52 protein-coding genes and 1 riboswitch (2 of these 53 only partly in view) are annotated in these 55,480 nt (G+C 72.9%); of the genes, 20 read left to right on the top strand and 32 right to left on the bottom strand.

Annotation, left to right across the window (positions count from 1 at the left end):
* Positions 1 to 198 carry the 3' portion of a barstar family protein gene (locus tag ACZ6NZ_RS22750; RefSeq protein ID WP_465860025.1) on the top strand. 168 nt of this gene lie to the left of the window's left edge, so 198 of the gene's 366 nt are visible here — the last part of the coding sequence; its start codon lies beyond the left edge, outside the window; its stop codon occupies positions 196 to 198.
* Between the two features lie 246 nt (positions 199 to 444).
* Here ACZ6NZ_RS22750 and ACZ6NZ_RS22745 read toward each other — a convergent pair whose 3' ends face one another.
* The 7 genes from ACZ6NZ_RS22745 to ACZ6NZ_RS22715 all read right to left on the bottom strand — a co-directional run bounded on the left by ACZ6NZ_RS22745 (position 445) and on the right by ACZ6NZ_RS22715 (position 9,429).
* Complete coding sequence (locus tag ACZ6NZ_RS22745; RefSeq protein ID WP_366606728.1) at positions 445 to 1,170, bottom strand: HD domain-containing protein; 726 nt, start codon at positions 1,168 to 1,170, stop codon at positions 445 to 447.
* 82 nt (positions 1,171 to 1,252) lie between these two features.
* Positions 1,253 to 2,608, bottom strand: coding sequence for a pectate lyase family protein (locus ACZ6NZ_RS22740; protein WP_465860024.1), 1,356 nt, complete (start codon positions 2,606 to 2,608; stop codon positions 1,253 to 1,255).
* A gap of 20 nt (positions 2,609 to 2,628) precedes the next feature.
* A complete protein-coding gene (locus tag ACZ6NZ_RS22735) occupies positions 2,629 to 3,867 on the bottom strand; it encodes a Gfo/Idh/MocA family protein (protein ID WP_465860023.1) in 1,239 nt (412 codons plus the stop codon).
* Positions 3,857 to 5,350: a mannitol dehydrogenase family protein gene (locus tag ACZ6NZ_RS22730; RefSeq protein ID WP_465860022.1), complete on the bottom strand. Its 1,494-nt coding sequence runs from the start codon at positions 5,348 to 5,350 to the stop codon at positions 3,857 to 3,859. The genes ACZ6NZ_RS22735 and ACZ6NZ_RS22730 overlap by 11 nt, the downstream gene beginning before the upstream one ends.
* Positions 5,341 to 6,645: an enolase C-terminal domain-like protein gene (locus tag ACZ6NZ_RS22725; RefSeq protein WP_465860021.1), complete on the bottom strand. Its 1,305-nt coding sequence runs from the start codon at positions 6,643 to 6,645 to the stop codon at positions 5,341 to 5,343. Before ACZ6NZ_RS22725 ends, ACZ6NZ_RS22730 begins: the two co-directional genes overlap by 10 nt.
* Positions 6,642 to 8,075 carry a glucuronate isomerase gene (gene uxaC / locus ACZ6NZ_RS22720; protein WP_465860020.1) on the bottom strand — a complete coding sequence of 478 codons (1,434 nt, stop codon included), beginning with the start codon at positions 8,073 to 8,075 and terminating at the stop codon, positions 6,642 to 6,644. The genes ACZ6NZ_RS22725 and uxaC overlap by 4 nt, the downstream gene beginning before the upstream one ends.
* 25 nt (positions 8,076 to 8,100) lie before the next feature.
* Positions 8,101 to 9,429: a Gfo/Idh/MocA family protein gene (locus ACZ6NZ_RS22715; RefSeq protein WP_465860019.1), complete on the bottom strand. Its 1,329-nt coding sequence runs from the start codon at positions 9,427 to 9,429 to the stop codon at positions 8,101 to 8,103.
* Positions 9,430 to 9,665: 236 nt separating this feature from the next.
* Here ACZ6NZ_RS22715 and ACZ6NZ_RS22710 point away from each other — a divergent pair, with 236 nt between their 5' ends.
* From ACZ6NZ_RS22710 to ACZ6NZ_RS22685, 6 genes are read left to right on the top strand one after another with little or no spacing between them, the layout of a single operon-like run.
* Positions 9,666 to 10,796 carry a LacI family DNA-binding transcriptional regulator gene (locus tag ACZ6NZ_RS22710; protein ID WP_366606741.1) on the top strand — a complete coding sequence of 377 codons (1,131 nt, stop codon included), beginning with the start codon at positions 9,666 to 9,668 and terminating at the stop codon, positions 10,794 to 10,796.
* A 19-nt stretch (positions 10,797 to 10,815) separates the two neighbouring features.
* Positions 10,816 to 12,165, top strand: a complete 1,350-nt coding sequence (locus ACZ6NZ_RS22705) for an ABC transporter substrate-binding protein (protein ID WP_465860018.1) — start codon at positions 10,816 to 10,818, stop codon at positions 12,163 to 12,165.
* Positions 12,166 to 12,200: 35 nt separating this feature from the next.
* Positions 12,201 to 13,184 (top strand): carbohydrate ABC transporter permease, encoded by a 984-nt coding sequence (locus ACZ6NZ_RS22700; protein WP_366606744.1) that lies wholly within the window; start codon positions 12,201 to 12,203, stop codon positions 13,182 to 13,184.
* Entirely contained in the window at positions 13,184 to 14,071 is an 888-nt protein-coding gene (locus ACZ6NZ_RS22695) for a carbohydrate ABC transporter permease (RefSeq protein ID WP_357230038.1), read from the top strand. The genes ACZ6NZ_RS22700 and ACZ6NZ_RS22695 overlap by 1 nt, the downstream gene beginning before the upstream one ends.
* Positions 14,055 to 14,756: a hypothetical protein gene (locus ACZ6NZ_RS22690; RefSeq protein ID WP_465860017.1), complete on the top strand. Its 702-nt coding sequence runs from the start codon at positions 14,055 to 14,057 to the stop codon at positions 14,754 to 14,756. The genes ACZ6NZ_RS22695 and ACZ6NZ_RS22690 overlap by 17 nt, the downstream gene beginning before the upstream one ends.
* On the top strand, positions 14,753 to 15,604 hold the full coding sequence (locus ACZ6NZ_RS22685) for a DUF6807 domain-containing protein (RefSeq protein WP_465860016.1): 852 nt from the start codon (positions 14,753 to 14,755) through the stop codon (positions 15,602 to 15,604). The genes ACZ6NZ_RS22690 and ACZ6NZ_RS22685 overlap by 4 nt, the downstream gene beginning before the upstream one ends.
* 42 nt (positions 15,605 to 15,646) lie before the next feature.
* Here ACZ6NZ_RS22685 and ACZ6NZ_RS22680 read toward each other — a convergent pair whose 3' ends face one another.
* Entirely contained in the window at positions 15,647 to 16,177 is a 531-nt protein-coding gene (locus ACZ6NZ_RS22680; RefSeq protein ID WP_465860127.1) for a TetR/AcrR family transcriptional regulator, read from the bottom strand.
* Here ACZ6NZ_RS22680 and ACZ6NZ_RS22675 point away from each other — a divergent pair.
* Positions 16,146 to 17,036, top strand: coding sequence for a hypothetical protein (locus tag ACZ6NZ_RS22675; RefSeq protein WP_465860134.1), 891 nt, complete (start codon positions 16,146 to 16,148; stop codon positions 17,034 to 17,036). The two genes, ACZ6NZ_RS22680 and ACZ6NZ_RS22675, sit on opposite strands and share 32 nt — an antisense overlap.
* On the opposite strand, the gene ACZ6NZ_RS22670 is transcribed toward ACZ6NZ_RS22675, so the two are convergent.
* From ACZ6NZ_RS22670 to ACZ6NZ_RS22595, 16 genes are all read right to left on the bottom strand, one after another.
* Positions 16,996 to 17,751, bottom strand: coding sequence for a hypothetical protein (locus ACZ6NZ_RS22670; protein WP_465860015.1), 756 nt, complete (start codon positions 17,749 to 17,751; stop codon positions 16,996 to 16,998). The genes ACZ6NZ_RS22675 and ACZ6NZ_RS22670 overlap by 41 nt on opposite strands.
* A 30-nt stretch (positions 17,752 to 17,781) precedes the next feature.
* Positions 17,782 to 18,243 carry a hypothetical protein gene (locus tag ACZ6NZ_RS22665; protein ID WP_366606752.1) on the bottom strand — a complete coding sequence of 154 codons (462 nt, stop codon included), beginning with the start codon at positions 18,241 to 18,243 and terminating at the stop codon, positions 17,782 to 17,784.
* Positions 18,240 to 19,169 (bottom strand): carbohydrate-binding protein, encoded by a 930-nt coding sequence (locus tag ACZ6NZ_RS22660; RefSeq protein WP_366606754.1) that lies wholly within the window; start codon positions 19,167 to 19,169, stop codon positions 18,240 to 18,242. Before ACZ6NZ_RS22660 ends, ACZ6NZ_RS22665 begins: the two co-directional genes overlap by 4 nt.
* Positions 19,166 to 19,681: a phage tail protein gene (locus ACZ6NZ_RS22655; protein ID WP_366606755.1), complete on the bottom strand. Its 516-nt coding sequence runs from the start codon at positions 19,679 to 19,681 to the stop codon at positions 19,166 to 19,168. The genes ACZ6NZ_RS22660 and ACZ6NZ_RS22655 overlap by 4 nt, the downstream gene beginning before the upstream one ends.
* Positions 19,662 to 22,334 carry a putative baseplate assembly protein gene (locus ACZ6NZ_RS22650; RefSeq protein ID WP_465860014.1) on the bottom strand — a complete coding sequence of 891 codons (2,673 nt, stop codon included), beginning with the start codon at positions 22,332 to 22,334 and terminating at the stop codon, positions 19,662 to 19,664. The genes ACZ6NZ_RS22655 and ACZ6NZ_RS22650 overlap by 20 nt, the downstream gene beginning before the upstream one ends.
* Positions 22,331 to 22,765 (bottom strand): GPW/gp25 family protein, encoded by a 435-nt coding sequence (locus tag ACZ6NZ_RS22645; RefSeq protein WP_465860013.1) that lies wholly within the window; start codon positions 22,763 to 22,765, stop codon positions 22,331 to 22,333. Before ACZ6NZ_RS22645 ends, ACZ6NZ_RS22650 begins: the two co-directional genes overlap by 4 nt.
* Positions 22,762 to 23,100, bottom strand: a complete 339-nt coding sequence (locus ACZ6NZ_RS22640) for a hypothetical protein (RefSeq protein WP_355007388.1) — start codon at positions 23,098 to 23,100, stop codon at positions 22,762 to 22,764. The genes ACZ6NZ_RS22645 and ACZ6NZ_RS22640 overlap by 4 nt, the downstream gene beginning before the upstream one ends.
* Entirely contained in the window at positions 23,100 to 24,692 is a 1,593-nt protein-coding gene (locus tag ACZ6NZ_RS22635) for a contractile injection system protein, VgrG/Pvc8 family (RefSeq protein ID WP_465860012.1), read from the bottom strand. Before ACZ6NZ_RS22635 ends, ACZ6NZ_RS22640 begins: the two co-directional genes overlap by 1 nt.
* A complete protein-coding gene (locus ACZ6NZ_RS22630; protein ID WP_465860011.1) occupies positions 24,689 to 25,549 on the bottom strand; it encodes a CIS tube protein in 861 nt (286 codons plus the stop codon). The genes ACZ6NZ_RS22635 and ACZ6NZ_RS22630 overlap by 4 nt, the downstream gene beginning before the upstream one ends.
* Complete coding sequence (locus ACZ6NZ_RS22625; RefSeq protein ID WP_465860010.1) at positions 25,549 to 27,027, bottom strand: hypothetical protein; 1,479 nt, start codon at positions 27,025 to 27,027, stop codon at positions 25,549 to 25,551. The genes ACZ6NZ_RS22630 and ACZ6NZ_RS22625 overlap by 1 nt, the downstream gene beginning before the upstream one ends.
* Positions 27,002 to 27,484 carry a phage tail protein gene (locus ACZ6NZ_RS22620; RefSeq protein ID WP_030327509.1) on the bottom strand — a complete coding sequence of 161 codons (483 nt, stop codon included), beginning with the start codon at positions 27,482 to 27,484 and terminating at the stop codon, positions 27,002 to 27,004. The genes ACZ6NZ_RS22625 and ACZ6NZ_RS22620 overlap by 26 nt, the downstream gene beginning before the upstream one ends.
* 1 nt (position 27,485) lies before the next feature.
* On the bottom strand, positions 27,486 to 28,736 hold the full coding sequence (locus tag ACZ6NZ_RS22615; RefSeq protein WP_465860009.1) for a phage tail sheath family protein: 1,251 nt from the start codon (positions 28,734 to 28,736) through the stop codon (positions 27,486 to 27,488).
* A 23-nt stretch (positions 28,737 to 28,759) separates the two neighbouring features.
* Positions 28,760 to 29,458 (bottom strand): carboxypeptidase-like regulatory domain-containing protein, encoded by a 699-nt coding sequence (locus tag ACZ6NZ_RS22610; protein ID WP_465860008.1) that lies wholly within the window; start codon positions 29,456 to 29,458, stop codon positions 28,760 to 28,762.
* Positions 29,455 to 30,063 (bottom strand): glycine zipper family protein, encoded by a 609-nt coding sequence (locus ACZ6NZ_RS22605; protein ID WP_366606771.1) that lies wholly within the window; start codon positions 30,061 to 30,063, stop codon positions 29,455 to 29,457. The genes ACZ6NZ_RS22610 and ACZ6NZ_RS22605 overlap by 4 nt, the downstream gene beginning before the upstream one ends.
* Before the next feature lie 12 nt (positions 30,064 to 30,075).
* The gene (locus ACZ6NZ_RS22600; protein WP_355007395.1) at positions 30,076 to 30,411 is read right to left on the bottom strand and encodes a hypothetical protein; all 336 of its coding nucleotides are present in this window, start codon (positions 30,409 to 30,411) and stop codon (positions 30,076 to 30,078) included.
* 143 nt (positions 30,412 to 30,554) lie between these two features.
* Positions 30,555 to 31,367, bottom strand: a complete 813-nt coding sequence (locus ACZ6NZ_RS22595; protein WP_465860007.1) for an LppM family (lipo)protein — start codon at positions 31,365 to 31,367, stop codon at positions 30,555 to 30,557.
* A gap of 140 nt (positions 31,368 to 31,507) precedes the next feature.
* Here ACZ6NZ_RS22595 and ACZ6NZ_RS22590 point away from each other — a divergent pair, with 140 nt between their 5' ends.
* A complete protein-coding gene (locus ACZ6NZ_RS22590; protein ID WP_366606774.1) occupies positions 31,508 to 31,972 on the top strand; it encodes an NUDIX hydrolase in 465 nt (154 codons plus the stop codon).
* On the opposite strand, the gene ACZ6NZ_RS22585 is transcribed toward ACZ6NZ_RS22590, so the two are convergent.
* Positions 31,942 to 33,105: an FAD-dependent oxidoreductase gene (locus tag ACZ6NZ_RS22585; protein WP_465860006.1), complete on the bottom strand. Its 1,164-nt coding sequence runs from the start codon at positions 33,103 to 33,105 to the stop codon at positions 31,942 to 31,944. The two genes, ACZ6NZ_RS22590 and ACZ6NZ_RS22585, sit on opposite strands and share 31 nt — an antisense overlap.
* 67 nt (positions 33,106 to 33,172) lie before the next feature.
* On the opposite strand from ACZ6NZ_RS22585, the gene ACZ6NZ_RS22580 reads away from it, so the two are divergent.
* Both ACZ6NZ_RS22580 and ACZ6NZ_RS22575 read left to right on the top strand, forming a co-directional pair.
* The gene (locus tag ACZ6NZ_RS22580) at positions 33,173 to 33,802 is read left to right on the top strand and encodes a TetR/AcrR family transcriptional regulator (RefSeq protein WP_465860005.1); all 630 of its coding nucleotides are present in this window, start codon (positions 33,173 to 33,175) and stop codon (positions 33,800 to 33,802) included.
* Positions 33,803 to 34,672: 870 nt separating this feature from the next.
* Positions 34,673 to 35,797: an FUSC family protein gene (locus tag ACZ6NZ_RS22575; RefSeq protein ID WP_465860004.1), complete on the top strand. Its 1,125-nt coding sequence runs from the start codon at positions 34,673 to 34,675 to the stop codon at positions 35,795 to 35,797.
* Between the two features lie 55 nt (positions 35,798 to 35,852).
* On the opposite strand, the gene ACZ6NZ_RS22570 is transcribed toward ACZ6NZ_RS22575, so the two are convergent.
* Together ACZ6NZ_RS22570 and ACZ6NZ_RS22565 are read right to left on the bottom strand one after the other, a co-directional pair.
* Entirely contained in the window at positions 35,853 to 36,560 is a 708-nt protein-coding gene (locus ACZ6NZ_RS22570) for an alpha/beta hydrolase (RefSeq protein WP_465860003.1), read from the bottom strand.
* Positions 36,561 to 36,651: 91 nt separating this feature from the next.
* On the bottom strand, positions 36,652 to 37,644 hold the full coding sequence (locus ACZ6NZ_RS22565; protein ID WP_465860002.1) for a LacI family DNA-binding transcriptional regulator: 993 nt from the start codon (positions 37,642 to 37,644) through the stop codon (positions 36,652 to 36,654).
* A 159-nt stretch (positions 37,645 to 37,803) separates the two neighbouring features.
* Between ACZ6NZ_RS22565 and ACZ6NZ_RS22560 the strand changes: the two genes are divergently transcribed.
* Positions 37,804 to 39,057 carry an MFS transporter gene (locus tag ACZ6NZ_RS22560; RefSeq protein WP_366606784.1) on the top strand — a complete coding sequence of 418 codons (1,254 nt, stop codon included), beginning with the start codon at positions 37,804 to 37,806 and terminating at the stop codon, positions 39,055 to 39,057.
* Between the two features lie 73 nt (positions 39,058 to 39,130).
* Positions 39,131 to 40,027 carry an aldo/keto reductase gene (locus ACZ6NZ_RS22555; protein WP_465860001.1) on the top strand — a complete coding sequence of 299 codons (897 nt, stop codon included), beginning with the start codon at positions 39,131 to 39,133 and terminating at the stop codon, positions 40,025 to 40,027.
* Between the two features lie 19 nt (positions 40,028 to 40,046).
* On the opposite strand, the gene ileS is transcribed toward ACZ6NZ_RS22555, so the two are convergent.
* The gene (gene ileS / locus ACZ6NZ_RS22550) at positions 40,047 to 43,193 is read right to left on the bottom strand and encodes an isoleucine--tRNA ligase (protein WP_465860000.1); all 3,147 of its coding nucleotides are present in this window, start codon (positions 43,191 to 43,193) and stop codon (positions 40,047 to 40,049) included.
* 325 nt (positions 43,194 to 43,518) lie between these two features.
* On the bottom strand, positions 43,519 to 44,007 hold the full coding sequence (locus tag ACZ6NZ_RS22545) for a hypothetical protein (protein WP_465859999.1): 489 nt from the start codon (positions 44,005 to 44,007) through the stop codon (positions 43,519 to 43,521).
* 150 nt (positions 44,008 to 44,157) lie between these two features.
* Between ACZ6NZ_RS22545 and ACZ6NZ_RS22540 the strand changes: the two genes are divergently transcribed.
* On the top strand, positions 44,158 to 44,853 hold the full coding sequence (locus tag ACZ6NZ_RS22540; protein WP_465859998.1) for a VOC family protein: 696 nt from the start codon (positions 44,158 to 44,160) through the stop codon (positions 44,851 to 44,853).
* Between the two features lie 96 nt (positions 44,854 to 44,949).
* Here ACZ6NZ_RS22540 and ACZ6NZ_RS22535 read toward each other — a convergent pair whose 3' ends face one another.
* Both ACZ6NZ_RS22535 and ACZ6NZ_RS22530 read right to left on the bottom strand, forming a co-directional pair.
* A complete protein-coding gene (locus tag ACZ6NZ_RS22535) occupies positions 44,950 to 45,669 on the bottom strand; it encodes a hypothetical protein (RefSeq protein WP_465859997.1) in 720 nt (239 codons plus the stop codon).
* Positions 45,662 to 46,243, bottom strand: coding sequence for an RNA polymerase sigma factor (locus ACZ6NZ_RS22530; protein ID WP_465859996.1), 582 nt, complete (start codon positions 46,241 to 46,243; stop codon positions 45,662 to 45,664). The genes ACZ6NZ_RS22535 and ACZ6NZ_RS22530 overlap by 8 nt, the downstream gene beginning before the upstream one ends.
* A 128-nt stretch (positions 46,244 to 46,371) precedes the next feature.
* On the opposite strand from ACZ6NZ_RS22530, the gene ACZ6NZ_RS22525 reads away from it, so the two are divergent.
* Positions 46,372 to 46,707, top strand: a complete 336-nt coding sequence (locus tag ACZ6NZ_RS22525) for a hypothetical protein (protein WP_366606798.1) — start codon at positions 46,372 to 46,374, stop codon at positions 46,705 to 46,707.
* A 12-nt stretch (positions 46,708 to 46,719) separates the two neighbouring features.
* Here ACZ6NZ_RS22525 and ACZ6NZ_RS22520 read toward each other — a convergent pair whose 3' ends face one another.
* The gene (locus ACZ6NZ_RS22520) at positions 46,720 to 47,436 is read right to left on the bottom strand and encodes an MBL fold metallo-hydrolase (protein ID WP_465859995.1); all 717 of its coding nucleotides are present in this window, start codon (positions 47,434 to 47,436) and stop codon (positions 46,720 to 46,722) included.
* 315 nt (positions 47,437 to 47,751) lie between these two features.
* Positions 47,752 to 47,928, top strand: a riboswitch (cobalamin riboswitch).
* A 32-nt stretch (positions 47,929 to 47,960) separates the two neighbouring features.
* Here ACZ6NZ_RS22520 and ACZ6NZ_RS22515 point away from each other — a divergent pair.
* The 5 genes from ACZ6NZ_RS22515 to ACZ6NZ_RS22495 form a co-directional block, all read left to right on the top strand.
* Positions 47,961 to 48,149: a hypothetical protein gene (locus ACZ6NZ_RS22515; protein ID WP_465859994.1), complete on the top strand. Its 189-nt coding sequence runs from the start codon at positions 47,961 to 47,963 to the stop codon at positions 48,147 to 48,149.
* Between the two features lie 69 nt (positions 48,150 to 48,218).
* Positions 48,219 to 51,887, top strand: a complete 3,669-nt coding sequence (gene cobN / locus ACZ6NZ_RS22510) for a cobaltochelatase subunit CobN (protein ID WP_465859993.1) — start codon at positions 48,219 to 48,221, stop codon at positions 51,885 to 51,887.
* Positions 51,884 to 54,172 carry a magnesium chelatase subunit D family protein gene (locus ACZ6NZ_RS22505; protein ID WP_465859992.1) on the top strand — a complete coding sequence of 763 codons (2,289 nt, stop codon included), beginning with the start codon at positions 51,884 to 51,886 and terminating at the stop codon, positions 54,170 to 54,172. The genes cobN and ACZ6NZ_RS22505 overlap by 4 nt, the downstream gene beginning before the upstream one ends.
* Positions 54,173 to 54,244: 72 nt before the next feature.
* The gene (gene cobO / locus ACZ6NZ_RS22500) at positions 54,245 to 54,856 is read left to right on the top strand and encodes a cob(I)yrinic acid a,c-diamide adenosyltransferase (protein WP_355007415.1); all 612 of its coding nucleotides are present in this window, start codon (positions 54,245 to 54,247) and stop codon (positions 54,854 to 54,856) included.
* Positions 54,850 to 55,480, top strand: partial view of a cobyrinate a,c-diamide synthase gene (locus ACZ6NZ_RS22495; RefSeq protein ID WP_465859991.1) — the start only. It continues 725 nt past the right edge of the window; the window shows 631 of its 1,356 coding nt (coding positions 1–631); it begins with the start codon at positions 54,850 to 54,852; the stop codon falls past the right edge of the window. Before cobO ends, ACZ6NZ_RS22495 begins: the two co-directional genes overlap by 7 nt.

Raw genomic sequence — 55,480 nt, 5'->3', positions numbered from 1 at the left:
ACCTGGGACGCCCTCTCCGACGCGCTCCGGGACCGGCTCGACGCCGGCCCGCTCACAGTGCTGATCACCGACGCCGGCCAGTTGCTCGCCGATGAGCCGACCGATCAGTACGGCCTGCTGTTCACAGTGCTCGGCGACCTCGCCACCAGCGCCCCGCACCCGTTGCGCGTCGTCCTCACCGAGGCCACGCCCTCCTGACCGGTGACCGGGCCACCAGCCGCTCTGCCCTCGCCGCCCCCGCCCTGGGGCTGGCTCTGCCCTCTCCTCCGGCCCAGCCCGATCCGCCGTCCAACGTCCCTCAGGCGTTCTTTGCTCTGCACCCGCCGAGGCGACGCCTACCGTCCGTACGTGTCGCCTCGGCGGGTGCAGAGCAAAGGCTGCGCGTGGGGCGAGGCGGCCCGGGGCGGGGGATGGGCAGGACGGGGTGGGGCGGGGTGGCGGCTGTCAGTTCGACGCGGGCTGGTCGAGGATGGCGCTGAACCGTTCCTCGGCAAGGTCCAGCTGGCCGAAGATGTGCCGCTTCACCGCGGGCGACAACGGGGTGTCCGGCCGGCCGATCAGGTCCCGGAACAGCGGCACCAGCGGCCGGTACTTGCGGGCCGACGAGATCACCTTCGGCCCGACCGTGTGGATCACGCCGACCCCGTTGTCGGTGAAGTCCGACACCTTGATCACCCGGGCCCAGGGCTCCCGGTCCAGACTGACCGCCAGGTGCTCCCGGTACTGCGCGTTGCGGTCCCGCTCGGGGTCGTACACCGGATTGGTGACGGCGGCGACCAGGGTGGCCACCCGAGGCCCGAACCGCGCGGCGAGCACGCCCAGCGCGGCCCCGGTCGGGTCGGTGCCCGGCTCACCGGCGGCCAGCTCGACCGGATGGTCCTCCACGGTGTCGTGCAACAGACCGGCGACGATCACGTCCACGTCCCGCACCTGGTAGTGGTGCATCAGCCTGATCGCCACCCGCAGCAGGTGGTTCAGGTACGGCTCGCGGACGCGTCGATCGTCGCGGTGCAGTTCGGCGGCGAGGTCGAGCGCGGCGGTCAACCGCGCCCGGGCGGCGTCGTCGAACTGCTGGACCTCCAACCGGAAACGCTCCAGCAGGCCCGGTTCGCCGTGGATCTCGGTGATCGCGTGCATCGGCATGCTGCCCAGGTGCGGCGGGAAGTCCATGCGTCACTTATAGCCGATCTTCACCAGATCGATGAGCCCGTACGTCGTCGACCCGACCGCGAGTCGCGGGCGCGCCGCACCGTCAGATCGGCAGCCGGTCGGCGCCGGCGAGCGGGCCCACCAGGAGGGGGACCAGCGGCGCCGGCAGCACGGGGTCGCGGCGCAGGGTGGGCGTCCAGCCCGCGTCCGAGGCCAGGTCGGGGTCATGGGTCGCGTTGTACGCCGCCAGCAGGTCGACCGGTCGGGCCGGGTCGCCGCCCTGGCGGACCCAGGAGCCTCGCTCGGTCACCGCGGTGCCGCCCCAGTCGTGGAGCAGGTCCGCCGGGTCGACCGCCGCGTCGATCGTGAAGAAGTTGTTCTGCGCGTAGATCGCCGACTGGACGCCGACCCCGAGCGCGTACTGGAAGTCGTCCCCACCGAGTCGGTAGTGGTTGTTGTAGACGTCGACCTGACCGAACCGCACCCGGGGTAGCCGTTGCAGGACGCCGTCGAAGAGGTTGTGGTGCAGGGTGACCCGGAGCCGGCCCACGTCCGGGCCGACCGTGTTGGACGAGCCGATCAACAGCAGCTTGTCCCGACCGGTGAAGCGGTTCCAGGAGGCGGTGACCAGGCTGGCGGTGTGCGTGACGTCCAGCGACCCGTCGTGTACCTGGTACGGCCGACCGAAGTACACCGGCTGGGCGCTGTCCGGGTTGTCGCCGTCGGTGAAGGTGTTGTGGTCGACCCAGACGTTCTCGCTGCGGCGTACCGAGATCTGGTCGTACTGGCTGTTCCAGTTGCCGGCCTCGCCGTCGGTCGGCGACCAGGCGGGGAAGCAGTCCCGGGCGTCGACGAGGGTCAGGTTGCGGACGATGACGTTCGACGCCCGGTCGATCATGAGGGTGAGGCCGGTCAGTCGAGCGCCACGCAGCCCGACGATCGTGGTGTTCGGCCCGACGTTGATCTGGGTCTGCCGGGTCTGGTTGGCCACCGAACGCACCCGGGCCTCCTCCAGCGGCCCGCTCGGTGGCACCCGCCCCCACACCGCCGGGTTGTACGCGGCCAGGTAGGCGTCCAACCGGTATTCCGGATCGGCCAGATCGGTGCAGCTCAACGGCGTGTCGTCGGGCCCCTCGAAGCCGTCGATCACGCCGTCGACGTAGATGAGCTTTCCGGTGGCGTCGGCGGCGTTGCCGGCGTTGTCGCCGCCCAGCGCGGTGACCAGTTCCGCCCGGCTGTGGACCACCCGGGTCCGTTCGGGGGTGGCCGCCGAGCCGCCGGTGGTGCCGGGGCCGTCGGCCGCCCAACCGTCGCGCTCGGGCAGCGTCTGCCGGCCGAGGTGGTCGGCCAACCGGGAGAGCCGGTCGGCGGACGGGACGTCCGCACGGGTAGCGGCGGCGGCCGGGGCGGCCCCGAGGAGAAGGGCGACCACCGTGGCGCCGCCGAGGACTCTGCGCATCGACTCACTCCGTTCGCTGTTCAGGGGACCTGTCGGTTGTTCGTCTGTCCCGCCAGCTCGGCGCGGTACGCGCCGGACGCCCACGGCACCCCCAGCTCGCCCGGCAGCGCGCCCCGCTCGGCCGCCCGACGCAACACGTCGACGACGCCCCGCAGGTGGCGGACCCGCTCCCCGCCCTCGCCGAGGGTGCTGACCAACTCGCCGTCGAGCAGCCGGGGCTCCGGCGCGGGCCGCAACGCGTCCAGCAGCGCGGTGAACGGCGCGGTACGGGCCAGCGGCGCGATCAGGGGCACGCCCGACGGATCGACCCGGTGGGCGAGCAGGTTCTCCAGCAGCCCCAGCCGCCCCGGCACCCGGCGGGTCACCACGTCCCCGGGCAGGCGCAGCCGGTCGGTCGGGTACTCCAGCACCGCCTGCCCCGTCGTACCGGTCACCGCCACCTCGCCCGCCACGAACTCCTCGGCGGCCAGGGTCACCGCCACCAGCACCGGCGGCCCGGCGCGGAACCGGACCCGCAGCACGGCGGTGTCCTCCACCTCGATCGGCCGGACCCGGTAGCGTTCCACCTCGATCGCGACCGGCCACGGCGCCGCCCCAGCGAGGGCCTCGGCGATCGCCAGGCACTGCATCACCGCGTGCGCGAGCGGGTTGACGAGCGCGCCGTCCAGCACCGGCCGGCCGTCCAGACTCCGTCGACCGGCCCAGGGGGAGCGGGCGTAGTAGGCGTCCGGCCGTTGCCAGGCGGCCACTGTGGAGATGCCGGTGACAGTGCCCAGGCGGCCGGCGGCCAGCGCGTCGGTCAGCGCGGTCAAGGCCGCCGAGCCGAGCGCCTGGAAGCCGACCTGGGCCACCCGACCGGCGGCGGTGAGGGCCCAGGTCAGCTCCTCGTGCTCGGCCAGCGACAGCACCGGCGGCTTCTCCAGCAGCAGATCCGCGCCGGTGGCCAGGGCGTCGCGGGCGATCGCCAGATGGGTGTGCGGCGGCGTGCAGATCACCACCACCTCCGGTCGGGTGGCGGCGAGCATCGTCCGGTGGTCGGTGAACACCGCGACCCCGGGCGGCACCGGGGCGGCCGGGTCGTCCTCCACCGGTCGGACGTCGACCAGGGCGACCAACCGCAGCCGACCGGCGGCGTGCAGGGGCGCGATCACCCGCCGGTGCCAGCGACCGTGCCCGTTCGCCCCGATCACCGCCACCCGGGGCGGCGGGGTGGCCCCGCTCACCGCCGACCGGCCCGGGCGGACCCGCTCACCGGGCACCGGCCAGCGTGGCCGCGACGCCGTGCCGCTCCAACGCGGTCAGCCAGGCGATCACGTCGGCGCGAACCTCGTCGTCCTCGGCCACCTCCACCGGGATGACGTCGCGCAGCGCGAAGACCGCGTCGACAGCGCCGGCCGGGCTCTGCGACCCGGCCTCCAGGGCGGCCCGGATCGGCCCCGCCAGTGGGTCCTGGAACGGCAACGGCCGGCCGTCGTCGGCGTACCCCAGCGCGAAGCGCAACCAGGACGCCACGACCAGCGCGCCCCAGCGCGCGGACCGCCCGGCCGCCCGCAGGTCGGCGATGGTGTGCAGGACACGCTGTGGCAGTTTCTGGGAGCCGTCGATCGCCACCTGGAGGGTGCGGTGGTGGATCGCCGGGTTGCCGAACCGGGCGAGGGCCTGCTCGCCGTAGTCGACCACCCGCATCCCGTCCGGCGGCGTGAAGCTGGCCGCCACGTCCTCGGCGATCAGCCGGCGCAGCACGTCACGCAGGTGCGGGATCTCCAACGCGTCGGCGATCGTCTCCCGACCGGCCAACGCCCCGAGGTAGGCGATGGCGGAGTGCACCCCGTTGAGGGCGCGCAGCTTCAACCGCTCCCACGGACCGGCGTCGTCGGTGAGCACCGCCCCGGCGAACTCCCAGCCGGGCCGACCACCGGGGAAGTCGTCCTCGATCACCCACTGCGCGTACGGCTCGGCGGCCACGGCGGCCAGGTCGGTCACGCCGAGCGCCCGCCGGGCCGCCTCGATCGTCTCCGGGGTGCTGGCCGGCACGATCCGGTCCACCATGGTGCCCGGGCAGGTGACGTTGCCGGCCACCCACTCGGTGAGCCCGGCGGGCACCCCGTCGGCGCGGGCGACCGCCTGGTCGAGCATCCCGCGCAGTCGACGGCCGTTGGCCGGCAGGTTGTCGCAGCTCACCAGGGCCACCGGCCCGGCGTCCGCGGCGGCCCGGGCGGCCAGCCCGCGCAGCAGCAGCCCCGGCACCGTGCTCGGCGCTCGGTCGCCGGCCAGGTCCGCGGCGAGCGCCGAGTCCGGGGACAGCCGGCCGGTCACCGGGTCGAGGTGGTACGCCTTCTCGGTGACGGTCAGGGTCACCACGCGCACCGCCGGGTCGGCGAGCAACGCCACCACGGCGTCCGGGTCGCTGGGCGCGTGCCGGACCCCGCTCAGGGCACCCACCACCCGGGTGGAGCTGCCGGCCGGAGACAGGGCGCTGACGCTGAACAGGTTGTCCTGCGCGGCGATCGCCTCGACCACCGCGGTGCTGCGCGGCGCGACGGCCACGATGCCCCAGTCACCCCCGGCCGCGCCGACCGCCGCCTCGGTGAACACGGCCTGGTGGGCCCGGTGGAACGCGCCCAACCCCAGGTGTACGACGCCGGTCGGCACGGTGCCCGGCCGGATCAGCGGGCGGGCCTCGGCGGGCAGCCGGCGCAGCATCCCCAGGCCGAGTCGGGAGGCCCCGACGGTCACTGCCATGCCGGGCCGTCCGGGAAGCGGAACTCCGCGATCGACGCGGGTTTCATGGTGGCGCTGTAACCGGGCCGTTCGGGCAGCAGGTAGCGGCCACCGCGGGTCCGCACCGGATCGACGAAGTGTTCGTGCAGATGGTCGACGTACTCGATCATCCGACCGTCCAGACCGGTGCCCACCCGCAGGTAGTCGAAGATCGCCAGGTGCTGGACGTACTCGCAGAGGCCCACGCCGCCGGCGTGCGGGCAGACCGGCACGCCGAACTTCGCCGCCAGCAGCAACTCGGCCAGGACCTCGTTGACGCCGCCGACCCGGGCGGCGTCGACCTGCATCACCCCGATCGCCTCGGCCTGGAGCAACTGCTTGAAGATCACCCGGTTGGCGGCCACCTCACCGGTGGCCACCCGGCAACGCCCGCCGGTCAACTCGGCCACCGCGCGGGCGATCCGGGCGTGCCCGAGGATGTCGTCGGCGTGGGTGGGCTCCTCGATCCAGTACGGGTCCACCTCGGCCAGCGCCGCCATCGCGGTGATCGCCTCGTCGACGTCCCAGACCTGGTTGGCGTCCATCATCAACAGCGCGCCCGGGCCGATCTCCTCCCGGATGATCCGGGCCCGCCGCAGATCGTCGGCGAGCGGGCCGCCGACCTTCATCTTCATCGCCCGCCAGCCGTCGGCGTACGCCTGCCGGGTCAGCGCCCGCACCTTGTCGTCGGGGTAGCCGAGCCAACCGACCGATGTGGTGTACGACGGGAAACCGTCACGTTCGAGGGTGGCCAACCGGTCGGCCAGCCCGTCGCGCCCCTTGTCGAGGATGGCGGCGGCCTCGTCCGGGGTGAGCGCGTCGGTGATGTGCTTGAAGTCGACGCTGGCCACCAGCTCGTCGGTGGGCAGGTCGGCGAGGAAACGCCACATCGGCTTGCCGGCCAGGGTGGCCCGCAGGTCCCACACCGCGTTGACCAGCGCACCGGTCGCCATGTGGATGACGCCCTTCTCCGGGCCCAGCCAGCGCAGCTGCACGTCGGCGCTGAGCGAGCGCCAGAACGCCACCGGCTCGGCCGTGATCTCCTCGATGGTGCGCCCCTGGACGTGGTGGGCCAGGGCACGCACCGCCGCGCAGGTGATCTCGTTGCCCCGGCCGTTGGTGAAGGTGAACCCGGCGCCGGTCGGGCCGGCGTCGGTGCCCAGCTCCACGTACGTCGCCGAGTAGTCGCCCCGGTTGATCGCGTCGGAGCCGTCGCCCCGGGCGGCGGTGGGGAACCGCACGTCGTGCACCTCGACGGAGGTGATGGTGACGGTCATCGCTGCTGTCCTCCGAAGTTGAAGACCCGCTTGGGCAGCCGGTACGCCAGGTCGACGATGGTCTCGGCGGCCTCGTCCATCGGCAGCCGGTGCTCGGCGACGAGCCGGGCGAGGAAGCCGGCGTCCACCCGACGGGCCACGTCGTGGCGTACCGGGATGGAGCAGAACGCCCGGGTGTCGTCGACGAACCCGCTGGTGTTGTAGAAGCCGGCGCTCTCGGTCACCGCCTCCCGGAACCGGCGCAGCACCTCCGGGGAGTCCAGGAACCACCAGGGCGCGCCGAGCAGCAGCGCGGCGTACCCGCCCGCGAGGGGCGCCAGCTCGCGGGTGAAGGTGTCCTCGTCGAGGGTGTAGAGCACCAGTCGCAGCCGGGGGTCGTTGCCGTAGCGTTCCAGCAGCGGGGCGAGCGCGTGCACGTACTCGGTGGCCTGCGGGATGTCGCCGCCGACGTCGCGACCGTGCCGGGCGTGCAACCACCGGTTGTGGTTGCGCACCGCGCCGGGGTGCAGCTGCATGACCAGCCCGTCGTCGAGCGACATCCGGGCGAACTCCACGAGCATGTGCGCCCGGAACGCCTCCGCGTCCGCGGCGTCGGCCTCGCCGCGCCGGCCCCGGTCGTAGAGCCGTTCGGCCTCGGCCGGGGTCAGGTCCAGGGTGCGCGCGGTGGGGTGGCCGTGGTCGGTGGAGGTGGCGCCGGCGGCGACGAACGCGGCGCGTCGGGCCCGCAGCGCGGCCAGGTAGCCGGCGTAGGTGCCGGTGTCCTCGCCGGCGGTGTCACCGAGACGGTCCACGTTGGTCGACCAGCCCTCGAACTCCATGTCCACCACGTCGTCCGGTCGGAACGTGGTGACCACCCGCCCGCCCGGCCCGCCCCACCCGTCGGCGGTGAGTTTGGCGTGCTGCGCGAGGTCGTCCAGCGGGGACTCGGTGGTCGCGAGGACCTCGATGTTGAACCGTTCGAACAGCGCCCGGGGCCGGAAGTCCGGCTCGGCGAGCCGGGCGGCGATCTCGTCGTAGAGGGCGTCGGCGGTGTCCGGGCGAAGCGGGGTGTGCACCCCGAAGACGGTGCGGAAGGTCTGCTCCAGCCAGAGTCGCGACGGGGTGCCCCGGAACAGGTGCCAGTGCGCGGCGAAGCGTCGCCAGATCACCCGGCCGTCGGTCTCCACCGGGCTGCCGTCGCGGGTGGGCACCCCCAGATCCGCCGGGGGTACGCCCTGACTGAGCAGCATCCGGGTCAGGTAGTGGTCGGGCACGATGAGCAGCTGCGCCGGGTCTGGGAAGGGTCGGTCCTCGGCCAGCAGGGCCGGGTCGACGTGCCCGTGCGGCGAGATGATGGGCTGCTGCGCCGCCAGGGCGTACAGCTCCCGGGCCAGCGCGCGCTGGCCCGGCTCGGGCGGCAGGAGCAGGTCGGTGTGGTCGAACGTGGGCACGAAGTGGGGCTCCTCGTCTCCTGTGTCAGCGGGGGGTGAGCAGGTCGGCGACGCGGACGGGTTGGCCGGTCTCGAAGGACCGGTTGGCGGCCAGACCGGTGAGCAGGGCCAACGCGCCGTCGTCGGCGGTCGCGGCGCGGCCCAACGGGTCGGGTTGACCGCCGAGGAGCACCCCGGTCATCCGGGCGTCCGCGCCGCCGTGCCCGTGCCGGCTGCGGCCCTGCACCGGGATCTGCCGGGGCGGGGCCCAGAACGGGCGCAGGGTAAGCGTCGCACCGCCGCCCTCGGCCGGCGCCTCGGCACCGTGCAGGGCGGCGCCCTTGACCGCGCCGGCGGTGCCCCGGTCGACGTAGTCGTTCTCGGCCACGTTCAGCTCCAGCCGGCCCCGGCTGCCGTTGACCATCACCCGGTAGCCCTCCCAGGGCGCGTACGCGGTGAGGTGGTAGGTCATGGTGGCGCCGGTGGAGTAGCGGGCCAGCACCGCCATGTCGTCCTCGATGCTCACCCCGGGCGCGAAGACGTTGCGGTCGCGCTGGTAGCCGTCCTCGGCCTCGGCGTCGAGGTACAGCTCCCGCAGCCGGGGATGCGCGTCCAGCCGCAGGGCGAACGGGTCGTCGGCGGCGGCGGGGGAGCCGTGCGCCCGGTCGTAGTCGCGGGCGTAGCCGTGCCGGCGACCGTCCTCGCCGTAGAAGAAGAGTCGGCCGGCCGCGTACACCTCGACGGGCGTGGCGGCCAGCCACCAGTTGACCAGGTCGAAGTGGTGGCTGGCCTTGTGCACCATCAGCCCGCCGGAGGTGGCCTTGTCGCGGTGCCAGCGGCGGAAGTAGTCCGCGCCGTGGCGGACGTCGAGCAGCCACTCGAAGTGCACCGAGCCGATCTCGCCGACCGCGCCCTCGGCCAGCAGCCGGCGAACCTGTTCGTGCAGCGGGTTGTAGCGGTAGTTGAAGGCGACCGTCACCCGCCCGCCGGTCTCGGTGACCGCGTCCAGGATCCGCCGGCAGCGGGCCGCGTCCACAGTCATCGGCTTCTCGGTGACCACCTCCCGGCCGGCGCGCAGGGCTGCCACCACGTACTCGTCGTGGGTGACGTCCACGCTGGTGACCAGGACGGCGTCCACGCGTTCGGCGTTCAGCATCGCCGCGAAGTCACCCGCCGGGTACGTGGGCACCGGGCGGTGCCCCAGCTCGCCGAGCCAGCGGTTGTGCGCGTCCATCCGGGCCTGGTTCACGTCGGCGAAGGCGACCAGCTCGGTGGTGTCGGCGTGATCGAGCACCAGCGCCCGGACGAACATCTCGGCTCGCGCGCCGGTGCCCACGACGGCGTACCGGACCCGTCCGGCGGCGTTCGGTGACATGCGGTCGCCTCCCGTGGTCCTGCAAAGGTTTGCAGTGAAGTAATCACGATCGATGCGTTCACGTCAACGAGGGCGGCATGATCGGCGTTATTTGTCAACATTTGGGGGGTTGAAGATGACCAAGGGGAGTGTGCGCGCAACGAAGCCGACATCATTGACCGTTGACACTGGCACAACCGTTTGCATTAATGGGCCACACCTGCGTGACCGCCACCACATCGGACGAAGGGGCCGCCGTGCCAGTCACCATCCGGGACGTCGCCCGGGCGTCCGGTGTGCACATCTCCACCGTCTCCCGCACCTTCTCCGCTCCACACCTGGTCAACCCGGAGACCCGGGTCCGGGTGCTGGCCTGCGCGGAGGACCTGGGCTACCGGCCCAACCGCGCCGCCCGGGCCCTGATCACCGGGCGGACGCACAACATCGGGCTGATCATCGCGGACATCGCCAACCCGTTCTTCCCGCCGCTGATCAAGGCGGCGGAGAGTCAGGCCCGGCACCGCGACTACCACGTCTTCGTGGCCGACACCAACGAGGACCCGACCGCCGAGGAGGAGTTGGTCCACGCCCTCGCGAAGCAGGTGGACGGCGTGCTGCTGTGCAGCCCTCGGATGAGCAACAGCCTGATCGAGCAGCTCAGCCGCGAGGTGCCACTGGTCGTGGTGAACCGCCAGGTGACCGGCCTGCCCTGCGTGCTGATGGACGTCGGGCAGGGCGCCCGGTCGGCGATCGAGCACCTGGTCGGCCTGGGGCACCGCGGCATCGCGTTGCTCGGTGGACCACGCAGCTCGTGGACCAACCGGGAGATGCGCCGGGCCGCCGGCGCGGCCGCCCGCGCCGGTGGCGCGGAGCTGACCATCCTCGGCCCCAACGCGCCCACCGAGGTCGGCGGCTCCGCCGTCGCCGAGCAGGTGCGACGCAGCGGCGTGTCGGCAGTGCTCGCCTACAACGACCTGATGGCGATCGGCCTGATCGAGGGGCTGGACGCGCTCGGGGTCCGGGTGCCGCAGGAGGTGAGCGTCGTCGGGGTCGACGACATCACCCTGAGCCGGCTGACCCGCCCCAAACTGACGACGGTGGCCACACCCACCGGGGCCGCCGGCCGGACGGCCGTCGACATGCTGCTGCAACAGGACATCGAATCACCGCGCGGCGCGCGGGGGTCCGGTGCCGGCACGGCGCTCGGCGTCCGTCGTACCACCGCACAGGTAATGCTCCAGACCGACCTGGTCATCCGCGACTCGACCGGCCCGGGCCCGTACGCCCGACCGGCACGTCCCCTGGCCGCACCACGTGGCCCGGGCCCGCATTGCCCTGCGGACCCGGGCATCCCGACTGCGGCCACCGGTGACGCCGTCGCCTCCTAATGCCGAGGAGTGAGCGCACATGCACCCCGCAACGCCCCCCACCACTGACGCGTCCGTCGGGCGCGCCCACCGTACCCCGCTGCCCCGGCGGCACCTGCTGCGTGGCCTGCTCGCCGTGACGGTCGCCGCACCGCTGATGTTCGGCGCCGCCGCCTGCGGAGACGACGGCGGCGGTGCCGCCGACCCGAACGCCCCGGTGAAGCTCTCGATCTTCTGGTGGGGCGGCGACGCCCGGGCCAAACTGACCGAGGACGCCCTGGCGCTCTACACCAAGAAGCACCCGAACGTGACCTTCGAGAAGACCTGGCAGGCCAACCAGGGCTACTTCGACAAGCTGGCCACCCTCACCGCCGGCGGCAACCCGCCGGACCTGTTCCAGATCGACGACAACTACCTCGCCGAGTACGCGGCCCGCAACACCACGCTCGACCTGACCTCTTACCAGGAGTCCGGGAAGCTGGACACCTCCAAGTTCCCCGAGAGCCTGTGGAAGTACGGCGTCGTCGACGGCAAGCTCGCCGGCCTGGCGGCCGGGGAGAACACCCAGGGTCTGGTCTACAACAAGACGCTGCTGACGAAGCACAACCTGCCCGAGCCGACCACCGGGATGAGCTGGGAGCAGCACATCGCCTGGGCCGAGCAGGTCACCGCGAAGACCAAGGTGCCCGGCACCCAGGACCCGAGCGCCGACTACAAGGCGTTCTGGGTCTGGCTGCGCCAGCAGGGCAAGGACCTCTACAAGGGCAAGGATCTGGGCTTCACCGCCGAGGACGTGACCGCGTGGTTCGACCTGTGGAAGGGCGCCCGGGACCGCAAGGCCACCCCGAGCGCCGACGTCATCCACGAGGGCAACTCCAGCGACGTCACCAAGCAGTTGGTGGTCACCGGCAAGTCGGCGACCTCCTGGGTCTGGGCCAACCAGATGCCGGACCTGAAGAAGAACACCAAGGACGAACTGGGCGTGATCGCCTACCCCGGTGACCCGAGCGCGCAGTGGGCCCGTGCCTCGATGTACTGGTCGGTGTTCAAGGGCAGCAAGAACAAGGACGTCGCGGTCGACGTGATCAACTTCCTGAACAACGACGTCGAAGCGGTCAAGCTGCTCGGTACCGACCGTGGTCTGCCGGCCAACCTGGACCTGCGCCGCGTGGTCAGCGACGACACCACCGACCCGGCCATGAAGCAGTCCATCGCCGTCGAGGCGGAGCTGACCCAGAAGTTCGGCGAGTCGCCGCAGGTCCCGATCAAGGGGCACAGCAAGGTGAAGTCCGAGCTGATCAAGGCCGCCGAGAACGCGCAGTACGGCCGGGCCACCCCCGCCGAGGCCGCCACCCAGTTCATCGAGGCGTGCAAGTCCGCCATCGCCTGACCGTCCGCTAGTCGAGGCGAGGAGAGGAGCTGTTCGTGGCGTTGACCACGGCGCCCGACCCGACCCGACGCGGCCCCGGATCCGTCCGGGCCCACACGCAGAGGCGTGGGCCCGGACGGATCCGGCACAGCGAAGGTCTGGCGGGGTACGTCTTCCTGTCGCCGTGGCTCATCGGCCTGATGGGTGTCACGGCGATCCCCATGCTGCTGTCGCTCTACCTGAGCTTCACCAACTACGACATCCTCACCCCCTTCTCCGAGGTGGAGTGGGTGGGGTTGGCCAACTACGAACGGATGTTCACCGCCGACCCGTCGTACTGGCACGCGGTGCGGGTCACGCTGACCTTCGCGTTGATCGCCGTACCGCTGAAGCTGGCCGCGGCGCTCGGCGTGGCGCTGCTGCTCAACCGCGCCTGGCGCGGTGTCGGGTTGTTCCGCGGGCTGTTCTACCTGCCGTCCCTGCTCGGCGGCAGCGTCGCGCTGGCCATCGTCTGGGTCAACATGTTCAACCGCGACGGCGCGTTCAACTCGCTGCTGAGTCTCTTCGGCATCACCGGCAAACCGTGGGTCAACGACCCCGACTGGGCCCTCGAAACACTGATGGTGCTGGCCATCTGGCAGTTCGGCGCACCGATGGTGATCTTTCTGGCCGGGCTCAAGCAGGTGCCCACCGAGCTGTACGAGGCCGCGTCCGTCGACGGGGCCGGCCGGTTCCGCCAGTTCCGCAACGTCACCCTGCCGATGCTCTCCCCGGTCATCTTCTTCAACCTGGTGCTGGAGACCATCAACGGCTTCCAGGGCTTCACCGCCGCGTTCGTGCTCAGCAACGGCACCGGCGGGCCGGTCGACTCCACCCTGATGTACACGCTGAACCTCTACATCACCGGCTTCACCGACCTCAACATGGGCTACGCCTCGGCGATGGCCTGGGTGTTCCTGCTCGCCATCGCGGTCATCACCGCGATCTTCTTCAGCACCGGACGGTTCTGGGTGCACTACTCCGACGGGGAGGACCGGTGATGGTGGCGGTGACCCCGACGACCGCAGCGCCGCCGAACGTGCGCCGACGCCCCGGCGGCCGGCCGGTGCTGCGACTGCTGATCCTGGTGGCGATCGTCGCCGTGGTGCTCTACCCGCTGATCTGGATGGTGGGCACCTCGCTGAAGTCCCAGGAGGAGATCGTCAACAACGTCGGGCTGCTGCCGGAACGGTTCACCCCGGGCAACTACACCGCCGGGTGGTCCAACTTCGACGTCAGCTTCGGCCGGTTCTTCCTCAACAGCGCCATGGTCAGCCTGCTCACCGTCATCGGCAACGGGCTCTCCTGCCTGCTGGCCGCGTACGCCTTCGCCCGGCTGCGGTTCCGGCTGCGCGGCATGTGGTTCGCCGTCATGATCGGCACGCTGCTGCTGCCGCAGCACGTGTTGATCGTGCCGCAGTACATCCTGTTCCGCACGCTCGGGCTGGTCGGCGGCGACTGGCCGTACCTGCCGCTGCTCATCCCGCAGTTCCTGGCCACCGAGGCGTTCTTCGTCTTCCTCATGGTGCAGTTCATGCGGGGCGTACCCCGGGAGCTGGACGAGGCGGCCCGCATCGACGGTGCCGGCCCGTTCGGCATCTTCCGGCACATCATCCTGCCGCTGAGCCGCCCGGCGCTGGTCACCACGGCGATCTTCTCGTTCATCTGGACCTGGAACGACTTCTTCCGCCAACTGGTCTTCCTGTCCCAACTGGAGGACTACACCGTCCCGGTCGCGCTGACCCTGTTCATCGACTCGACCAGCCAGAGCGCGGTCGGCCCGATGTTCGCCATGTCGGTGCTGTCGCTGCTGCCGGTCTTCCTGTTCTTCGTCGCGTTCCAGCGGATGCTCGTCGAAGGGATCAACACCAGTGGCATCAAGGGCTGAACCCGTCGACAGCGAGGGGCGGCGGGACTGGCGCGACGTGGTCCGCGACGCCGCCGACCTGGCCCTGCTGGGCATCCTGCTGACCCTCGCGGCGGCACCCCTGCTCAGCGCCGCCGCGGCGCTCGGCACGGCCAGTGCGGCGCTGCACGACTGGACGCGTACCGGCAGCTGGCCGTCGGCGGGCACGACCGTGCGTCGGTTCGGGCGCTCACTGCTGCCCGGTGTGCCGATCAGCCTGCTCGCGCTCGCCGGTGCCGCGCTGCTCGCCGCCGACCTGGCCGCGCTGGCCACCGGCCGGGTGCCGGGCGGCCCGGCTGCGCTGCTGGTGACGGCGCTGGTCGCGGCCGGCCTGACCGGGTACGCCGGGCTGGTCGTCGTCGAGGTGGGCGGCAACGGGGGCGGGCGGTGGCGGGCCTCGGCCCGCTCCGCCGCCCGCGCCTGCCTCGACGCGCCCACCCGCTGGGCGGCGCTCACCGGGGTCGTCGCGCTCGCCGGGCTGCTCACCGTCCTGGTCACCCCGGTCGCGGTGCCGATCCTCGCCGGCTACACCATGGCCGCCCTGCACGCCGTGACCGTCCGCCGGCCGGTCTCGGCGCACCCCACCGCCGGCCAGCGGGGGCCAGCCGACCCGACCGTCCGCCGACCGGCCCCGGCCGTCGTCGGCGGGCGCGGGGAGCTGCCGTGACCGGGGCGGAGGAGCCGGTGCGGCTGACGGTCGGGGCCGCCGAGGTGGCCGAGTACGTGCTCGACCCGGCGCTCGACGCGCGGCACGGGCCGCGACCCTACCTGCACCCGGTGCGCACCCTCGGCGGAACGGTGGTCACCGACGCGCTCCCCGCCGACCACGTGTGGCACCTCGGCGCGTCCCTCGCCGTCCAGGACGTCGACGGCAGCAACCTCTGGGGCGGGCGCACCTACGTCCGCGACATCGGCTACACCTGGCGCGACGACCATGGCGTCATCGCGCACACCGGGGAGGTCGAACGGTCCCCGGGCCGCTACGCGCACGATCTCCAGTGGCGTGACCGGGCCGGCGGGGTGCTGCTGACCGAGCGGAGGTGGCTCGCCGCGTCGGTGGTCACGCCGGACGCCTGGCGCCTCGACGTGGAGTCCGTCCTCGTCGCCCCGGACGACCGGGAAATCCGGCTGGGCAGCCCGGCCACCAACGGCCGCCCGGGCGGGGCCGGCTACGGCGGGTTCTTCTGGCGGGCCGCCGCCGACGACGAACCGGCGGTGTTCACCGCCGACGCGGCCGGGGAGGAGACGGTCAACGGCAGCGCGGCGCCGTGGCTCGCGCTGACCGGCGTCCGGTCGGGCGGCGGGGCGTACACCCTGGTCTTCGCGGGTCTTGGCCGCGGCGACAGATGGTTTGCGCGGACCGGGATGTATCCGGGGGTCTGTGTGGCGTTCGCGTTCGACCGACCGGCGGTGGTGCCGGCCGGTGGGAGCCGGCACGGCCGGTACCGGGTGTGGGTGGTCGACGGGACCCTCGACCGCAGTGGTGTGGCGGCCCTGGTCGCGGCGGTGCCGTGACCGCCGTACCAGGACGGCCCGTCATGAGGCGCTCAGGACACGTCAGGTCAGGAGTTCGCGGGCCAGGGCCTCGGCCCACCAGCGCTCGACGTGATCGGGTTGCCAACCCCGTTCGCCGGTCAGTGTGGTGTAGACGTCGATGTTGCAGATCGCCGCATAGATGTCGACGGCCGACCGTACGTCCAGTCCTTGCCGGAGAACGCCACCCGACCACGACGAGAACACGTGGATCCTGGTCTCGTTCCCCCGCTGACGGCCGTCGCGGTAGACGCTCGCCAGCGCGGGCTCGGTGCGGCCCGCCTCGCGGACGAGCGCGATGATGTCACCGGCGCGCTCGAAGAGCCGCCGGTCGTAGCCGGCCATCGCCGCGAGCTGCCGCACCGGATCGTTCTCGGCCTCTTCCAGCTCGGCGAGCGACTGCGATGGATTCGCGGCGATGTCTGCCGCGTCGGCCAGGGCCTGGATCAGGCCGATCTTGTTCCCGTAGACCGCGTAGACGGTCGGTACCGAGACCCCCGCCTCCCGTGCCACGTCACGTACCGTGGTCGCCGCCCAGCCGCGGGAGAAGAACAGTCGACGAGCGGCGCTGGCGATCTCACCCCTTGTCTCTGCCGCTTGCGCCGCCCGGTGCAGTGATTCGTACCTCCGCCTGCCTGTCTCGGCGGTCAATGGCTTGCCTCCTTCGGTTTTCGGCCCTTATATTGAATATATGTCGCGTAAACTCGGGGTCGGAAGCACCTGGGCATTCTCGCGGATCGCCGGACTCGCCGGGCTCGGCTTCGCCATCGTGATCGCCTCCACCAACGCCTTCCTGGTGCCAGCCGGCCTGCCCCACACCGGCGCTGAGACCAACGACGTGGTCCAGTTTTTCACCACCCGACAGGACACCGTCGGCCTCGCGTCGGCACTCGCCCCGATCGCCTGGGTGCTGGCCACCCTGTTCGGTGCCGGCGCGGTCTCCGTGCTGTGGCGTTCCGACCTCGAGCACGGCACAGCCTGGTCCCTGGTCGGGTTCGCCGGGGTGATCATGCAGAACATCACCTTTACCGGCGTGATGGCCACCCGGCTCGCGCTCGCGTCAACGACCGCGCAGGACGGCGGCTCGATCGCCGGGCTCTGGGCACTACACAACGCGCTGTTCGTCTTCAACGGCACCTTCCTGGCACTGGCCATGATCGGCCTGTCCATCAGCGGCCGACACGCCGGCCTGATCCGCCGCTGGCACGGCGGGATCGGTCTGCTGGCCGCCGCGCTCCAGTTCGGCTCGGCCGTGCTGAGCCCGCTGGCCATCGACGACCCCGGTACGGTCGGTCTCCTCGGCCTTGTCGGCTGGCTGATCTGGGTCGTGTGGGTCGTCGCCTACGGCATCAGCCTGATCCGCCCGACATCCGTCAGCGGCTCGGAAGAGCGGCGGTTACCCGGATGGCCTTGACGATCGCGGGGATGGAGCCGATCAGCAGCACCAGGCCCCAGATGATCGCGATGATCGCGAAGACCAGCGCCGCCACCTCGTCGACGATGCTGACCAGGATCACCGGCACCAGGTTGTGCAGGAACTCCAGCACGACAGTGCACAGCAGGGTGGTCAGGATCAGCAGGACGAGGCCCTTGTTCTGCAGGAACCGAGGCTGGGCCAACACCAGCATCCCGGCCCACAGCAGCTTGAGCAGCAGCACCAGCCCGAGCAGCACCGCCGCCTCACCGACCGGGAAGAAACCCCACAGCGCCAGGTAGGCCAGGGTGCCGAACGGGACGGCCAGGAACAGCGACACCATGATCATCAGCTCGACGAACGCGATGACCAAAGCGATCAAGCCGACGATGATCAGAATGATCGAGAAGATCAGGCTGGCGACGCCCTGCACCCGACCCTGGAGGCGCTCGGGCAGCAACAGACCGAGGCAGAACAGCCCGGTGCTCCAGACCGCCACCGCGTCGATCAACGCCAGGTAGCCGGTGCCCCGGCCGGACGGTTCGCTGACCCCGGACACGTCGTCGATCTCCACGTCCAGCGCGCCGGCGCTGTCGGCGAGGGCCGCGCCGGCGTCCGCGCCGCCGAGCAGCAGCCCGGCGCCGAGCTCCACCCCGATCGCCAGGACGATGGCGAGCATGGCCATCAGCAGGAACGGCTTGCGCAGGTCACCCACGGCGGCACCTTCCTCTCGGTCCCTGTCGATTCAGGACGTGGCCACGACGACCGTGCAGCCGCCCAGGCCGGGGCAGACCAGGCCCACCTCGGTGGCCTGGTCGACGGCGATCTTCGCCACCGCGCCGGTGCCGTCCGCGGCCGGCTCGACCTCGTCGCGGATGGTGAGGTCGGCGTCGCCGGGCGCCGGGGCGACGACCGTGAACCGTGCCGCGCTGCGCAGCACGAGGGTGCGCAGCCCACCGGGATCCGCCACCCGCACCACGCAATCGCCGGAGAACTCCAGGCGGCCTGTCTCGTCGGCGCAGTCGGCGCTGACCGTCACCGGATCCACAGCGGAACGCTCGCCGCCCAGCGCGCCCAACCGGTCGACGAACCCGTGCCGGGCCCCCGGATCACCCCGGTCGTCGCGGCCCGCCCCGACCGCTACCACGAACAGCGCCACCAGCAGGACGGCGAACAGGCCCAGCAGCGCCTTCTGCCGGCCACTCATCGCGCCACGGCCTGCGCCACGACCTCGGTGAACCGGATCTCGTCGACGCCGGCGAAGTAGCGGTTCGTGCCCTGCGTCTTGCCGACCACCAGAAGCGTGACCTGGTGGGGGCCCTTGGTGAGCTGGACCGTGCCGACGTCCAGGAACTCCGTCTTTCGCACCGTCGGGCTGAAACCGAGGAACGTCCCGCCGACCTGGCCGCCGTCGATGACGAAGACGGTGTTGGCGTAGTCGAGGGAGGTGGTGCGTACCGCGGCGAAACGCCAGGTGCCGTCGGCCGGGATCTGCACCGTCACGGTGACCTTGTCGCCGATGGCCAACCCCTGGAAGAACAACTGCTTGTCGCCGGACCAGGTCACCCCGCAGCAGTTGGGTTGCGCCTCCACCTTCGCGGCGCTCTTCTTCGGAGACTCCACCAGCGCGCCCTCCACCAGGCTCTCCGCCTCGACGGTGACCACCCGCGGCGCGCCGGGGGTCGGCTCGCCGTCGCGGGTCAGCAACACCACCCCCACGGCGACGACCACCAGCACCAACGCCGCGGCGGCGGCGATCCACAACCACGGGGTACGCCGTGGCGGCGCGACCGCCCGCACCTCGTAGGTGACCCGGCCGCTGGAGCGGGAACTCTCCTCCGGCGCGGTGTTGGCCGAGTACGCGAACCCGGTCATGTCGTAGCGCCGGGGCGCGGTGCCGGCCGGTACGGCGAGCGTGACCAGGAACGACACCGAGCCCTGCCCGGGTACCACGCGTTGGGGTTCGGCGACGGTGAACCAGGCCCGCTGGGAGCCGTCACCGGGTGCCACGTCGAACACCACGGTGTCCGGCGCGTTACCCGGGTTGGAGACGGTGAAGGTCAGCTCGCCGCTGTTGCGCGGGTCGAGGGTGAACTGCTCGGCGGCGGCGACGACCGCCCACTCGGTGGTCATGACGACTCCTCTTCCAGGACGATCTCGACAGTGGCCGAGGCGGGTTTCTCCGCCTCGACGATGCGGGTGATCACGGCGAGCTGACCGGCGGCGGCGACCGGCACCCGCACCACGACGTGGAAGTCCCGCTCGGGAGGCTCGTCGATGGCGAAGCCCGACAACCCGGTGGCCAACTCCAGGGCCCGGCGCATCCCGTACGGGGTGCCGCGCCAGCGGGCCAGCAGGGCGGCGTTGGCCACCAGGTCGCGCAGCCGACCCACCGGCAGCGGCAGCGGGGTGTCCGGTCGGGGCGAGGCCACCACGTGATCCATCGCCACCCAGCGGGTCAACCGCACGACCAGCCCGTCCGGTGCCCGGTACGGGTCGAAGAGCGCGTCCACCTCGGCGAGGATCGCCTCGTCCGGGGCGTGCAGCCCCTCCATCACGTCCAGCAGCGCCCAGAGCACGCTGCCGGGCACGCAGGCCCGCTGGTAGGCGGCGGGCAACAGCCGTTCAATCGCCGAACGTCGCATCCTGGCGCACCACCTCGATGTCGTGCTCGCCGGAGCAGAGCAGCCAGGTGTCGGGGACGGTCACCACGTCGGCGGTGGCCTGGTTGGCGCTGGGCGTCCAGGTGACGGCGTCGGCGCTGCGGTGCACGCCGCGCTCGCCGCTGGCCAGGATCAGCCGCTCCGCCGCGCCGGTGCCGCCGGCCGTCGCGCCCCCGGCCGTGGGGCCGCTCACCGCGATGGCGTCGACCGGCACGAACCGGGTCCGGTCCCGCAACGGCAACCCGCAGTTGACCGACACCGCCTGCCACTGCGGCTGGGTGGCCAGGGTGTCCAGCCGCAGCACCCCGCCGCTCTGGGTGGCCGCCACCGCCTGCTGACCGGCGAACGCAAGGTCCCGGCAGGTGCCGCCGATCCACCCGCTCTGCATCGACTGCCACTTCACGTCCGACTCGAACAGCCGGGTGCGGTGGCAGCCCTGGCCGGGCTTCTTCGGGTCCGGCTCGCCCGCGCCGCTCCACAGCAGGGTGGCCGGGCCGTCGTACTGCACGGCGAGGACCCGGTTGTCCACGTTGGCCAGCCCGACGTGGGTGAAACTGCCGGGTCGGCCGCCGCCGGTCGACAGGTACACCCCGAAACTGGCCTGCGCCGCCACCGCCACCCCCGGCGCACCCCGCTCGGAGACGAACGTGCGCACCGCGTAGAAGCCCCGATCGGCGTCCGACGGGTCGACCAGGATCTGCAACGGCACCGCCCCGGGCAGCAGCGACACCTCGTACAGGCCGGTGTCGGTGGCCACCAGCAGCGCGCCAGCGCCGTCGCGGTCCAGCCAGGCCACGTCGGAGATCCGCGAGTCCAGGTCGGTGAGCAGCGACCACGTCTCGCCCAGGTCGGTGCTCAGGTGCACCCGGGAGCCGCCCGAGGCGCGCAGCGTCACCACGGCCACCGAGCCGGGACGCGCGACGATGCCCGGCCGTACCGGCGCGGGCGCGGGCGCCACCCGCAGCACCGTCTCGTCGTCGAAGCGACCGGCCGGTTCCCAACCCGCGCCGCCGTTACTGGAGCGGAACAGCACCGGGCCGCGCCCGGCGTACCAGGTGCGCGGCTGGTACTGGTCCACGGCGAGGGCGCGGACGTCGGCGTCCGGGGCCTCGTCGACCACGAACCGCACCGACTCGACGTAGCGCACCCCCGGCTCGGCGTGCTCCAGCAGCCGGTACACGTTGGACGCCCGCAACGGCTCGCCGAACGGCCAGCCGGTCGGGTTGAGCGCGGTGGGCAGCGGACTCAACGTCTGGTGCAGCCGGTCGTGGATGCGGCGACGGACCGCGTCCACGTCCTCCTCGCGGCGGACCACCACCCGGGCCCGTACGGACACCGCCTTGAAGCGTGCCCAGGTGGCCCGGGAGCGGATGCCGACCATCCGGCGTTCCTCCAGGTCCGCCTCGACCCGGTGGCGGGCCTCGGGCACCTCGTGCTCGCGCAGCACCGCCACCGGCAGCCGCCCGCCCGGTCGAGCCGCCTCCGGCACGTACGGCACCAGCACCACCTCGACCTCGCCCGGCCGGGCGAAGCTGTAGACCGCCGCGCGGGTGAACGCCCGCGCCCGCGCCACCGCCCCGGAGCTGGTCGCGAGGACCTCGAAGTCGCGGGCGGTGACCGCCCGTTGCTGGGCGAAGAACTCGTACGGGCCGCGCAGCAGCACCGACTCCAGCGCCTCCATCTCCCGGCCGCCGGCCGCCGGCGTGGGGTTGTCCACGCGTACCCCGGGTAGTGGGTCGCGCAGGCTGGTCAGCGTGCCCGCCGCCACGTTGCCGGTCGGCCCGCCACCGGCGCGGTACCAGAGCCGGATCTGCCGCCCGGCCGGCGGTACCGCCGCGACGGTCACCGGCGGGGCGGCGCTCGTCGGCGCGACCGCGTCGGCGGTGGCCTCCCCGTGCGGGGTCGACCCGGCGGGGGGTCGCAGGTCGAGGGCCGGGGCAAAGATGACAGTGCCGGAGCACCGGTCGACCAGGTACGCCTTGGCCTGCGGACCGAGCCCGGCGAAGCTGTCCACCGGCTGCCAGATCTCGAACGTGCGGCCATCGTGCTCGCGGGCCGCCGCGCCCAGCTCGACGGTGCCGGCCGCCACCTCCACCCCGAGCAGCAGGTCCAGCGCCTCGGCGGTGCGGGTCAGCGGCGCGCGCGTCGCGCGCAGCACCTGCCCCGGCTGGCCGGTGCCGACCCCGAGCAGCTCCGCCTCGACCGGCTCGCAGTGGTGCATCCGTACCGTCACCGACGTCTCGTCGGCGGGCAGCAGGGTCGGCTCGGTGGTGACGAACACGACCGGCCGGGGGTCCGCGCCCCGGGCCGCGGCGACCCGCAGCCCGGACGGGATCCGGACCACACCGCGGTCGGTGCCGGTCCGGGTGAACCGGACGTCCGCCCAGGCCGCTGTCGGCGCGTGGCGGGTGACCCCGAGCAGGTTCAGAAACGAGACGTACGCCTTGTCCGGCAACTGGTTCAACCGGTAGATCATCACCTCGGTGAGGTGGGCGAACGTCTCCACCAGCGCCATGCCGGGGTCGTGCGCCGACAGGTCGGTCCACGCCGGGCAGGACTGCCGGATCCGTTCCCGGGCCTCGGTGACCAGGTCGAGGAAACCGCGATCGTCCAGGTGCGGCACGGGCAGCGTCATGACGCTCCTCCCTCAGCGGGCTCGTCGGCCGGGAGCAGATCCACGGAGAAGACCAGCTGCCCGGGTGTCAGGCTGGCCCGCACCCGGTAGTCCAACCGGATCACCAGGCGCCACGCGTCGTCCGGGTCCGGCCCGGCGTCCACGTCGATCACCTCGACCCGGGGCTCCCACCGGGCGATGGCCTGCCGGACGTAGTGGATGGCCAGACCGGCGGTGGTGTCGTCGTTGGGCGCGAAGACCAACCGGTGCAGCCGGGAGCCGTACCCGGGTCGCATCAGCCGCTCGCCCGGCGTGGTCGACAGGAGCAGGAACAGCGCCTGCCGTACGCTCTCGTCGCCATCGGTCATCGCCAGGCCGCCGGCCGCGGTGAGCGCCAACCCGCCGGTACGGCCGGCGTCGAAGCCGGCGCCGACGAAGCGGAACGCCCTCACCGGTCCGCCCCCAGGAACTGCTGGCGGGGGTCACGCACCGTGTGCTTGACCAGCCCCGGCGGCGTGCCGTTGGTGAACCCCTCCAGGTGCGACAGCACCACCCGGTGCCCGTCCACGCGAACCCAGTCGCTGTAACCGACGCGCACGGTGAGCGTCGTGGTGCACGGCTTGATGGTCGGGCCGTAGTTCGGGCAGGCGACTATCTTGCGTCCCTCCGGGTCGTCGTCGACGAGCACGGGCACACCGGTGACGGTCACCCACTCCCGCGAGGGTCGGTTCTCGACCCGGCCGTCGTGATCGCAGGTGATCACGGAGTCCCGGTGGATCCAGCGCATCAGCCGCCTCCTTCGTGGTGGGCGCGGGCAAGCGTTCGGGCCTGCTCCGCCGCGGTGCTCGGGTCCTCCGTCGAGGCGGCGTGCAGGAAGTCCACGCTGCGGGCGCGCACCACGATGGCCCGGCCGGGTGCGGAGATCACCAGGTCGGACGCCGCGTGCAGGGTGGCCAGGTCGGGGGTCAGCTCCAGGAAGCTGCCGCCCTCGGTGCCCAGCCGCAGGCTGCGCCGCACGTCGTCGACGACGATCGACTGCCCGCCGGAGGTGCGCATCGTCCACCGGCGGGCCTTTCCGTCGTCGATGCCCGCGTCGTACGGCTCGACCGCGCCGAACAGCGAGCCGAGCACGATGCCCGAGGCCGGCTCGCCGCCGGGCAGCACCACCAGCACCGTGTCGCCCGGATCGGGGAGCGCCACCAGGCCCTTGCCCGGCCCGGCCCCGGGGCAGAGCACGGCCAGCCAGCCGGCGTCCAGGTCCCCGTACGCCGGGAGGGTCAACCGGACCCGGCCCAGCCCGTCCGGGTCGGCGACGTCCGTGACGCTGCCGAGGGTCACCACCGCGCCGCCGGTCGGGGTCGCCGGCGTGGCCGGCGGCACGGTGGAGAACCGGGTCAGGTGCCCGTCGCCGTCCACCGTGTGCACCACCTCGGTCAGCACGTACGTCCCGGCAACCGGGTCGGGCACCCCGCCGAGGTCGACGCGGCGGCCCGGGCGTAACGCCGGATCACCCTCGGCCACCCCCTCGGCCGTTGCCAGCGCCGCCGCCCGGCTGTCCAGTCGGGCCTGGGCCAGCGCCGCCAACTCGTCGTCGCTGCGGCCGGGCTGGTCCACAGCGGTGCGAACGCCGTCGGCGCCCACGTCGGCCGGGTCCGGGCGGTCGTCGGCGGGTCGGCCGCAGCGCGCCTCGTCGATCTGCTGGCTGATCACCTCGGCCCGCTGTGGATGCCAGCCCAGTGCCGCACTGGCACCGCTGGCCTGGTCGGTGTTGGTGGACAGTCGCAGGGTGTGCACCCCCGCGCCGAGCGTCAACGTGACCGGCTCCCCGTAGCCGGCGAGGGTGACCAGCCGGACCCCGTCACCGTCGGCGGCCAGGTGCAGCCCGGCCCGGCCGGCCACCTCGCGCAGCAGCTCAAGGTCGCTGTGCCGGTGCTGGAGCAGCCGCTCCAACCGGGGGCCGTCGACCTCGGCGGTCACCGCCAGCCCCACCGCGCCGCACAACTCCCGGGCCAACTCGACGGCGGTCACCGAGGTGAAGACCCGCAACCCCTGCCGCTTGCGCAGCCGGTGCAGTGGGTCGTACGCCCGCAACCGCAGCACCGCCGCCCCGTCGGCGGCGAACTCCACCTCGACGCAGGTGACCTCGCCGCTGAACAGGACGTCCTCGTGGTCGGCGAGCCGTACGTCGAGCGCCGTGCCGGGGCGTACCGGCGGGTCGAACGCGCCGGTCCCGGCGGTGGTGGCGAGCACCAACTCGGCCTGGGTGGGCTGGTTGAGCCGGGCCGCCACCCGCACCGAGCGGACCCGCTCACGAGCCGCGCCGACCAGCTCGACGCCGTCCAGCAGGACGACCAACGCCCGGGGCGCGAGGCTGGTCACGGCGTACCCCCGGGACTGCCGGACGCGCTCGGAGCCGGGCCGGTCGGCGCGATCCACGACGCGTCGGCGATCGAGGCACCCAGGTACGACGCCCCCGCGCCCACCACGCCCGCCGCCCGCGCCAACCCGGTCGCCGCAGCGGTGCCGGCGGCCGGCGGCACGGCGAGGGTGGTGCCGGCCGGCACGGCCAGGGGATCGGTGATCCGGTTGTGTTCGGCCAGCAGCCGCCAGCGCAGCGGCGAGCCGAGCGCGTCGTTGGCCAGCAGATCGAAACGCACACCGGAGCGACCCGGCTCGGCCGCGCCGTCACCGGCGGCGATCACCGCGCTGCCCGGCAGGGCGGTCGGGGTGCTCGCGGCGGCCAACTCCTCGGCGAAGCCGGCCTCGGCCTGATCGGCCGTCTCGGCGGCCCGGACCAGCTTCAGCCGCAGCCAGGACCGCCGCGGCGACCCGGTGCCGGTGAACGCGTCGAACCGTTCCGCCACCGCGACGATCACACCCGGCACGTTCCAGGTCTTGCCCCAGACCAACCGGACCAACGGCGGTCGCAGCCAGCCATGCTCGGCAGTGGAATTCTCCGCCAGCATCCACAGCGGGCGGGTGAGCACCCGAACGTCGGCCGGGCGCAGTTGCGCCTCCACGAAGTCGACGTCGAAGAGCAGGTCGAGCACCAGCTCGGTACGGCCACCACCGGTGAAGACCAGCGGGTCGTCGGCCAGCCCGGCCCCGGTGAGCTGCCCGCCGCCGGCACCCCGCTGCCGTACGCCGGCGAGCCGGGTCACCTGCACGGTCTCCGGGTTGAGCAGGCAGTCCACCCGGACACCGGAGGAGTCGATGAGGAAGGCGACGCGTTCCATCAGTCACCCGCCTGTTCCCGGTCCAGTCGGGTCAGCTGGGCGGCGTCCACCGCCGCGCCGGCGACCGACCACAGCGCGGAGTCGTCGGGCAGCGCTGGCCACGGGTCGACGCCGCGGGCCGCAGCGCCGGGCGGCGGCCCGTCGATGCCCGTCGGTCGTCCGCCGCCGCCCGCCTCCGTTCCCGCGTCGTGCCGTGTGGCCGGGCGCTCGGGTGGCGCACCGGGCAGGGCCAGCCACGGTCCGCCGCCCGCCACCCGATCCAGGTCACCGCGCGCAGAGGCCGACGGGTGCCCGGCGCTCGTCGCCGTCCACCCGGTCCAGGATGCGTCGACCCCGCCCCGGATCGGCCTGGTCCCGGTGCTGCCCGGCACAGCTGCGTCGGCCCGAGACGTCCAGGCCGCGGCCTGCGCACCACCCCGCGGGTGCCCGCTCTGGTCCTCCCGGGGCCGGGGCTGACCGTCCGGGTGGCCCCCGAATCCGTCGCGGCCACCCGAGAGGGTGGTGGGTCGCGCGGGGAACGAGCCGGTGGGACGCCGGTGGTCGACCTCGCCGGACCGCCTGCCGTCCAGGGGCGGATGTGAGGTGGCCCCGGCCCGGTGCGGGCGGTCGCTCGGTGAACCGTGCGGCCCGAAGACCAGGGAACGGACCGGCTGCCGGGGCCCGTCCGCCCGGGGCAGTCCGCTCGCGTTGAGGGCTGTGGTGTCGACGGTCGCGGCGTCGAGGGCAGCGGCGTCCACGGCCCTGGTCTCGTGGGTCGTGGCGCCGTGGGCCGTGGTGTCGATCTGGGCCGTGGTGTGGATCTGGGCCGTGGTGTCGACCCGGGCCGCCCGCCGTACCGGAGGCACCGCCGCGCCCGGTTCCGCCGGCCAGGTCGAACCGGCTGGCGGGGTCGAGGCGTCCGGCCCGGTGGATCCGGTCGGTGGGGTGTTCAGGTCCGAGGTGGACGAGGGCCTCCGGCCGCCGGCAGCACCGGTCCGCGTACCGTCGGGCTGGTCACCGGCTCGCGACGGACGGCCCGCCCTGCCGGTGCGGTCCTCGGCACGCGACCTGGTCGGCCCCGTGTCCGCGCTCGCACCGGGACCGCCCACACCCCCCTCGTCGCCGGGACCGCCGAGCCTGCCGAGCCTGCCGAGCCTGTCGGACCCGCCCGACCTGGCGTTCGCGACCGGGTCCGCACCGTCGGCCTCGGTTCGACCGGTCGGGTCGCCCTGCCCGCCGTCCCGGACCCCGCCCCCGGCCTGGCCGGTCGGGGACGGGTCGAGGTCCAGGTCGTGCAGCAGCCCGGGCGCGTGGGCGGCGACCAGGTCCAGCCAGTGCCGAGGCGGCTCCCCGAAACGGCGTGGGGCCGCCTCGGGGGTCTGCGACGGTGGCGGAGGGTGACCGGCGGGCTCGACCCGCCCGGCGAGGCTCTGCACCGCTGCGGCCGCCGAGCGCAGTCGGCCGGCCAGCCAGCTACGCGGGCGTCGGCGCGGTGGCACCGCCGGTCTCCAGCTCCAGGCCCTCGTAGCGCAGGGTCAGCGAGGCGATGGCGATCTCGTGGCTGAGGGTGTTGAGGTGCGCCCCGCGCCACCGGGTCGGCCAGGCGTCGATCAGGTTCCAGCGCAGCACCTCCGCCGTCCCGACCGAGTCGAGCAGCACCACGGAGACGTTGCGCCGGTTGAGGGTGCCCTGGGCGGTGGCGTTCACCCAGTCCCACAACTCGCGGGAGGCGGTGAGGCCGAAGTGCAGCGTCACCGGCTCGTACTCGGCCTGGCCGGGCACCATCCGCATCCGACCCAGGCCGTGCTCCCGGTACGGCTGCCCGGGGATGTTCACCTCCAACCCGGTCATCTCGGTGAAGTGGCCGTTGGTGACGCCGTTGATGAGCAGTCGGAAGTTGTACGCCCGGTACGGGTCGACCGGGGCCCCGGGTTGCGGGGTGGCGGTGGTGGGCATGTCAGCCTCCGATCGTCTCGGTCTCGGTGCCGCCGGCCCACTGGCTCAGCTTGAACACCACGAACTCGGCGGGCTTGACGACCGCGATGCCGATGTGGGCGATCACCATGCCCGCGTCGCGGACGTCCGGCGGGTTGGTCTCCTCGTCGCACTTGACGAAGAACGCCTCCTCCGGGCTGCGCCCCAGCAGCGCGCCGTCGCGCCACACCCGGGTGAGGAACGCCCCGATGTCGCGCCGGATCGAACGCCAGAGGGTGAAGTCGTTGGGCTCGAACACCATCCACCGGGTGCCGTTGGCGATGGCCTGCTCGATGGCGATGCTGAGGCGTCGCACGTTGAGGTAGCGCCACTCGCTGGCCTCGGCGGCGAGCGTACGGGCGCCCCAGACGCGGATGCCCTCGCCGGCGAAGTAACGGATCACGTTGACACCCTTGGGGTTGAGCACGTCGTGTTCCGGTCGGGTGACCAGGTAACCCAGGTCGACAGCGCCGCGCACCGGCTCGTTGGCCGGTGCCTTGTGCACCCCGCGCAGGGCGTCGGTGCGGGCCCAGATGCCGGCCAGGTGCCCGCTCGGCGGGGTGAGTTCCAACTCGCCGCTGATCGGGTCGCGTACCCGCAGCCAGGGGTAGTAGAACGCGCCGAACTCGGACTGACGCGGCCGGTAGGCGGCGCCCTCGTGGCCGCCGGAGCCGCCCGGCTGGGCCGAGCCGCCGCCGGGACCGCCACCGGTACCCTCGGCGGGCTTGGCGGGTTTGCCGGAGGACGGCGTGGCCACCTTGGTCAACGCGGAGATGTCGTCGATGTCCGGCGCCGGGTCGCAGATCGCGACCATGGTGCGGGTGCGCTCGGCCATGCTGAGCAGCGCCTCGTGCGACACCACGTCGTGGAAGCCGGGCGCGGCGATGATCGAGATCTCGTCGACGGCCTCCAGCAGTTGCAGACCGCCGCGCCGCTGCCCGGAGCCGGTGATCGCGCCACCCTCGCCGACGTTGACCACCCAGCAGCGGGCGCCCCCGTTGTCCAGGAAGCCGAAGACCGCCCGTGCCAACGGGGTGCTCTCCACCCGCTCGCCGGCGGCGAAGAGACGCAGGAACTCCGTCCAGTTGTTGACCGGCACCGCCTTGCCCAGGTGGGCGGAGCGGTCCGGGGCGACGCCGACGAACGCGGCGATGCTGGTGCTCACCGGCCCGATCGGTCGGGCGCCGCTGGGGACCTCCTCGACATAGATGCCGGGGGAGAAGTAACTGGGCATCGGTCCTCCTGTGCCTGTGGGTGTCAGTGGGTCGGTGGCGCGCAGACGATGACGATGTCGTCCTCGGTCGGGTCGACGTCGGCGCTGAGGACGAGCCCGCGTCCGCTCAGCCGCAGCCGGACCGGGCTCGGGTGCTCGGGGTCGTGCGGGACACCGACGATCAGGAACCGTCCCTCGGTATCGGTGCGGGTGGCGGAGCCGGTGGCGGGCAACTCGACCCGCATCGCGGCCAGTGGCTGCTGCTGGGGGCCGACGACCCGCCCGCCGAGGCTGCGTACGTCGAGTTGCCGCAACCGCAGCGGTTGCAGCACCGGCGGCGCGGCCGGGGTCGGGTGGTCCACCTGCGCCGCCACGTCGATCAGCAGCGCCGGTCGGGGCGCGGTACCGAACGCCGTCCACAGCGGTGGGTCACCGGCCTCCAGCACGACCGGGTAACTGCCGTCGCTGGTCGCGGCGGTGAGCACCCGGTCCAGTCGGGGCAACCCGGCCGGACCGGTGACGCAGAGCAGGTGGCGGACGGTGAACCGGTACGGTTCGCGGACCGCGCCGCTGGAACGGGTCTGCCGGGCCGGGCGCAGTTCGAGGGGCCAGAGGGTGAGCCCGTCGGCGTCGTCGCACGCGCGGGGCGGGCCGATCGGGACCGGTTCCCCCGCCGCGCTGGTCACCCAGGCGACCAGCGCGGCGGTGGCGCTCTCGATCGGTCCGCGCCCGTGGGTCGTCATCGCGGCGGCGTCCCCTGGATCCGGTACGCGATGGCCTCGTTCCACACGTGCGGGTAGACGCCGATCTCGAAGTACCGGGTGAAGCGGTTGATCGGCGCGTTGGTGTGGTCGTGGTAGAGCAGCCACACCGGCGCGATGGTGAACAGGACGTAGTTGGCCAGGACGAGGGGGATGTAGAGCGGCCCGAGCAGGCGACCCTGGAAGATGTGCACGTCCTCGTGCCGCTGGATGCCGGAGCTGGAGCCGGCGCAGACGGTGCCGATGGTGGTGGCGTAGCGAGGCGAGACTCCCTCCACCACGCTGACCCGACCGCTGCCCAGCGAGGTGGGCCGGTCCAGCGAGTGCCCGAAGATCAGATGCACCGTCAGGTAGATCGCGCCGACGACCGTGTTGAGCAGACTCCAGGTGTGGTCGACGACGAAGAGGAAGATGCCACGGGCGTCCGAGCCGTACACCCCGGCGGAGGCCACCGACCAGCCGAAGACCGCGCCGACCACCAGGCCCACGACGGCGCCGATCAGCAGCCCGACGGGGCCACCGGCGAGGAAGCCGAGCAGGGCGCCGAAGCCGACGTGAGCGGCTGCGCTGAGAATTCCGAAGACCATGACGGCACCCCCTCAGACCCAGGAACGGAAGACTCGGGGCTCACGACCGCTCGCGACCTGGGTCGGCGTCGCCTGTCGGTTGCCGGGCGGGAACTGGTTGACCCCGAGCGCGGCGGAGAAGATGACCAGCGCGTTGAAGAACGCGATGACCCACTTCTCGCCGCCGGCCTCGTCGGCGAACGCCGCTGTCACGTAGGACAGCAGCAGCGCGATGGCGATGGCGATCCACTTGCGGAGCTTGTCGCCGCTCGGGCCGATCAGTCCGCCGATGACGTTGGTGGCCAGGAGGGTGGCGGCGCTCGCGCCGGCAATGGTCCCCAGGGCTGCCCAGGTGAAGAGATCGTTCATGACGATCCCCCTTCTGCGATGGTGCGACCGGATGTGGTGGTGGTGAGGTCCGGTGCCCCTGCGGGGAGCACCGGGGCCGGTCGCCGTCGTCTCGGGGGCGGCCGGGGCCGGGCGTGGCCGGCCGAGCCGGCCACCGGAAGAGATCAGCCGGGCCCCGGGGCGCCGGCGGGAGGGCCTGGCGGCGGGGTCGGACCGGGCGTCGCCGTCGCCGCGGGGTGACGGCGGCGAATCAGGAGTACGCCCACCGCGGCGAGCACCAGCAGGAGGAGGACACCGCCGACGACGAACAGCCAGGGGAAGCCGCCGTCGTCCTCCTCGCCGGCGGCAACCGGCGAGGCGGACGGTCGTGGTGGCGCCTCGGCCACGGCCCGCAGCTCGGATGGCTTGTCCTGGTTGGGATCGACCTTCCAGCTGACCGACCGGCCGTTGACGGTGCCATTGCTGTCGATCACCCGGCCGGGAAATGTCACCGAGATCTCGAACGACATGAGCTTGAGGAACGCCTGTTGGTTCTGCGGATTCTGCTCCGCAACCTTTCCGCCGTATTTCTTGGGATCGAGCGGCAGCGTGAAGCGGTAAAGATCGCCGTCCCTGACCAGTTTGACACTCTCGGTGTCGAAACCGGCCAGCGGTGCCTTGCGGTAACTGATCTGGGAGCCGTAGAAAGTGTCGTCCTGGTAAAGGGTTTCCTCGCCCGCCGGTAGGGCGGGGATGTTCTGCCGCAACTCCGCGAAGGCGACCGGGAGGTTCTTGTTGCGACCGCTTAGCACGGACTTCTGGGCCGTCAGCAGGAGCTGCCCGTCGACCGTGTCGTCGGCGTTGACGGTCAACCCCATGTTGAGCTGCATGCAGCCGCTCAGTGCGGCGAGAAGAAGGAGGCACACCGCGACGCGGAGTGCCCTACCGCGGTTGACTCTCCTGTTCATGGGCTCAGTGTGTGTGATCGCTTTCACCATCAGCAGTCAGCGATCGGTCACAACGAAGTCGCCGATTTTACCGGCGCACTGTCGCCTTTGATTGGTTCCGTCGACGGCCCGAATGGCTATTCTGGAGCTTTGGGGCCACGACGGCTCCTCGCCGGCCGTAGTCTGGCTGGATGAGAATTGTCGCGTGCGTCCTGCTGGTAGATCCCGACGGGCGGCTGCTGTTGCAACTGCGCGACGGCGACGCGACACACCACCCGAACGTGTGGGGGCTGCCCGGCGGCCACGGCGAGCCGGGGGAGACGCCGGAGCAGACCGCCGAGCGGGAGTTGTTGGAGGAGACCGGCCTGCGCGCCGACGGTCCACTGCGACCGGTCGCCGTGCAGTCGCTGCCCGAGCTGGCCCGGGTGAAGCACTACTTCCTCGGCAGCACCAGGGCCCGGCAGGAGGACGTGGTGCTCGGCGAGGGCGCGGCGATGCTCTTCGTCCCCGGTGCCGACGTGCTCGACGGTCGTCCCTGGACGCCGGGCACCGTGGAGGTGTTGACCGAGTTCCTCGCCTCGGCGGAGTACGCCGCCCTGGCCGCCGGCCGGATCACCGGCCCGGCTCAGCCCGCCGGCGGTCGCCAGTCCGCGTAGCGAGCCATGCTACGCAGGGCCAGCCGGCTCGGGATGAGCCGCAACGCGACGGTCCGCATCGCGAAGGCGACCGGGTTGTGCAGCTGCTGCCCGAACCGTCCAGCGACGTAGGAGGCACGGGCGACTGACTGACTGCGTGGTCGACGCTGCTCGTCGTACGCGGCCAGGGCGGCGGGCACCTGCGTGGCGCCGCCGGCGCAGACCGCGCCGAGCACCACGGCGTCCTCGATCGCCTGCCCGGCGCCCTGCCCCAGGTTGGGTGTCATCGGGTGGGCCGCATCGCCGAGCAAGGCCACCCGCCCCCGCACGTACGAGGGCAGCGGCTCGGCCAGGTAGTGGATGTCGTTGCGCAGCACCACGTCGGGTGGGGTTGCCGCGAGAAGCTGCGGGATGGGGGCATGCCAGTCGCCGAAGTGCCCCCGCACGGCCGCCAACTCGTCGGGGGCGTGGCCACCGGGTGGAGCGTTCAGCGCGCCGTACCAGTAGAGCTGACCGTCGCCGATCGGCACCATGCCGAACTCGGCCCCCGGCCCCCAGGTGATGGCGGCCGGGATCGGCTCGGGATAGGCGATGGCAGCCCGCCACGTCGTCGATCCGGCGTACACCGGATCGGGGTGTTGCGGCCAGAGTTGAGCGCGGACCCGACTGCGCAGGCCGTCGGCGCCGACCACCAGATCGGCGGTGACCGTGTGGGAGCCGTCAGGCCCCTGGTAGCGCACCTCGGCGCTGTCCGGGCCCGACTCGACGTGCTCCACCACGGCGGAGGTGTGCAGGGATGCGGCGGGCAGGGCCTCGCGCAGGGTGCGGTGCAGCGTGGCCCGGTGCACGCCCAGCGCCGTGGTGCCGAGCTGCCTGATCATTTCCGCGGCCTCCACCCGGGACAACCACCGCCCGTGCCGGTCGCGCATTCCGCCGGGCGCCTCACCGTGTCCGCCCCGGCGCAGGGCCGGGCCGAGGCCGAGGGCGTCCAGCGCGCGGACCGCGTTCGCCATCAGGCTCAGGCCGGCGCCGACCTCGCGCATCTCGGGAGCGCGCTCCAGCACCGTGACCCGCCACCCGCGCCGGTGCAGGGCGAGCGCCGCGCTCAGCCCACCGATGCCGGCGCCGACCACCACCGCGTGTGAGTCGTCCATGTCGATCCTCCTTCTACACCTGTAGAAGAGCGATACTACCTCCGGACCACAAGGAGGGAGGAGTGCCATGACGGCGCGGGCGAACCGGATCGCGACACTGACCGACGCGGCCATCGAACTGATCGCCGATGGTGGCATGCGAGCCCTGACCCACCGGGCGGTCGACGGCCGCGCCGGAATGCCGCCGGGCACCACCTCCGCCTACCTGCGGACCCGGCAGGCGCTGATCGAGGCGGTGGTGGGACGGCTCGCCGAGCGGGACCGGGCCGACCTGGCCGCGTACGACCTGCCGAGCGGCCCGCCACCCCCGACCCCTGCCCCCCGGCTCGACAGCGGCGACCTCGACGCGCTCGCCACTGGCGTAGCCGAGGTGCTCGACCGCTGGTTGAGTACCGGCCGCAGCCGGAGCCTCGCCCGGTACGCGTGCCTGCTGGAGGCGGTGCACCGGCCCGAACTGCGCGGAATCCTGCAACACGGCACCGGCCTGCGGGTGCAGGCCCGGGACCTGCTGACCCGGGCCGGGGCCGCCGACCCTGATCGGCAGGGCGACCAGTTCGTGGCGTTCGTGGACGGGCTGCTCTTCGACCGGCTGGCCGGCGCGGGCGCGCTCAGCGCCCCACCGCCCGGTACGGTCGCCAGCCGAGCCGACCTGAGCACCGCCGTCCGTACGCTGCTGCGCGCCCTCACCGGAAGCTGACCCGACCGGCGTCGGCCGACGAACGGATCGGCGGGCCGGCCAGCCGCGTGGGCCCGACGGCGCGTGGGCCCGACGGCGCGTGGGCCCGACGGCGCGTGCGGGCTTGGTGGTGTGTGGGCCTGGCGGTGTGCGGCCTGGTGATGTGCGGCTTGGCGGCGCCTGGGCCCGACGGTGTGCGGGCCCGTCGGCGTGCGGGCTTGGTGGTGTGCCGGCCTGGTGGTGTGGGCTTGGGTGGTGTGTGGCCTGGTGGTGTGCGGGCTTGGTGGCGCATAGGCCCGACGGCGTGTGGGCTTGGTGGCGCATAGGCCCGACGGCGTGTGGGCTTGGTGGCGCGTGGACCCGACGGCATGCGGGCCTGACCGCGCGGGCCCACCTGGGCGCTTGCACCCTGGAGGATCGCGCAGCAGCCCGGTGATCAGGTCCGACGCGTGATGGGAGACGATCGCCACGGGGTGCCGCGGGCCGCCGGCATAGTGCGGAGGGCTGGCCCTTTGGAGCTGAATCGCTTACGACATCACGCCTGATTCGTTTAGCGCATCAGCTCCAAAGGAGGAGTGGACGGCACGCTGCGGTGTGCCGGCGTGAGCTGGTGGCAGATGTGGTGAGCGGGCGGCTCGGCGGCCTGGCGGTCTGGCGGCTCGGCGGTCTGGCGGTCGGGCGGTCTGGCGGCTCGGCGGTCTGGCGGCTCGGCGGTCTGGCGGCCTGGCGGCCTGGCGGTCTGGCGGTCGGGCGGTCTGGCGGTCGGTCGGGCTGGCGGTCGGGCTGGCGGTCGGTCGGGCTGGCGGCCGGGCGGGTTGATGGTCAGGCGTCGGGTCAGGGTGGGGCGGCAGGTGGCCCGGCTGGGGCCAACGGGGTGGGGGAGGTTGGGCGATGGTGCGGTTCAGCGGTCTGCGGACGGCCGGCGGCCGGTTGCGGCACGGCTGGCGGCCGGTGTTGGAGGCGACCGTCGCGGCGACAGTGGCCTGGCTGCTGGCCACCCGATTGCTCGGGCACCCGCAGCCCTTCTTCGCGCCGGCCGCCGCGCTGATCGTCCTCGGACAGGCCCGGGGGCAGCGCATCCGGCGGGCCGTCGAGGTCATCCTCGGGGTCGCCGCCGGGGTGCTCGTCGCGGACCTGGTGGTGCAGGCGCTCGGCCCGGGCAGCACCTGGACGGTGTTCACCGTCATCCTGCTCACCGTCCTCCTGGCGGTGGCATTCGGCGCCACCGGCGTGACGCTGGTGCAGGCCGCCGTCTCCGCGCTCTACCTGGTGGTGGTCGCACCGCCGGACGGCTCGTTGGTGCCGTTCCGCTTCGTCGACGCGCTGGTCGGCGGTGCGGTCGCTCTCGCGGCCAGCCTGCTGGTCGACGCCCGGCACCCGCTGGCTCCGCTGGTTGCCGAGGTGCGGCGCACCTTCGACGAGCTGGCCGGGCTGCTGGATGAGATCGCCGACGCGTTGAACGACCGCGACGAGCCGGCGGCGGTCGCCGCACTGAGGCAGGCGCGGGGGATGGACGCCCGGGTGGACGGGCTGCGCGACGGTGTGCTGGCCGCCGGTGAGGCGCTGCGGCTCAACGTCCGTCGACGTCGGCACATCGGTCGGCTGCGTTCGGTCGACGAGTCGATCCGGCAGCTCGACTACGCGGTCCGTAACGTCCGGGTGCTGGCCCGTGCGGGCGTGACCCTGAGCCGGCTGCACGCCCCGGCCCCGCCCGAGCTGGGCGTGGCCCTGCGGTCACTGGCCGAGGCGGTCCGTCAGGCCGGTGCCGCCCTCGCCGCCGACCTCAACGGGCAGGAGGAGACCGCCGACCAGCACGCCACCCAGGCCGACGAATCGGCGCTGGCCGCGGTGCGCGCCGCCGGGCAGCTCTTCGGCCCCACCCAGACCCTTCCCCTGGCGATGATCATCGGTCAGGTCCGGGCCACGGCCATCGACCTGCTGCGCGGCGTCAACCCGGAGGACGACGCCGCCGTCCTCGCCCGCGTCGACGAAGCCCTGGGCCTCCCTCCGATCTGATGCCCGCACTGCTCGACTCTGATGCCCGCACTGCTCGACGCGGGTTCCTCGCCCGTCACGGATGGGCGGTGAGCCAGGTGGTGGCGGCGTCGCGGATCGGGGCGGGGATGTCGTGGCCGCCGGGGAACTCCCGGTAGGTCACGTCGTAGCCGAGGTCGCGCAGGTGGGGAACGAGACGGCGGCTGCACACGTCGATGGGGAGCACCCGGTCGTCGACGCCGTGCGAGACGAAGATCCGTGGCCGGCCGTGGGTGAGCGGGGGCGCGGCGAAACCGGGGGAGAAGGCCACCACCGCGTCGACCAGGTCGCCGTTCGCCAAGCCCAGCGACAGCGCGTACGAGGCACCGTCGGAGAAGCCGCCGACCGTCACGTCGGCCACCGGGTAGCTGTCGAAGACGGTCGCCAACAGCCCGTCGATGCGCCCCACGTCCGCCCCGAAGCCACCGGCGACCAGGTCCCAACTGGCGGCCGACGAGTCCGGGGCGACCAGCAGCAGGTGCTGCGCGTCCGCGACCGGCAACAGCAGGTCCAGCCCCTGTCGCGCCGAGCCGCCCGCACCGTGCAGGAGCAGCACCAACCGGTACGCCGAACCGTCGGTCGCCGGCTCCGGGGCGTACCTCAGGGCCAGCCGGTCACCGTCGGGGCCGGTCATCGGCACCAGCCCGGTGCGGCCCGGCGCCACGGGTGGGTGGCGGCGGGCGGCCAACCGGCCGTCCCGTGGACTCGGCGCCGGCTCCCAGTGCGACGGCGCGGAGTCGGACACGGGTCGGCGCTCCTCACGGTGGACGGAAGGTCCGACGCGGTTACCCGGCCCGTGAGGCGTTAACCGTGAGCGTCCCCGACCGGGCGTCGACTCACGCGCTGGCCCGTGCCACCAGTGCGGACGGGAAGAGGGTCACCGGGGCAACCGGGCGCCCCTGAAGCAGCGCGGTAGCTGCGGCGCCGGCGATCCGCCCCACCGGATGACTCGCCGTCGTCAGCGCCGGGGCGGTCATCCCGGCCAACGGAATGTCGTCGAAGCCGGCCACCGCGACGTCGCCGGGCACGCGCGCGCCGGCGTCGCGCAGGCCAGCGATCACCCCGAGCGCGGTGTCGTCGCTGATCGCGTAGATGGCGTCGATGTCCGGCCAGCGGCGTAGCGCCTCGCCGGCCGCCGTCCGGCCGCGCGCCGCCCGGAAGTCCCCGGGCAGTATCCGCTCCGGCAGGCCGGCCTCGACCATGAGCCGACGGTACGTCTGCACGGGGCGTTGCGCGCACGGCAGCCACCGGGGGCCGGTCACCATGGCGATCCGGCGTCGCCCCGAGGCGTACAGGTGACGCAGCACCGCCTCGGAGCCGGCGGCGTTGTCGACGTCGAACGAGGGCACCGTCGCCGAGCCGACGCCGATCGAGACCACCCGACCGCGCAGCGACCGGGGCACCGCCGCCAGCAACTCCTCGGTGGTGTTGACCAGGATCACCCCGCACACACTGCGATCGCCGTCGAGTTGGTCGAGGCCGCGGGGGTCGCCGAACGGCAGCCAGCACAGGGCCACCCCGACACCGGCGGGCGTGCACACCCGGGCGGCCGCGCCGACCACCTGGTGCACGTACGGGTCGTCCAGCACCGCGGCGCTGGTGCCCAGAACGGCCACCACCAGGCGTACGCCGCCGCGGCCGTGGACCAGCGCCCGGGCGGCCGGGTTGGGCACGTAGCCGAGCTGGTCGACGGCTGCCGTGACCTGTTTCCGGGCAGCCGGCGAGGCGAACCCCGTGCCGGCGATCACCCGCGACGCCGTGGACCGGGACACGCCGGCGACCCGGGCCACGTCTTCGAGAGTGGCCGGTCGGTGTGCCGCTGTCGTCATCGTCGCCTCCCGGGCGGCCCGTCCGGTCGGACCAACGCCTGCCCACATCATGCCCCGGCCGATCCAGCAGCGGTAAGGGGCGGTTCCCAGTTGTGGTGGTAGCGCTCTCAGGTGTGCGATCGTGCCAGGAGATCACCCCGAGGAAGAGGAACCACCCCCGTGAGCGCCCCCACCAGTCGCCCGTCAGCCCCGACAACCGCGTCGCCGACCCTGCGGACGGTGCGGCTCGCCCGCAACGGCGTCGCTGTCACCTTCACCCTCAACGGGCTGGCCGTGGGTAGCTGGTTCTCCCGCGTTCCGGCGGTCCGGGAGGCGCTGGACCTCTCCGCCGGTCGACTGGGGTTGCTGCTGCTGGCGATGAGCGTCGGCGCGTTGCTGGCCATGCCCACCGCCGGCCTGCTCGCCCAGCGTCTCGGCGCGGCCCGCACCGTCACCCTCGCCACCGCGGTGGTCGCGGTCGGCCTGACCGTGGCGGGCCTGGGCGCCACGATGACCGGGTCGTTCGCCGTCGTCGCCCTGGGGCTCGTCGCCCTCGGCTACGGCTCCGGCGCCTGCGACGTGGCGATGAACGTCGAGGGCGCGGCGGTGGAACGGCGGCTGGGTCGTACGATCATGCCCCGGTTTCACGCCGGGTGGAGCCTCGGCTCGGTGGCCGGAGCGGCGCTGGGCGCCGGGGCGGCCCGGTTCGACGTGTCGGTCGGCGCGCATCTCGTCGCAGTGGCGGTGGTCGTGTTGACCGGCACCGCGCTCGCCGCCCGGACGTTCCTGCCCGTGGGCAGCGATCACACCGGCGACCCGGCGGACGCCACCCCGGCTGCCCGTCGCCGGGCTCAGCTCGCCGCCTGGCGGGAGCCACGCACCCTGCTGATCGGGCTGTTCGTGTTGGTGGCGGCGTTCACCGAGGGTGCCGCCAACGACTGGCTGGCCGTGGCGTTCATCGATGGGCGGGATCTGAGCGAGGCCGCCGGCGCGGCGGTCTTCGCGGTCTTCGTGGTCGGCATGACCGTCGGACGCACCGTCGGCACCATCGCCCTGGACCGGTGGGGTCGGGTGCCGGTGCTCAGCGGCACCATCGGCCTCGCCGTGGTCGGCGCCGGCCTGGCGGTGCTGGCGGGCTCCGGGCCGGTGGCTGTCATCGGCGTCGCGCTGTGGGGCCTGGGTGCGTCGCTGGGCTTCCCGGTCGGGATGAGCGCGGCGGCCGACGACGAGGCGCACGCGGCGGTGCGGGTGAGCGTGGTCGCGGTGATCGGCTACACCGCGTTCCTCGCTGGCCCGCCGTTGCTGGGGCTGGTCGGCGACGAGGTCGGCACCCTGCGCGCGTTGCTGGCGGTGCCGTTGCTGCTGCTGCCGACCCTGCTGCTGGTGCCGGTGCTGCGCCCGCCGCACGCCGTTTCCTCCGCCACTAAAAACTAACCCACTCCGCCGTCGGGCGGTATCGGGTGCGTGGCCGACTGCGTCACGTACCCGAGCTGGTTAGGGTCGCCCGATGCCAACCGACGAGATCACCGCCGCCGCGGCGGGCAGCTGGACCCTGGGTGACCGCACCGTGCACCGGATGGGCTTCGGCTCCATGCGGATCACCGCGAACCCTGACCGTGACCGGGCCGTCGCCCTGCTGCGCCGCGCCGTGGAGCTGGGCGTCAACCACATCGACACCGCCGCGTTCTACGTCTCGCCCGGCGGCACCCTCCGCGTCGGCACCGGACCGGCCCGCTACGCCACCGAGCTGATCCGCGCGGCGCTCGCCCCGTACCGGGAGGACCTGGTGATCGCCACCAAGGTCGGTTTCGGGTACGACCCGGAGGCGGGCTTCACCGAGGCGTTCACCCCGGCGCAGCTGCGGGCCCAGGTGGAGGAGAACCTCCGCCGACTCGGCCGCGACCAGCTCGACGTGGTGAACCTGCGCCTCGGCCGAGGGCCGGGTGCGGTGCCGGTGGCCGACCGGTTCGGCGCGCTCGCCGAGCTGCGGGCCGCCGGGCTGATCCGGCACCTCGGGCTCTCCAACGCCCGGCGGGAACAGTTGGACGAGGTGACGGGGATCGCGCCGGTGGTCTGCGTGCAGAACAACTACGGGGTGGACGCCTACCGGGAGCAGGACGCGTTCGTTCGGCTCTGCGGTCAGCGGGGCATCGCCTACGTGCCGTTCTTCGCGCTGGCCGGCACCGGGCGGGAGGCGGGCGCGGGCACCGCGCAGGGCGAGGCCGTCGAGGCGGTCGCCCGCGCCCACGGCGTCACCGCGCAGCAGGTACGCCTCGCCTGGACCCTGCACCAGGGCCCGCACGTGCTCGCCATCCCCGGCACCTCGGACCCGGAGCACCTGGCGCAGAACGTCGCGGCCGGAGCCCTACGCCTGACCCCGGACGACCTGACCCGTCTGCGCTGATCGTCCACCCCGTCACCGCTCAGGCCCGCACCACGTGCACGACGATCTCCTGACCATCGCCCACGGTGCCGGAGAACCCCTCCGACACCGCGTCCGCGACCGTCAGCTGGAGCGCGAGGGTCTCGTGCGCGATGAGCTTCCGATGCGTCGAGATCGCCGCCGCGACATCCGCGGGGGCGGCGATCGACACCGTGACCCGATCGGAGACCTCGAAGTCGGCGTCGCGGCGGGCCTGCTGGATGATGCGGACGACGTCGCGTGCGACTCCCTCCGCCGCCAGTTCGGGGGTGATCTCGGTGTCCAACGCGATCGTCACGCCGCGCTGGGACTCCACGACCCAACCGGTGCGCGGCACCTCCGTGATCAGGATGTCGTCCGGGCCCACCTCGACCTGCGTACCGTCGATCGACAGCGGGTACGACCCGTTCGCCCGGACGCCGTCGACCAGGTCCCGGGGGGCGACGGCGGCAATCGCCGTCGCGACGTGCTGGGTGCGGTTGCCGAACCGGCGGCCCAGCGTCCGGAAGTTCGCTTTGACCCGCACGTCGATGACCCCGCTCTGGGCGTCGAGCGGCTGGAGGACCTTGACGTTCAACTCGTCGCCGATGTCGTCCAGCAGCGCCGGCGGTAGGACGGTGCCGGCCGGCAGCCCCACGAGCGCCCGGCTCAACGGCTGACGGATCCGCAGACTGCTCGCCTTACGCGCGGACCGTCCCGCCTCGGCCAACGCCCGCGCAGTGGCCACCTGGGCCGACAGCTCGGTGCTGATCACCGTGGTGTCCGGTGTGGGCCAGGCCGCCAGGTGCACCGACTCCGCTGCCGTCGCGGCACCCGGCCGGAGGACCTGCTGCCACACCTGCTCCGTGACGAAGGGAACGAAGGGCGCCAGTAGCCGCGTGAGAATGTCGAGGCACTCGTACAGGGTGGTGAGGGCGTCGGTGTCGCCCTCCCAGAAACGCTGCCGCGACCGGCGTACGTACCAGTTCGACAGGTCGTCGATGAAGTCGGCGAGCAGCCGGCCGGCGCGCGCCGTGTCGTAGTTCCGCATCCGTTCGTCGACGGCGGCCGCGAGGGCGTGGACCTCCCCGGCGATCCACCGGTCCAACACCGGCCGCTGGGCGACCGGCTGCGCCAGCTGCGGCGCCCACGTCGAGTTCGCCGCGTAGAGGGAGAAGAACGCTGCGGTGTTCCAGTAGGTCATCAACACCTTGCGGACGATCTCGTCGAGTGGGCCGGGCCCGATCCGGCGCGGCGACCACGGTGAGCCGGAGCAGGCCATGAACCAGCGCACCGCGTCGGCGCCGTGGGTGTCCATCAGCGGGATCGGCAGCAGGATGTTGCCCAGGTGTTTGCTCATCTTGCGGCCGTCCTCGGCCAGGATGTGCCCGAGGCAGACGACGTTCTCGTACGGGGACCGGTCGAAGACCAGCGTGCCGACCGCCATCAGCGTGTAGAACCACCCGCGCGTCTGGTCGATCGCCTCGCAGATGTACTGGGCCGGGTAGGTGCGTTCGAAGATCTCCCTGCTACCCGGCACGTGGGGGTAGCCCAATGACGCGAACGGCATGGCCCCGGAGTCGTACCAGGCGTCGATCACCTCGGGAACCCGGGTGGCGGTCCGACCGCAGTCCGGGCAGGCGAAGGTGATCTCGTCGACGTACGGGCGGTGCGGGTCCAGCTCGGACAAGTCGGCGCCGGCCAGCTCCCCGAGCTCCGTACGGGAACCGACAGCGGTGACGTGGTTGTCCGGGCATCGCCACAGCGGCAGCGGGGTGCCCCAGTACCGGGAGCGGGACACCGCCCAGTCAATGTTGTTCTTCAGCCAGTCGCCGTAGCGGCCGTGCTTGATGTGCTCCGGGAACCAGTTGGTGTTCTCATTCTCCCGCGTCAGCTCGTCGCGGACCTCGGTCGTCCGGATGTACCAGGACGGCTGCGCGTAGTACATCAGCGGCGTGTGGCACCGCCAGCAGTGCGGGTAGGGGTGCTCGAACGGTTCGTGCCGGAACAACCGACCAGTCTGCCGGAGACGGTCGATGAGCAACGCGTCGGCGTCCTTGAAGAACACCCCACCGACCAGGTCGATGTCGTCGGTGAACCGCCCGTTCGGGGCGACCGGGTTGACCAGCGGCAACCCGTACGCGCGGCAGACGGCGAGGTCGTCCGCGCCGAACGCCGGCGCCTGGTGCACCAGGCCGGTGCCGTCCTCGGTGGTGACGTACTCCGCGAGGACCACGAGGTGCGCGTCGGGGATGTCCACCAGGTCGAACGGCCGCTCGTACCGCAGCCCTTCCAACGCCGACCCGGGTACGGTCGCCAGGATCTCCGCCTCGTCGCCGAGGACCCGCCGGGCCAGCGGTTCGGCGACGACGAACGTGCCCTGCCCGGTGCGGGCGAGCGCGTACGTCACCGCCGGGTGTACGGCGACGGCGGTGTTGGACACCAGGGTCCACGGGGTGGTGGTCCAGATCAGCAGGTCGACGCCGCTGTGTCCGGCCACGTCCCCGCGCAACGGGAACCGCACGTACACGGAAGGGTCGGTGACGGTCTCGTACCCCTGCGCCACCTCGTGGTCGGACAGGGTCGTGCCGTCGCGGGTGCAGTACGGCGCGACCCGGAAGTCCTCCACCAGCCGCCCGCCGTCGTGAATCTGCTTCAGTGACCACCAGACGCTGTCCACGTACTCCGGGGACATGGTCTGGTACGGATGCTCCAGGTCGATCCAGTAACCCATCCGCTCGCTGAGCTGGACGAACTCGTCGACGTGCCGCAGCACCGACGTGCGACACAGGGCGTTGAACTCCGCGACACCCATCCGCTCGATGTCGGCCTTGCCGCTGAGCCCCAACTCCTTCTCCACCGCGAGCTCGACGGGCAGGCCGTGGCAGTCCCACCCGGCGCGGCGCGGCACCGAGAAGCCCCGCATCGTCCGGTACCGGGGAAAGAGGTCCTTGAAGACCCTCGCCTCGATGTGGTGGGTGCCCGGCGTGCCGTTGGCGGTTGGCGGCCCCTCGTAGAACACCCACGGCGGGCCGTCGGCCGTCTGCCCCAGACTCCGGTTGAACACGTTGTTGGCCTGCCACCACTCGATGACCGCGCGGTCCATCCCACCAAAGTCGATCTTGGTGGGCAGTGGCACGAATGGCGACTTCGACGGACCGTCCGGCACCGACGTTCTCCCTACACTTCACGTCCGCTCGCGGGGCATCAGCTCACTGCCCACGCGGGGACGAAGCGCCGGGCGTATGGCCAGGACTCCGCGGTACCACCCCGCTTGCGCCTCGTCGGTGCAGGCGCCGCTCAATTTCACGACGTGACGTGCCGCGACGTCCGGTTCTACCAGGGCGGTCGAACTGCCCGTTCTTCCGGAGGCTCCCCGGTGATGGCCGGATCGGTGCCGATGCCGCCCAGCATAGCTGTCCGTACCCGGAGCCCGTGGCCGGAGCGCTAGCCGTGCAACGAGACGCGCGCCAGCCAGCTGGCCCGGCGCTCGCTCACCGGGCGGCGTAGACCAGGTCCATCGTGTCGGTGTGCCCGGACCAGCGCAGGTCGAGGCGCCAGCAGCCGGCCTCAGGCAGGTCGATGATCGACGGACCGGGGCCACCGGGCACCTCCCGGATCACCCGGGTGTCGGTGCCGTCCAGCCTTGCGGTGATCACCAGGGTCGCCGGCACGGTGGGGTCGGGGGAGGCCGCCGCGGCACGGGCCACCCAGAGGATCTTGTTGCTCGACCCGTCCGTCCGGACCTGCCGCAGCGGGTGGGCGAACAGCACCGCCACGATGTCGCCCTTCGCGCCGAAGACGTGCGGAACGCGCGCGTCCCCGCTGAACCCGGCGTCCGCCCAGTCCGGCAACGACCCCGTCTCGACCCGCGCCGCGCAGGCGGTCGCGGTGCTCGCCGTGGTGGCCGCCCCCGCCGTGGGCGCCGCCCCGCTGCTCGTGGTCGTGCACGCTGCCAGCAGGACAACCGAAGGTGCCAGCATCAACCTGCCCCAGGAAACCATCTCGCTCCTTCCGGTACGCGTCGACGACTCGCCGCACCCTTCCGACACCGCCCAGACCCGCGAGGTTCCCGGTCCGCTTCCCCGACCGCATCCGCGACCGACGATGCGAGTGCGTGTGAGGATGCCTCCATGGAACAGACACTGAGTCGGCAGGCGGCCTCGGACGCGATCGGCGACCAGGGTTGGCGATATCTGCTCGGAGCGTTGCGGACGTCGGTCCCCGTCGGTTCCCTGGCCCAGGCGACCGAGGTGGCGGCGCTCGTGGTGACGGCGTGCGGTAGCGACGCCGATGGGCACCTGCGCGCTGACATCCGATCAGAGCGGGTTGTCCTGACCCTGCAGTCGTTGGATCGGGCGGCGCTGACCGCTCGCGATGTCGACCTTGCGCATCTGGTCTCCGCCGCCGTACGGAGCGTCGGGCTACGGACGGAGCCCGAGATCGGTACCGGAGCGCCGCGATCGGTCCAGCTCGTGGAGATCGCTGTCGACGCGCTCGACATCGCGGCGGTCCGACCGTTCTGGAAGGCGGTGCTGGGCTACACGGACGAGGCGGGCGCCGACGGTCCCGCCGATCCGATCGTCGACCCGGTCGGGCAGGGGCCGGCGGTGTGGTTCCAGCAGATGGATCAGCCCCGCCCGGACCGGAATCGCATCCACCTCGACATCTGTGTCCCGCACGACGAGGCCCCACGACGGATCGACGCAGCGCTGTCGGCCGGTGGCCGGCTGGTGTCCGCGTCTGACGCTCCCGCCTTCTGGGTTCTCGCCGACATCGAGGGTAACGAGGCGTGTGTGACGACCTGGCAGGGTCGAGACGACTCGTAGACCGGGCTTCTACCAGCGCGTTCGGCTCGACAGCTTGGAAACGACCGGTGACACCACGCCGATGGAGCAGCTCGCGGACTGGGACCGGACCGCGCCCTAGCCCAGTGAGCGCGCCACCTCGATCGCCTCGGCCTTGGTGAGGGCCCCCTCAAGCCGGTAGCTCACGTCGTTGTCCTGCCAGATCAGCGTCGAGGCGGCAAGCCGGGCGGTCTCCCTGCGGATCCCACCCGCCCGGTCCACGTAGGACAACACGTGTGGGCTGTCGACCCACACGGCGAAGTCGCCGTTCACCTGGACCCAGTTCGCGCCCGGCGGGGTGATCTCCTTGTGGAAGGCCAGGTCGAGGTGACCGTCGAACGCGTCGACGCGCAGCGCGCCCCCGTCGTAGAGCAGCGTCGCCACCCGGTACCGGCCGGTGGCGTCCGGGTCGGCGACCAGTACCTGTTCGGGCGTGCCCAGCTTCGCCGGCAGCCTGATCGGAAACCGCACCTCCCGCTGGGCCTCGGCCAGGGCGACGCTCCGCTGACCGGGCAACGGCGACGCGGTGCCGCCGGGCGGCGTCGGGGCGGGTGAGGTGGCGATGCTGACCCCGGCGAAGCGCAGCAGCCCCGTGACGGCGTCGGCGATCGCGGCGCGCGTCGGCGGCAACAGCGCCACCAGCAGCGCGGCGAGCGCCGCCGCGGCGAGCGACCGCCACCGGCGTCGCCGGGGCGCGGGCGTGCCCAGTCGTACGCGGACCCGGGCGGTCACGTCGGGCGGGTCGGGGGTGTCCAGCCAGGCGGACAGGTCGCGCAGTTCCCGTTCGAGGTCACCCATGCCGGATCTCCGCACTGTCGAGCAGGGCGCGCAGCTTCGCCAGCGCCCGGGACGTACGCGATTTCACGGTGCCCCGGGGCCAGCCCAGAGCCGACACCGTCTCCTCCTCGGTGAGGTCGAGGAAGAACCGGCAGACGATGACCTCGCGGTCCCGTGCTGGCAGTTGTCGCAGCGCCCGCACCAGCGACGCCCGGCGTTCCCCGGCGAGAACCGCGGCTACCGCGTCGTCCTCGGCGATCTCGGACCTCGGATCCGCTGCCGCCGCCCGCAGGACGAGCCCGTCGCGCCGGCCACGGGAGCGGTGCAGGTTGCGGGTCTCGTTCGCGACGATCGCGAGCAGCCACGACCGGAAGGACGCGTCACCCCGGTAACGGGACAGCTTCCGGTAGGCCTTCACAAACGCCTCCTGGATCACGTCCTCGGAGTCCGAGCCCGCGCCGAGCAGCACCGCGCTCCGGTACGCGGACGCGGTGTGCCGGGCGACCAGGAGGTCGTATGCCTCCAGGTCACCTGCCCGGGCGCGGGTGACGAGCGTCTCGTCGTCCAGGGGAGCCTCCGTTCGGATCACACTCATGACACCGCCCACCCGCCGTGGGTTCCACCCGGATTTCCCGACGGTGGTCAGCTCCCTCCCACCCGGCGTGCAGGGTATTGCCAGGAATCGGTGCTGCACTGGAGGAGCGTCGACGAGAGGGGCGGGGCATGAGCTGGTTCAATCGGCGGTCACGGGGTGCCGAGGCGACCCCGACGAAGCTGGACCGGGAGGCGACCCGCGACGACCTCGCGGCGCTGGAGGCGTTCGTGGCCAGCCGGCGAGGGGTGGAGTTCTACCTGGAGCCGGAGACGACCGCGACGGACACCACGGTGGTGGCGATCGCACACGACGGCGAGTGGATCCGCCGCCGTACCGGAACACCCCGCGCGGCCGGGGCCATCGCCCGCAAGCACGCGGTGCCGCTGTACGAGGCGGCGCGTACCGGCTACCCGGAGCGGATGCGGACCTGGAGCCGGGCCCACCCCGAGCGCCACGCCCGCTGAGGGCCGCCGGGATCAGGCGTCGCCCACGGCCGCGCGGGCCTGATCGAACGTCATCGGCTCCGCGTGGCTGGAGACGTACCAGCGGTAGTCACCGTCGAGCAGTCGCCGGATCAGGTCGAGATCGAGGCCGTCCTCCGGCCGGCGCAGGTGCGCCGGCGGCGGGTAGAAGCAGTCGCCCAGCAGCATGACGCCGGAGTCGGGCACCAGCACAATTGTCGAGTCCGGCGCGTGCGCGCCGCCGACGTGTCGTAGCTCGACGCCCACTGGCAACTCGTCGACATCGGTGAACGTCCGGGTTGGTGGCAGGACCGCGAAATCCTCCCAGGAGTCCATCGCGCGTGCCCGCCCTCGGAAGCTCGGGCCGAGACGAGGGTCGGCGCGCATCCGCTCGTCCAGATAGTGGTGGCTCCACGGCTGTGCGGCTTCGGCGCGCAGCAGCGGCACTGCCGTCTCATGCCCGACGATCTCCACGTCGGGCCAGGCGCAGGCTCCCCAGACATGGTCCCAGTGGTGGTGGGTGTAGACGAGCCAGCGTGGCTCCGGAAGCCCGGCTGCGCCGAGCGCGGCCTGGATGCCGCGGGCGTGCGCGGGGCTCTGCCCGGCGTCGATCATCACACTGCCGCGCTCGTCGGCCACAACGGCGACGCCGGCCTGGACCGCCTCAGGTTCGGGGTCGCCCGGACAGATCCAGACACGACCAGCCAGGTGGTGGAACTGCGGGGCGACCATGGTGATCGATCTCCGAGATTGATCGCGGATCACGGGCGTGGTGTTGCTGATCCTAATTCAGCGCATCGCACGGCACCGCCCGCCAAACGATCGGCGCAGGTCACGACACCTGTGACCGCCCTTTGCTCTGCTTACCTATATGCACCGGTGACGCTCCGTGTCTGGTGCGCATTGGTAAGCAGAGCAAAGGGCGGCGCACATTGATCTGGGGCCTCGCGTGGTGCGGAGCCCCGCACGCGTCGATCGCCGAGCCTCGATGGGTGGCGTCCGCCTGGCGGGGCCGCAGCGGCGTTGACCGGCGGCGGAGGGGTGTGGCAGCATTCGCGGCCTGACGGCAGTGAAGGAAGTCGGTGCGATTCCGACGCGGTCCCGCCACTGTCACCGGGGAGCGATCCCCCCTCGTGAGTCACGGCCGTGTGTCTGCGGCTGGAAGGCCGGGGGAGAGCGTCGATCCGGAAGCCAGGATACTTCGGCCGTCGGGACGTACCCCAGGGCGTGGACACCCGAGGAGGACCCGATGACGCATGGCGTCTCTGTCACCGACGATCACCGTCGTGAGCCGAGCGGCGGACGCCCCGCCGCGCCCCGACCCGGCCGCGCCGCCGCGCCGGCATCCGCACGCTCCCGCGCCGTTCACCGCTGAGTTCGACACCGCGCCACCCGTCGCCGCCGGCCCCGCGTCGGTGAGTCGTCCGGGTCGCGGTGCCTGCTGAACCCCGCGCCCATCCTTCGTCGCCCGATCGCCTCGGCGAACGCGCCGACGTCACCCTCCGGAGCCTGCCGTGCGCATCCTGCTGCTGTCCACCGCCGACACCGACCTGCTGGCCGCCCGCGCCAGCGGTGCCGACTACCGGTTGGCCAACCCCGCCCGGGTCGCCGCCGAGGAGGTGCCCGCCCTGATCGACGGGGTCGCCCTCGTCGTCGTACGCCTGCTCGGTGGTCGGCAGGCGTGGCCGGACGGTCTCGCCGCGGTGCTCGCCACCGGCGTGCCGACTGTCGTGCTCGGCGGTGAGGCGCTGCCCGACGCGGAGCTGATGGCCATCTCCACAGTGCCGTCCGGGGTCGTCACCCAGTCGCTGGCGTACCTGGTGGAGGGCGGCCCGGACAACCTCGGACAGTTGGCCCGGTTCCTCTCCGACACGGTGCTGCTCACCGGCGAGGGGTTCGCCGCACCCGCGCCCACCCCGGCGTACGGCGTGCACGGCGACCACCCCGCCGACCCGGACCGGCCCACGGTGGGCATCGTCTTCTACCGGGCGCACGCCCTCGCCGGCAACACCGGATTCGTCGACGTGCTCGCGGACGCGGTCCACCAGGCCGGCGGCAACCCGCTGCCGATCTTCTGCGGCTCGTTGCGCGGCTTGACCGCGGGCGCCGGGCCCCTCGGGCTCTTCGCCCGCTGTGACGCGCTGCTGGTCACGGTGCTCGCGGCCGGCGGCGCCGTCGCCGCCGACGCCTCCGGTGGTGGCGACGAGGACGCCTGGGACGTTGGCGCCCTGGCTGCCCTGGACGTGCCGGTCATCCAGGCGCTCTGTCTCACCAGCACCCGCGCGCAGTGGGCCGACAGCGACGCCGGTCTGTCCCCGTTGGACGCCGCCATGCAGGTGGCCATCCCCGAGTTCGACGGCCGGATCGTCACGGTGCCGTTCTCGTTCAAGCAGATCGACGCGGACGGGCTCTCGGTCTACGCCGCCGATCCCGAGCGGGCCGCGAGGGTCGCCGGGATCGCGGTGCGCCATGCCCGGCTGCGGTACGTGCCGCACGCCGACAAGCGGGTCGCCGTGGTGCTCAGCTCGTACCCCACCAAGCACTCCCGGGTCGGCAACGCCGTCGGGTTGGACACCCCGGCGTCGGCGGTCCGGCTGTTCGCCGCGTTGGCCGAGGCCGGCTACGACCTGGGTGACACCCCGCCGCCCGACGACGGCGACGCGCTGATCCACGCGCTGATCGCCGCCGGTGGTCACGACGTGGAGTGGCTCACCCCGGAGCAGTTGGCCGCCGCCGAGGCCCGGATACCGGGGCCGACATACCAACGGTGGTTCGACCAGGTCCCGGCGGAGCTGCGCGAGCGGATGCGGGAGCACTGGGGTGAGCCGCCGGGCGAGCTCTACACCGAGGGCGGAGACATCGTGCTCGCCGGGCTGCGCTTCGGCAACGTGGTGTTGCTGATCCAGCCGCCCCGCGGCTTCGGGGAGAACCCCATCGCCATCTACCACGACCCGGACCTGCCGCCCAGTCACCACTACCTGGCCGCGTACCGCTGGCTGACCGCGCCGGTCGCGGACGGCGGCTTCGGCGCGGACGCCGTGGTGCATCTGGGCAAGCACGGCACCCTGGAGTGGCTGCCCGGCAAGGGCCTCGGCCTGGCCGCCGACTGCGCGCCCGACGCGGTCCTCGGCGACCTGCCGCTGGTGTACCCGTTCATCGTCAACGACCCCGGCGAGGGCACCCAGGCCAAGCGGCGGGCGCACGCCGTGGTCGTCGACCACCTGGTCCCGCCGATGGCCCGCGCCGAGACCTACGGCGACCTGGCCAAACTGGAGCAACTGCTCGACGAGTACGCGACGGTGCAGGCCCTCGACCCGGCCAAGGTGCCCACCGTGCGGGCCCAGATCTGGGACCTGGTGCGCGCCGCCGAGCTGCACCACGACCTGCACGCCGAGGCGATGCCCGACGCGGACGACTTCGACGACTTCGTGCTGCACCTCGACGGGTACCTGTGCGAGGTCAAGGACGTGCAGATCCGCGACGGGCTGCACATCCTCGCCGACGCGCCCACCGGCGAGCCCCGGGTCAACCTGGTCCTCGCGGTGCTGCGCGCCCCGCAGATCTGGGGCGGCGCCCGTGCTCTGCCCGGCCTGCGACAGGCCCTCGCCGTCGGGTACGGCCTCGACGAGCAGGAACTGCTCGCGTCGCCGGGACAGCGACTGACGCTGCCAGCGGCGTTGACCGACGTGGTGGACGGGCCGGCCGGCACCGCCGCTGACGCGATCGACCTCATCGAGGCCCTCGCCCGGCGGCTGGTCGTCGGCATGGAGACCCTGGACTGGGCCGTGGACACCATCGACGCCGTGGTGACGGAGGTGACCGGTCGGTCGATCCCGGACGTCGCCGCGGTGCTGCACTTCGCCGCCACCGAGCTGGTGCCCCGACTGGACCGCACCACCGACGAGCTGACCAACACCCTCGGGGCGCTGGACGGCAGGTTCGTGCCGCCCGGCCCGTCCGGCTCACCCACCCGGGGCCTGGTCAACGTGCTGCCCACCGGCCGCAACTTCTACTCCGTCGACCCGAAGGCCATCCCCAGCCGCAACGCCTGGGACGTCGGGGTGGCCCTCGCCGACTCGCTGCTGGCCCGGCACCTCGCCGACACCGGCGCGTACCCCCGCTCGGTGGGGTTGACCGTCTGGGGCACCAGCGCGATGCGCACCCAGGGCGACGACATCGCCGAGGTGCTCGCGCTGCTGGGCTGCCGGCCGGTCTGGGACGAGCGGTCCCGGCGGGTGACCGGCGTCGAGGTGGTGCCGACCGCCGAGCTGGGCCGCCCGCGCGTCGACGTCACAGTGCGCATCTCCGGCTTCTTCCGCGACGCGTTCCCGCACGTGGTGGCGCTGCTCGATGATGCCGTCCGGCGGGTCGCCGCCCTGGACGAGCCGGACGAGGAGAACTACCTGCGGGCGCACGTCGCCGCCGACCTCGCCGAGCACGGCGACGAGCGCCGGGCCACCGCCCGAATCTTCGGCTCCAAACCCGGCGCGTACGGCGCCGGGCTGCTGCCCCTGATCGACGCCCGGACCTGGCGCAGCGACGCCGACCTGGCCGAGGTGTACGCGGTGTGGGGCGGCTACGCCTACGGCCGGGGCCTGGACGGGCGGGGGGCGCGCGCCGACATGGAACGCTCGTTCGCCCGGATCGCGGTGGCCGTGAAGAACCAGGACACCCGTGAGCACGACATCGTCGACTCCGACGACTACTTCCAGTACCACGGCGGAATGGTGGCGATGGTCCGCCACCTCACCGGCACGTCACCGCAGGCGTACGTGGGTGACTCGGCGATGCCGCACGACGTGCGCACCCGCACGCTGGGCGAGGAGACCCGGCGGGTGTTCCGGGCCCGGGTGGTCAACCCGAAGTGGATCGCCGCGATGCGCCGGCACGGCTACAAGGGCGCGTTCGAGCTGGCGGCCACCGTGGACTACCTGTTCGGCTACGACGCCACCGCCGGTGTGGTCGACGACTGGATGTACGAGCACCTGGCCGCCGCGTACCTCTTCGACGACACCACCCGGGAGTTCCTGGAGACGTCCAACCCGTGGGCGTTGCGCGGCATCACCGAACGCCTGTTGGAGGCCGCCGACCGGGGGCTGTGGGCCAAGCCGGAGCCGGCCACCCTGGACCGGCTGCGCGACACGTACCTGGCCAGTGAGGGCGACCTGGAGGACCGGGTGTGAGCGCGAGGAGTGAGCCGGTCTTGCGAGCCCCGCAGTCGCGAACGAAAGAAGGCGCAGTGGCAATCTATCCGTTCAGCGCGGTGCTCGGCATGGCCGACATGCGGCTGGCGTTGCTGCTCAACGCGGTCTCCCCGGCGATCGGCGGGGTGCTGGTCCGGGGTGAGAAGGGGACCGCCAAGTCCACCGCCGTGCGGGCCCTCGCCGCGCTGCTGCCCCCGGTCCGACGGGTGGCGGGCTGCCGTTTCGGCTGTGACCCGGCCGAGCCCGACCCGACCTGCCCGGACGGCCCGCACCCGGTCGACGTCGCCGCCGAGACCCGTCCGGCCCGCCTCGTCGAACTGCCGGTGGGCGCCGCCGAGGACCGGGTGGTCGGTGCGCTGGATCTGGAGAAGGCGATCGGCGAGGGGGTACGCGCCTTCGAGCCGGGCCTGCTCGCCGCCGCGCACCGGGGTGTGCTCTACGTCGACGAGGTCAACCTGCTGCACGACCACCTCGTCGACCTGCTGCTCGACGCGGCGGCGATGGGCCGCAGCCACGTCGAGCGGGAGGGCGTCTCGGTCAGCCACGCGGCCCGGTTCCTGTTGGTCGGCACGATGAACCCGGAGGAGGGGGAGCTGCGCCCGCAGCTGCTCGACCGGTTCGGGCTCACCGTCGAGGTGGGTGCCAGCCGGGACCCGGAGATCCGGGTCGAGGTGGTCCGCCGCCGGCTGGCCGCCGACGCGGACCCGGTCGGCTTCGCCGCCCGTTGGGCCGACGCCGACGCCCAGATCGCCGCCCAGGTGGCTGCCGCCCGTCGCCGACTTCCCGGGGTACGACTGCCGGACGCCGCGTTGCGGCAGATCGCCGAGGTGTGCGCGGCGTTCGACGTGGATGGGATGCGGGCCGACATCGTCACCGCCCGTACCGCCCTCGCCCACGCCGCCTGGCACGGCCGGGACCGGGTCACCATCGACGACGTCCGGGTGGCGGCCCGGCTGGCCCTGCCGCACCGCCGCCGCCGCGACCCGTTCGACACCCCGGGGCTGGACGAGAAGCGCCTCGACGAGGCGTTGCAGCGCGCCCAGGACGCCCACCCCGACGACCCGGACGACGCCGGCCCCGACGACCGGGGCCCGGAGGACAGTGACCCGGACGGTGGCCCGGCCGGTGGCGGCGGCCCGCAGGGCGGTGGCCCGGCCGGTGGCGGTGGTCCGAACGGCGACGGACCAGGGGGCGGCGGCCTGCGCGGAGGCGACCGCGGCGGTGACGGCGTCGACCAGGGTGAACCGGGTTCGGCGGAGCACCCGACGGCGCGTGCCGGCGCTGGCACCGACGACTGGCCGCAGCGCCAGCCGGGCGACCGGGGCGACGGCGGCTGGCCGCAGCACCAGCCGGCCGATCGGGGTGACGACGGCCCGAACTCGCGCCCGCGCGGTGGCGGGCACTCGACGACCGGTGCCGACGACCCGACCCCCGGCGGCGAGTCCCAGCCGGTGGCCGTACCCCGGGGTGGGCTGCGGGCGCGGACGCTGACCGCGCCCGGCCTGGGTGACGGGGTGCCGGGCCGGCGCTCGCGGGCCCGGACCGGGCGGGGTCGCACCACCGGCGCCCGGGTACCGGCGGGTCGGGTCGGCGCGCTGCACCTGCCGGCCACGATCCGGGCCGCCGCGCCGCACCAGGCGGCCCGGGGCCGGGTGACCGGTCCGCTGCGGCTGGGCCGCGACGACCTGCGCGAGGCGGTTCGTGAGGGCCGCGAGGGCAACCTGGTGCTGTTCGTGGTGGACGCGAGCGGCTCGATGGGCGCCCGGCAGCGGATGGCCACTGTGAAGGACGCGGTGCTCGCACTGCTCACCGACGCCTACCAGCGGCGGGACAAGGTCGCGGTGATCGCGTTCCGGGGCGGCGGTGCCCGGACCCTGCTGCCGGCGACCTCGTCGGTGCTGGCCGCCTCGACCCGGCTGGCGGAGCTGCCGACCGGCGGCCGTACGCCGCTGGCCGAAGGGCTGCTGGCCGCTGCGGACCTGTTGCGGGTGGAGCGCCTGCGCGACCCGAAGCGCCGCCCTCTGGTCCTCATCGTCACCGACGGGAGGGCCACCGCGGGCACCCGCCCGCTGGACCGGGCGGCAGCGGCGGCACAGGTCCTGGCCGCCACCGGCGCCGCGTGCGTGGTCGTCGACTGCGAGACGGGCCCGGTCCGCCTGCACCTGGCCGCCCGCCTGGCCACCCAGCTCAGTGCCCCCAAAACCCCCCTGGAGTCCCTGACCCACCCCCAACCCCGCGATCTTGCGCTTCCTGTCGCGGCATAAGAGACCAAGCACGCATATGACCAACAGAAACTGCAAGATCGCGGGGAGAGCCGCGGGACGGGGGACGGGCTGATGCCGCAGGGACAGCCGAGTTCGGTGCCGCAGGACGGGTTGACGACCCGGCAGCGGCGGCACCGGCCACTGCTGATCGTCCACACCGGGCAGATGAAGGGGAAGTCGACGGCGGCCTTCGGGCTGGCGCTGCGGGCCTGGACGGCCGGGCTTCCGGTCGGGGTGTTCCAGTTCGTCAAGAGCGCCAAGTGGCGGGTGGGCGAGGAGAACGCCTTCCGGGCCCTCGGCGAGGTGCACGAGCGCACCGGCCAGGGCGCGCCGGTGGCCTGGCACAAGATGGGCGAGGGCTGGTCCTGGATCCAGCGCGGCGGCGACGCCGACCACGCCGCCGACGCCCTGGAGGGCTGGCGGCAGATCCAGCGTGACCTGGCCGCCGAGCGCTACGGCCTGTACGTGTTGGACGAGTTCACCTACCCGATGAAGTGGGGCTGGGTGGACGTCGACGAGGTCGTCGCCACCCTGGCCGACCGCCCCGGCTTCCAACACGTCGTGATCACCGGCCGGGACGCCGACCCGCGCCTGGTCGCCGCCGCCGACCTGGTCGCCGAGCTGACCAAGGTCAAGCACCCGATGGACGCCGGCCAGAAGGGCCAGAAGGGCATCGAGTGGTGAGCACGCACTGGGCGCTGCCCCGGGTGGTGGTCGCCGCCCCGGCCAGCGGCCACGGCAAGACCACGGTGGCCACCGGGCTGCTGGCCGCGCTGCGCCGACGGGGCCTGACGGTCAGCCCGCACAAGGTCGGCCCCGACTACATCGACCCCGGCTACCACGCCCTCGCCGCCGGGCGGGCCGGGCGCAACCTCGACCCGTTCCTGGTCGGCGCGGACCGGATCGCCGCCCTGCTGCGACACGGCGCGAGCGTCCCCACGCCCGCCGACGTCGCCGTGGTCGAGGGCGTCATGGGCCTGCACGACGGCGCGGTGGGCCGGCGCGACTTCGCCTCCACCGCGCACGTCGCCCGGCTGATCGAGGCACCCGTGTTGCTGGTGCTGGACACCACCGCGCAGGGCCGGTCGGCCGCCGCGCTCACCCTCGGCATGGCCGCGTTCGACCCGGCGGTACGGATCGGCGGGGTGATCCTCAACCGGGTCGGCTCACCCCGGCACGAGACGTTGCTGCGCGACGCCCTCGCCGAGGTGGGCGTACCGGTGCTCGGGGCGGTGACCCGCGCCGCCGAGGTGGCCGCGCCGGCCCGGCACCTCGGGTTGGTGCCGGTCGCCGAGCGGGCACCCGAGT

The sequence above is a fragment of the Micromonospora sp. NPDC047756 genome (assembly GCF_055587245.1).
Note: the sequence above shows the minus strand (reverse complement) of the source record. Positions and strands in the feature narration are given on the sequence as shown.

Excerpts from the sequence above, each read along its gene's own strand:
- ACZ6NZ_RS22630 (WP_465860011.1), bottom strand. The coding sequence starts at position 25,549 with ATGGAACGCGTCGCCTTCCTCATCGACTCCTCCGGTGTCCGGGTGGAC.
- ACZ6NZ_RS22740 (WP_465860024.1), bottom strand. The coding sequence starts at position 2,608 with ATGCGCAGAGTCCTCGGCGGCGCCACGGTGGTCGCCCTTCTCCTCGGG.
- ACZ6NZ_RS22545 (WP_465859999.1), bottom strand. The coding sequence starts at position 44,007 with ATGCTGGCACCTTCGGTTGTCCTGCTGGCAGCGTGCACGACCACGAGC.
- ACZ6NZ_RS22605 (WP_366606771.1), bottom strand. The coding sequence starts at position 30,063 with ATGGTCTTCGGAATTCTCAGCGCAGCCGCTCACGTCGGCTTCGGCGCC.
- ACZ6NZ_RS22610 (WP_465860008.1), bottom strand. The coding sequence starts at position 29,458 with ATGACGACCCACGGGCGCGGACCGATCGAGAGCGCCACCGCCGCGCTG.
- ACZ6NZ_RS22620 (WP_030327509.1), bottom strand. The coding sequence starts at position 27,484 with ATGCCCACCACCGCCACCCCGCAACCCGGGGCCCCGGTCGACCCGTAC.
- ACZ6NZ_RS22525 (WP_366606798.1), top strand. The coding sequence starts at position 46,372 with ATGAGCTGGTTCAATCGGCGGTCACGGGGTGCCGAGGCGACCCCGACG.
- ACZ6NZ_RS22665 (WP_366606752.1), bottom strand. The coding sequence starts at position 18,243 with ATGAGTGGCCGGCAGAAGGCGCTGCTGGGCCTGTTCGCCGTCCTGCTG.
- ACZ6NZ_RS22530 (WP_465859996.1), bottom strand. The coding sequence starts at position 46,243 with ATGAGTGTGATCCGAACGGAGGCTCCCCTGGACGACGAGACGCTCGTC.
- ACZ6NZ_RS22715 (WP_465860019.1), bottom strand. The coding sequence starts at position 9,429 with ATGTCACCGAACGCCGCCGGACGGGTCCGGTACGCCGTCGTGGGCACC.
- ACZ6NZ_RS22600 (WP_355007395.1), bottom strand. The coding sequence starts at position 30,411 with ATGAACGATCTCTTCACCTGGGCAGCCCTGGGGACCATTGCCGGCGCG.
- ACZ6NZ_RS22595 (WP_465860007.1), bottom strand. The coding sequence starts at position 31,367 with ATGGTGAAAGCGATCACACACACTGAGCCCATGAACAGGAGAGTCAAC.
- ACZ6NZ_RS22515 (WP_465859994.1), top strand. The coding sequence starts at position 47,961 with ATGGCGTCTCTGTCACCGACGATCACCGTCGTGAGCCGAGCGGCGGAC.
- ACZ6NZ_RS22725 (WP_465860021.1), bottom strand. The coding sequence starts at position 6,645 with ATGACCGTCACCATCACCTCCGTCGAGGTGCACGACGTGCGGTTCCCC.
- ACZ6NZ_RS22575 (WP_465860004.1), top strand. The coding sequence starts at position 34,673 with ATGGTGCGGTTCAGCGGTCTGCGGACGGCCGGCGGCCGGTTGCGGCAC.
- ACZ6NZ_RS22555 (WP_465860001.1), top strand. The coding sequence starts at position 39,131 with ATGCCAACCGACGAGATCACCGCCGCCGCGGCGGGCAGCTGGACCCTG.
- ACZ6NZ_RS22585 (WP_465860006.1), bottom strand. The coding sequence starts at position 33,105 with ATGGACGACTCACACGCGGTGGTGGTCGGCGCCGGCATCGGTGGGCTG.
- ACZ6NZ_RS22655 (WP_366606755.1), bottom strand. The coding sequence starts at position 19,681 with ATGCGACGTTCGGCGATTGAACGGCTGTTGCCCGCCGCCTACCAGCGG.
- ACZ6NZ_RS22535 (WP_465859997.1), bottom strand. The coding sequence starts at position 45,669 with ATGGGTGACCTCGAACGGGAACTGCGCGACCTGTCCGCCTGGCTGGAC.
- ACZ6NZ_RS22660 (WP_366606754.1), bottom strand. The coding sequence starts at position 19,169 with ATGACCACCGAGTGGGCGGTCGTCGCCGCCGCCGAGCAGTTCACCCTC.
- ACZ6NZ_RS22745 (WP_366606728.1), bottom strand. The coding sequence starts at position 1,170 with ATGGACTTCCCGCCGCACCTGGGCAGCATGCCGATGCACGCGATCACC.
- ACZ6NZ_RS22650 (WP_465860014.1), bottom strand. The coding sequence starts at position 22,334 with ATGACGCTGCCCGTGCCGCACCTGGACGATCGCGGTTTCCTCGACCTG.
- ACZ6NZ_RS22580 (WP_465860005.1), top strand. The coding sequence starts at position 33,173 with ATGACGGCGCGGGCGAACCGGATCGCGACACTGACCGACGCGGCCATC.
- ACZ6NZ_RS22565 (WP_465860002.1), bottom strand. The coding sequence starts at position 37,644 with ATGACGACAGCGGCACACCGACCGGCCACTCTCGAAGACGTGGCCCGG.
- ACZ6NZ_RS22520 (WP_465859995.1), bottom strand. The coding sequence starts at position 47,436 with ATGGTCGCCCCGCAGTTCCACCACCTGGCTGGTCGTGTCTGGATCTGT.
- ACZ6NZ_RS22695 (WP_357230038.1), top strand. The coding sequence starts at position 13,184 with ATGGTGGCGGTGACCCCGACGACCGCAGCGCCGCCGAACGTGCGCCGA.
- cobO (WP_355007415.1), top strand. The coding sequence starts at position 54,245 with ATGCCGCAGGGACAGCCGAGTTCGGTGCCGCAGGACGGGTTGACGACC.
- ACZ6NZ_RS22615 (WP_465860009.1), bottom strand. The coding sequence starts at position 28,736 with ATGCCCAGTTACTTCTCCCCCGGCATCTATGTCGAGGAGGTCCCCAGC.
- ACZ6NZ_RS22640 (WP_355007388.1), bottom strand. The coding sequence starts at position 23,100 with ATGCGCTGGATCCACCGGGACTCCGTGATCACCTGCGATCACGACGGC.
- ACZ6NZ_RS22705 (WP_465860018.1), top strand. The coding sequence starts at position 10,816 with ATGCACCCCGCAACGCCCCCCACCACTGACGCGTCCGTCGGGCGCGCC.
- ACZ6NZ_RS22730 (WP_465860022.1), bottom strand. The coding sequence starts at position 5,350 with ATGGCAGTGACCGTCGGGGCCTCCCGACTCGGCCTGGGGATGCTGCGC.
- ACZ6NZ_RS22540 (WP_465859998.1), top strand. The coding sequence starts at position 44,158 with ATGGAACAGACACTGAGTCGGCAGGCGGCCTCGGACGCGATCGGCGAC.
- ACZ6NZ_RS22590 (WP_366606774.1), top strand. The coding sequence starts at position 31,508 with ATGAGAATTGTCGCGTGCGTCCTGCTGGTAGATCCCGACGGGCGGCTG.